This is a genomic window from Streptomyces sp. TAA486 (assembly GCF_000426165.1).
Genome location: NZ_AUEV01000017.1, coordinates 1 through 57,671 on the forward strand (window position 1 = coordinate 1; position 57,671 = coordinate 57,671).

At 69.3% G+C, this 57,671-nt stretch carries 42 protein-coding genes and 2 pseudogenes (1 of these 44 running past the window's edge); 13 read left to right on the plus strand and 31 right to left on the minus strand.

Going from position 1 to position 57,671, the window contains the following annotated elements; translation table 11 throughout:
- The 3 genes and pseudogenes from I004_RS35435 to I004_RS0122535 form a co-directional block, all read right to left on the minus strand.
- Positions 1 to 6,312: pseudogene (locus I004_RS35435) on the minus strand (hypothetical protein); the annotation flags it as partial.
- 14 nt (positions 6,313 to 6,326) lie between these two features.
- Positions 6,327 to 10,511: a type VII secretion protein EccCa gene (eccCa, locus tag I004_RS35440; protein ID WP_078511642.1), complete on the minus strand. Its 4,185-nt coding sequence runs from the start codon at positions 10,509 to 10,511 to the stop codon at positions 6,327 to 6,329.
- 57 nt (positions 10,512 to 10,568) lie between these two features.
- Positions 10,569 to 10,997, minus strand: coding sequence for a WXG100 family type VII secretion target (locus tag I004_RS0122535; RefSeq protein ID WP_158677072.1), 429 nt, complete (start codon positions 10,995 to 10,997; stop codon positions 10,569 to 10,571).
- Between the two features lie 269 nt (positions 10,998 to 11,266).
- Here I004_RS0122535 and I004_RS39585 point away from each other — a divergent pair, with 269 nt between their 5' ends.
- Positions 11,267 to 11,884: a hypothetical protein gene (locus I004_RS39585; RefSeq protein ID WP_028437371.1), complete on the plus strand. Its 618-nt coding sequence runs from the start codon at positions 11,267 to 11,269 to the stop codon at positions 11,882 to 11,884.
- 100 nt (positions 11,885 to 11,984) lie between these two features.
- Here I004_RS39585 and I004_RS0122545 read toward each other — a convergent pair whose 3' ends face one another.
- The 5 genes from I004_RS0122545 to I004_RS0122565 form a co-directional block, all read right to left on the minus strand.
- Positions 11,985 to 12,386 (minus strand): WXG100 family type VII secretion target, encoded by a 402-nt coding sequence (locus I004_RS0122545; RefSeq protein WP_028437372.1) that lies wholly within the window; start codon positions 12,384 to 12,386, stop codon positions 11,985 to 11,987.
- 157 nt (positions 12,387 to 12,543) lie between these two features.
- Positions 12,544 to 15,309, minus strand: coding sequence for a right-handed parallel beta-helix repeat-containing protein (locus I004_RS0122550; RefSeq protein ID WP_028437373.1), 2,766 nt, complete (start codon positions 15,307 to 15,309; stop codon positions 12,544 to 12,546).
- On the minus strand, positions 15,306 to 16,667 hold the full coding sequence (locus I004_RS0122555) for an EsaB/YukD family protein (protein WP_028437374.1): 1,362 nt from the start codon (positions 16,665 to 16,667) through the stop codon (positions 15,306 to 15,308). The genes I004_RS0122550 and I004_RS0122555 overlap by 4 nt, the downstream gene beginning before the upstream one ends.
- Before the next feature lie 48 nt (positions 16,668 to 16,715).
- The gene (locus I004_RS0122560; protein WP_028437375.1) at positions 16,716 to 17,033 is read right to left on the minus strand and encodes a WXG100 family type VII secretion target; all 318 of its coding nucleotides are present in this window, start codon (positions 17,031 to 17,033) and stop codon (positions 16,716 to 16,718) included.
- Between the two features lie 55 nt (positions 17,034 to 17,088).
- On the minus strand, positions 17,089 to 17,421 hold the full coding sequence (locus I004_RS0122565; RefSeq protein ID WP_486580176.1) for a WXG100 family type VII secretion target: 333 nt from the start codon (positions 17,419 to 17,421) through the stop codon (positions 17,089 to 17,091).
- A 718-nt stretch (positions 17,422 to 18,139) separates the two neighbouring features.
- On the opposite strand from I004_RS0122565, the gene I004_RS38375 reads away from it, so the two are divergent.
- On the plus strand, positions 18,140 to 18,925 hold the full coding sequence (locus I004_RS38375) for an ROK family protein (protein WP_078511646.1): 786 nt from the start codon (positions 18,140 to 18,142) through the stop codon (positions 18,923 to 18,925).
- A 116-nt stretch (positions 18,926 to 19,041) separates the two neighbouring features.
- Here I004_RS38375 and I004_RS0122575 read toward each other — a convergent pair whose 3' ends face one another.
- Positions 19,042 to 20,406, minus strand: a complete 1,365-nt coding sequence (locus tag I004_RS0122575; RefSeq protein ID WP_051345324.1) for a sulfatase family protein — start codon at positions 20,404 to 20,406, stop codon at positions 19,042 to 19,044.
- Between the two features lie 85 nt (positions 20,407 to 20,491).
- Positions 20,492 to 21,868: an MFS transporter gene (locus I004_RS35445; RefSeq protein ID WP_037977403.1), complete on the minus strand. Its 1,377-nt coding sequence runs from the start codon at positions 21,866 to 21,868 to the stop codon at positions 20,492 to 20,494.
- Positions 21,869 to 22,232: 364 nt separating this feature from the next.
- On the opposite strand from I004_RS35445, the gene I004_RS0122585 reads away from it, so the two are divergent.
- The 3 genes from I004_RS0122585 (at position 22,233) to I004_RS40450 (ending at position 25,153) form a co-directional block, all read left to right on the plus strand.
- Positions 22,233 to 23,489: an ROK family transcriptional regulator gene (locus tag I004_RS0122585; RefSeq protein ID WP_028437379.1), complete on the plus strand. Its 1,257-nt coding sequence runs from the start codon at positions 22,233 to 22,235 to the stop codon at positions 23,487 to 23,489.
- 253 nt (positions 23,490 to 23,742) lie between these two features.
- Positions 23,743 to 24,669: a formylglycine-generating enzyme family protein gene (locus tag I004_RS0122590; RefSeq protein ID WP_051345341.1), complete on the plus strand. Its 927-nt coding sequence runs from the start codon at positions 23,743 to 23,745 to the stop codon at positions 24,667 to 24,669.
- Between the two features lie 67 nt (positions 24,670 to 24,736).
- Complete coding sequence (locus tag I004_RS40450; protein ID WP_028437381.1) at positions 24,737 to 25,153, plus strand: hypothetical protein; 417 nt, start codon at positions 24,737 to 24,739, stop codon at positions 25,151 to 25,153.
- 1,091 nt (positions 25,154 to 26,244) lie between these two features.
- Here the strand turns inward: I004_RS40450 and I004_RS35450 are convergent.
- Positions 26,245 to 27,087, minus strand: a complete 843-nt coding sequence (locus I004_RS35450) for an MmyB family transcriptional regulator (RefSeq protein WP_051345325.1) — start codon at positions 27,085 to 27,087, stop codon at positions 26,245 to 26,247.
- A 930-nt stretch (positions 27,088 to 28,017) separates the two neighbouring features.
- Here I004_RS35450 and I004_RS39590 point away from each other — a divergent pair.
- Positions 28,018 to 28,938, plus strand: a complete 921-nt coding sequence (locus tag I004_RS39590; RefSeq protein WP_158677073.1) for an RICIN domain-containing protein — start codon at positions 28,018 to 28,020, stop codon at positions 28,936 to 28,938.
- Between the two features lie 793 nt (positions 28,939 to 29,731).
- On the opposite strand, the gene I004_RS39595 is transcribed toward I004_RS39590, so the two are convergent.
- The 4 genes and pseudogenes from I004_RS39595 to I004_RS0122635 form a co-directional block, all read right to left on the minus strand.
- Entirely contained in the window at positions 29,732 to 30,988 is a 1,257-nt protein-coding gene (locus I004_RS39595) for a DUF6924 domain-containing protein (RefSeq protein WP_051345326.1), read from the minus strand.
- 1,038 nt (positions 30,989 to 32,026) lie between these two features.
- Positions 32,027 to 32,284 (minus strand): annotated as a pseudogene (locus tag I004_RS0122625) (chlorophyllase); the annotation flags it as partial.
- Positions 32,285 to 32,289: 5 nt separating this feature from the next.
- Complete coding sequence (locus I004_RS0122630; RefSeq protein WP_028437384.1) at positions 32,290 to 33,639, minus strand: class I SAM-dependent RNA methyltransferase; 1,350 nt, start codon at positions 33,637 to 33,639, stop codon at positions 32,290 to 32,292.
- Between the two features lie 132 nt (positions 33,640 to 33,771).
- Positions 33,772 to 35,859: an APC family permease gene (locus tag I004_RS0122635; RefSeq protein WP_028437385.1), complete on the minus strand. Its 2,088-nt coding sequence runs from the start codon at positions 35,857 to 35,859 to the stop codon at positions 33,772 to 33,774.
- A 78-nt stretch (positions 35,860 to 35,937) separates the two neighbouring features.
- Here I004_RS0122635 and I004_RS0122640 point away from each other — a divergent pair, with 78 nt between their 5' ends.
- Entirely contained in the window at positions 35,938 to 36,606 is a 669-nt protein-coding gene (locus I004_RS0122640) for a potassium channel family protein (protein ID WP_028437386.1), read from the plus strand.
- A 34-nt stretch (positions 36,607 to 36,640) separates the two neighbouring features.
- The gene (locus tag I004_RS0122645) at positions 36,641 to 37,309 is read left to right on the plus strand and encodes a potassium channel family protein (protein WP_028437387.1); all 669 of its coding nucleotides are present in this window, start codon (positions 36,641 to 36,643) and stop codon (positions 37,307 to 37,309) included.
- A 62-nt stretch (positions 37,310 to 37,371) separates the two neighbouring features.
- Here the strand turns inward: I004_RS0122645 and I004_RS35460 are convergent, their stop codons facing one another.
- The 5 genes from I004_RS35460 to I004_RS0122670 all read right to left on the minus strand — a co-directional run bounded on the left by I004_RS35460 (position 37,372) and on the right by I004_RS0122670 (position 40,765).
- Complete coding sequence (locus tag I004_RS35460; protein WP_078511656.1) at positions 37,372 to 38,286, minus strand: DUF3159 domain-containing protein; 915 nt, start codon at positions 38,284 to 38,286, stop codon at positions 37,372 to 37,374.
- 3 nt (positions 38,287 to 38,289) lie between these two features.
- Entirely contained in the window at positions 38,290 to 38,700 is a 411-nt protein-coding gene (locus tag I004_RS0122655; protein ID WP_028437388.1) for an OB-fold nucleic acid binding domain-containing protein, read from the minus strand.
- A 205-nt stretch (positions 38,701 to 38,905) separates the two neighbouring features.
- Entirely contained in the window at positions 38,906 to 39,682 is a 777-nt protein-coding gene (locus I004_RS0122660; RefSeq protein WP_028437389.1) for a DUF3710 domain-containing protein, read from the minus strand.
- 1 nt (position 39,683) lies between these two features.
- Positions 39,684 to 40,205, minus strand: coding sequence for a dUTP diphosphatase (gene dut, locus I004_RS0122665; protein WP_028437390.1), 522 nt, complete (start codon positions 40,203 to 40,205; stop codon positions 39,684 to 39,686).
- Positions 40,202 to 40,765 carry a PaaI family thioesterase gene (locus tag I004_RS0122670; protein ID WP_028437391.1) on the minus strand — a complete coding sequence of 188 codons (564 nt, stop codon included), beginning with the start codon at positions 40,763 to 40,765 and terminating at the stop codon, positions 40,202 to 40,204. Before I004_RS0122670 ends, dut begins: the two co-directional genes overlap by 4 nt.
- Positions 40,766 to 40,926: 161 nt before the next feature.
- On the opposite strand from I004_RS0122670, the gene I004_RS0122675 reads away from it, so the two are divergent.
- The gene (locus I004_RS0122675; protein ID WP_028437392.1) at positions 40,927 to 41,406 is read left to right on the plus strand and encodes a DUF3093 domain-containing protein; all 480 of its coding nucleotides are present in this window, start codon (positions 40,927 to 40,929) and stop codon (positions 41,404 to 41,406) included.
- 82 nt (positions 41,407 to 41,488) lie between these two features.
- Here the strand turns inward: I004_RS0122675 and I004_RS35465 are convergent, their stop codons facing one another.
- The 4 genes from I004_RS35465 to I004_RS0122695 form a co-directional block, all read right to left on the minus strand.
- Positions 41,489 to 42,301, minus strand: coding sequence for a hypothetical protein (locus tag I004_RS35465; protein ID WP_051345327.1), 813 nt, complete (start codon positions 42,299 to 42,301; stop codon positions 41,489 to 41,491).
- A 19-nt stretch (positions 42,302 to 42,320) separates the two neighbouring features.
- Positions 42,321 to 42,620, minus strand: a complete 300-nt coding sequence (locus I004_RS0122685; protein WP_016470291.1) for a DUF4193 domain-containing protein — start codon at positions 42,618 to 42,620, stop codon at positions 42,321 to 42,323.
- 451 nt (positions 42,621 to 43,071) lie between these two features.
- Positions 43,072 to 44,352, minus strand: coding sequence for a sensor histidine kinase (locus I004_RS0122690; protein ID WP_028437393.1), 1,281 nt, complete (start codon positions 44,350 to 44,352; stop codon positions 43,072 to 43,074).
- Between the two features lie 5 nt (positions 44,353 to 44,357).
- Positions 44,358 to 45,011 carry a response regulator transcription factor gene (locus I004_RS0122695; protein WP_028437394.1) on the minus strand — a complete coding sequence of 218 codons (654 nt, stop codon included), beginning with the start codon at positions 45,009 to 45,011 and terminating at the stop codon, positions 44,358 to 44,360.
- 338 nt (positions 45,012 to 45,349) lie between these two features.
- On the opposite strand from I004_RS0122695, the gene I004_RS39905 reads away from it, so the two are divergent.
- Positions 45,350 to 45,523, plus strand: coding sequence for a hypothetical protein (locus I004_RS39905; RefSeq protein WP_165434865.1), 174 nt, complete (start codon positions 45,350 to 45,352; stop codon positions 45,521 to 45,523).
- Between the two features lie 132 nt (positions 45,524 to 45,655).
- On the opposite strand, the gene I004_RS0122705 is transcribed toward I004_RS39905, so the two are convergent.
- On the minus strand, positions 45,656 to 46,465 hold the full coding sequence (locus I004_RS0122705) for an inositol monophosphatase family protein (protein ID WP_028437395.1): 810 nt from the start codon (positions 46,463 to 46,465) through the stop codon (positions 45,656 to 45,658).
- 76 nt (positions 46,466 to 46,541) lie between these two features.
- A complete protein-coding gene (locus I004_RS0122710; protein ID WP_028437396.1) occupies positions 46,542 to 47,705 on the minus strand; it encodes a ferrochelatase in 1,164 nt (387 codons plus the stop codon).
- A gap of 179 nt (positions 47,706 to 47,884) precedes the next feature.
- Here I004_RS0122710 and I004_RS0122715 point away from each other — a divergent pair, with 179 nt between their 5' ends.
- Entirely contained in the window at positions 47,885 to 49,228 is a 1,344-nt protein-coding gene (locus I004_RS0122715) for a D-arabinono-1,4-lactone oxidase (RefSeq protein WP_028437397.1), read from the plus strand.
- Between the two features lie 672 nt (positions 49,229 to 49,900).
- Positions 49,901 to 50,965, plus strand: coding sequence for a septation protein SepH (gene sepH, locus I004_RS0122720; protein ID WP_028437398.1), 1,065 nt, complete (start codon positions 49,901 to 49,903; stop codon positions 50,963 to 50,965).
- 121 nt (positions 50,966 to 51,086) lie between these two features.
- Here the strand turns inward: sepH and I004_RS0122725 are convergent, their stop codons facing one another.
- Positions 51,087 to 51,929 (minus strand): sulfurtransferase, encoded by an 843-nt coding sequence (locus tag I004_RS0122725; RefSeq protein ID WP_028437399.1) that lies wholly within the window; start codon positions 51,927 to 51,929, stop codon positions 51,087 to 51,089.
- A gap of 194 nt (positions 51,930 to 52,123) precedes the next feature.
- Here I004_RS0122725 and I004_RS0122730 point away from each other — a divergent pair, with 194 nt between their 5' ends.
- Positions 52,124 to 52,969 (plus strand): VOC family protein, encoded by an 846-nt coding sequence (locus I004_RS0122730; RefSeq protein WP_028437400.1) that lies wholly within the window; start codon positions 52,124 to 52,126, stop codon positions 52,967 to 52,969.
- A gap of 25 nt (positions 52,970 to 52,994) precedes the next feature.
- Here the strand turns inward: I004_RS0122730 and I004_RS0122735 are convergent, their stop codons facing one another.
- The 4 genes from I004_RS0122735 to I004_RS0122750 all read right to left on the minus strand — a co-directional run.
- Complete coding sequence (locus I004_RS0122735) at positions 52,995 to 53,663, minus strand: thymidine kinase (protein WP_028437401.1); 669 nt, start codon at positions 53,661 to 53,663, stop codon at positions 52,995 to 52,997.
- Between the two features lie 83 nt (positions 53,664 to 53,746).
- A complete protein-coding gene (locus tag I004_RS0122740; RefSeq protein WP_028437402.1) occupies positions 53,747 to 54,940 on the minus strand; it encodes an alkaline phosphatase family protein in 1,194 nt (397 codons plus the stop codon).
- Complete coding sequence (locus I004_RS0122745) at positions 54,940 to 55,524, minus strand: DUF5998 family protein (protein ID WP_028437403.1); 585 nt, start codon at positions 55,522 to 55,524, stop codon at positions 54,940 to 54,942. The genes I004_RS0122740 and I004_RS0122745 overlap by 1 nt, the downstream gene beginning before the upstream one ends.
- Before the next feature lie 28 nt (positions 55,525 to 55,552).
- On the minus strand, positions 55,553 to 57,671 hold the 3' portion of the coding sequence (locus tag I004_RS0122750) for a GNAT family N-acetyltransferase (RefSeq protein WP_028437404.1). Its footprint extends 752 nt past the window's final position; 2,119 of the gene's 2,871 nt are visible here — the last part of the coding sequence; its start codon lies beyond the right edge, outside the window — the gene reads right to left on this strand; its stop codon occupies positions 55,553 to 55,555.

Consider the following 57,671-nt stretch of genomic DNA (forward strand, 5'->3'; position numbering starts at 1 on the left):
CTCCTGGGCACGCTCCTCGGCACGCCTGTCCAACCGCTCCTTCGTGCCAAAGGAATCCTTCAGCTCCCCCCCAAGACGCCGCTCAGACTCAGCCTTCCCCCCGACCTCAGCCCCCGCCTTGGCCTCGGCATCAGCCTTCGCCTTTGCCTCGCGGTGGGCGTCCAGCCGCTCCTTCGTCTGGTGGGGATCGTTCGGCCGTGCCCCAAGAGGCCGCTCGCCGTCCCCGAGGTCCGAGGGGTCGCTCCGGTCATCGGCATGCGACGTTCCGCGATCCGCGGTGTCGGACTCCGGCTTCGAGTCCGTCTCCGGGGTGGTGTGGACCGGCGCCTGCTCGGCCACTTCGCCGTGCGGTTCCGTCTTCTCGGCAACCTCGGCACCGACGGTCTCGGTGTCGGCGTGGGAGGTGGTGGCAGCGGGCTCGGGCTCGGGTTCCGGGCCGCGGCGAGGGAGGTCGAGCACGGGCGGAGCCTTGTGCTCGCCCTTTGCGCCCGGTCCGTGCGGGGTACCGGGTGCGTCGGCGCCACGGTCCAGCCTCTCGAGGTACCGGGCGAATTGCCCGTCGAGGGACTCGAGTTCACGCTCGTTACCCGCACGGAACGCGGCGTAGAACTTCGCCTGCCAGTCGGCCACCTCGGTGGGCGGGGCGTTCTTGGCCTTGGCCCGCCCGGCGAGTTTGGCGGCACGCTTGGCGGCGGCCTCCTCGTTGGACTTGGGATCCTTCGTCTTCGGGTCGTGATCGCCGCCGCCCGAGGTGGAGTGCTCCTCACCCTCAGGGGACTGAGACTCGTGGGTCTCATCGATGACGGACTTACCGGGCCCGTCGGACGCCCCGCCGCCACCGGTCTCGTCATCCCGGCCACCCGGCCGCGGGCCACCGGAGCGCGAGTTCATGCCACCCGGCTCAGAACCGTCCCTGCCGCCGGGCTCGCCCTGGCGGTTGAGGATGTCCTCCAGGGTGACCGGCTTCTCACCACCAGCCCCGCCGCCGGCGCCATCGCCGTGGCTGCTTCCGGTCAGGGAGTCGCCGTCACGGCTTCCGCCCCCGCCGAATGCGCCGTCGGCCCTACCGCTTCCGCCACCCGCAGCGGTGCCGCCACCGGAAACGTGCTCCTCCCGCGGCTCGGTGCCCAGCAGTGGAATGTCCTTGACCGGCACACCCTTACCGGACAGCTGGTGAAGGCGGGCCTCCCACTCCCTGTCGAACCTGGCACTGGCAAGGTCCTTGCCCTCACCAGGCCGGGGGGCGGAGACATACTTCGCCCGCCACCCCGCGGCTTCGGCCGGCGACATACCGCGTTCTATACCCGTCCGTTCGATTTCCTCCGGCGTCCGGCTCCCCGCACGACCACCCAACGCACCCCGGTGGCCACCGCCGGCGCCCGACTCACCCAGGCCGGACTCACCCCCGCCGGTGCCGTCCTTGCCGGTGCCGCCCTTGCCGCCCGAGGCGCCGCCGCCACCGGAGTTGATGCCGGCCTCGTGCTCGGAGCCCTGGCCACTCTTCGGCGCGGTGACGCTGTCGCCGTGCAGGTCGGAGGCGTCCTTGCGCTCCAACTGCAAGACCCGCGCGTCGAATTCGGTGTTCAGCGACGTGACGGAGTCCTTGTTGCCCGAACGCAGCGCGGAGACATACTTCGCCCGCCAACCCGCCGCCTCCGGCCGCGACATGCCGTGCTCCCGCCCGTACTGGGCGATCTCGGCACCGCGCTCCTCCGGCGACATCCGATCCAGACTCGAGAGCCGCTGCTCCCAGGTGTCGTGGAAGTCGGAGATCTCCTCCAGATCACCAGAGCGGTGCGCGCGGGCCGCCTCATCGCCGGCCTCCTGCGCCTGCCGGTCGGTCAGGCCGTGCTCCTGACCCTCACCCGTGGTCTTCTCAGCCCACCGCTCAGGCGACAGGTCCAGGTGCTGGCCGACCTCGTCGGGGCCGCTGGTGTGGATCTCGCCGATACGCTTATCCCAGGCCGACTCCACCTGCTCGATCCGCGTGGGGTCACCGGACTCGTGCGCCGACTTCAGGTTCTGCTTCCAGCCGACCGCTTCCTCCGGCGACATCCCGTGGCCCCGGGCGTGCTTGCCCCAGGCATCCGCCCATCGGTCCGCGCTGACGGGCAGGTCCTCGCCCTTGACCTCCGGCAGCTGCCCCATCCTCTTATCCCAGGCGTCCTCAAACGCCGACACCCTCTCGAGGTTGCCCGAGCTGTGAGCGTCGCGCCCAGCACCGCGCCACAAGGTGATCTCATCCGGCGCCATCCCACGACGAAACGCCTGAACAGCGTTTGTCTTGGTCCAGTGCTTGGCCCAGGAATCCGGAGGCAGCTCCACCTGGCGGCCACTGCGGATTTCGCCCAGCCGCTCACCCAGACTGGACTCGATGCTATGAATCAGGTCGGGATTGCCCGACTCATGCGCACCCTTGACAAGACCCGACCACCGGTCGGCCTCCTCATCCGACATCCCCTCACCCCGGGAATGCCCCCTCCAGGTGTCAGCCCACTCATCCGGCGAGACCTGACGGCTACTGCGGATACCACCCAACCGCTCACCCAGCCTGGACTCGACGCTATGAATCAAGTCGGGATTGCCCGACTCATGCGCACCCTTGACAAGACCCGACCACCGGTCGGCCTCCTCATCCGACATCCCCTGACCCCGGGAATGCTCCCTCCAGGTGTCAGCCCACTCTTCCGGCGAAAGCCGGGAGCCCTCCTTCTCGGCCGAGAGCGGGGAGCCCTCGTCCTTCGGCCGCGGCAGACCAGACTTGTACTCCTCCCAATCGCTCCGGAAATCACCGACGGCCTTCGCACCACCGGAATCGCCGGCATTGTCAGCCCCACGCCGCCACTCGGCGATCTCCTCCGGCGGCACACCCAGCCAGTGCGCCTCGTTGGCGACCTCATCGCCCCTACGTCCCCGACCGGAAAGCTCCACGTGCCGGTCGCCGCCGCGGATGTCGCCGATGCGCTTACCGAGGCTGGACTCCAGACTGTGCAGAGCGACGGGGTTGTCGGACTCGTGTGCGCTCTTGATCAGGCCCGACCACTGATCGGCCTCCTCCGGAGACATACCGTGCTCCTGGGCATGCCTGTTCCACGTCTCCCCCCACTGCTTCGACGTGAGCGCCGGGTCGCCGCCCTTGGCCGAGGGCAGCTCGTCCCCCTCCCCGTCCAAACGCCCGTGGACGTCCTGCACCCCGCGGATATCACCCGAGGAATGCGCATCAATGACCTGCTGCTTGATCTCATCGACCCGCCCCGGCGGCAACCCATCCTCACGGGCCTGGGCAGCCATCCTCTCGCCCCATACCTCCGGCGGGAGATCAAGAGCCGTCCCGGCATCAGACTTCGACCACTCACGCAACCGGTCCCACCCGTTGTGGAAGTCGCGCACCCTGCCGTTGTTACTCGAGGAGTGGGCGTCGAAGGCGTCCTTCCGCAACCGGGCAACATCCTCCGGCAGCAGACCCAGCCGGTGGGCCTCATTCGCGACCTCGTCAGCCACCTTCGACGGCGACCGGTCCATCGCCAGCGCATCGGCACGGGGATCGTGCGACGCATCGAAGTCGAAGGACTGATCACGCCCAGGCGAGGGCCGGGGCACCGATCGGCCCGACTCCCGGTGCGGCAACCCGCTCAAAGCACTCTCGAAGTCCTCGTGCGCGGCGCTGATCTGCCGTACGTCATGGGAGTCGTAGGCCTCTTCGAACCGCTGATGCCAGCCCACCTCGTCCCCCACCGGCATCTCGCGCTCGCGGACCTTCTCATGGATCCACCGGTCACGCTGTTCGCGACTGCCGAACGCCACCCGACTGCCCTCGTGCGCGCCGAGTTCGTGCTCCTTCGGCGGCTCGATGCGCCAGTGCGACGTGAGCTCTTCCTGCCAGCTCTTCTCCAGATCCACGATGCGGTCCTGGTCCCCGGACCGGTGGGCGGCATCCAACTGCTTCTGCCAGTCCGCCGCCTCCTCATGCGGCATGCCACGGTCCTTGGCGTGCCCCGCCATCTGCTCGAGACGCTCCGGCGAAGGCGCCCCGAACCCCTCACCCTCCGCGGAACCATGAGTGCCGGCTCCCGGCCCGGTGTCCTTCCGGCCCCCACGGGCCGAATTCCCCTTGGCCGAGGTCGAGAGCTTCGACTCCCCACCCACAGAAGACACGGACGTCGCATCCGTCGCAGAAGACGGCTCATGGGACAGCGAAGGCGCCCCCTCAGGCACCTCCGTCGCGGAGGAGTCGCCATCCGTACGCCCGTCCTCGTCAGAACGGGACGAGGCGGACTTCGCCGGACCGGACGAGGCGCTGCTCTCGGAGGCGACCGGAGCATCCTGCGACCTCGACGGCGCCTGCGGCTCCTCCTCGTCCGCCTTCTTGCCGCCGCGGGACGGACCGGCGGTCTCCTTGTCCTTGCCACCGCGGTGCGGCGTCTCCACCGGGGTTTTCGTCCCGGACGCGGACGGCTTACCGCCGCCCGACCTGGACTCGACACCCCCGGGCTTGGACTCGGGCTGCGGCGCCATCGCACCCTGCGACAGCTCGCTGCCCTCCTCCGGCCGCGGCTGACCACCGTCGTTCCCGGTCTGGCCTGAGTCAGTCTTCTCCCCCGAAGCCTTCTGAGTGGGCCGCCCACCGGACGGGGCACCCTCGTCAGTCTTTGTCCCGCTTCCGCCCCGGGAGCCGAGGACCGGCTCCGCGCCGCTGGGCCGCCCCGGGGCAGGTCCCGAACCACCCACCTCCGCCGAGGTGTTCTCGCCCTCGCCCTCCTCAGAACCGTGCTGCGCAGAACTCGACTTGTTGACCGGGCCACCAGGCTGGTTCCGCCCCGGAACGACCGGCGCGGGCTGCTCGGGCTGCTTCTCGGCGTTCCTGCCGCCCCCACCCCCAGCAGCGTTCTCGTGCTCCGCTGGAGGTTTCACAGGATTCGACTTGAGCGGGTGAGGATGAATCACGGAGGGACCGGACTCCGTCGCGTGGCCCCGTTCCTGACCCGTTGTGCGCGGTGCCGACTGTTTCGGGCTTTCCTTCGACGGCGGCACCAAGCGCGGACCGTCCTTGTCTCCGGACGGTGTCGCACGTGGCGAACCACTGCCCCTGTTGTTCCAGCCCGTCAGCTCCGGGTGAGCCTGCGTGGTCGACCCCTGCTGCCCCGCCTTTACCGGCGCAGGGTTCCCGCCCTTGGCGTTCGGCATCTGGCGCACACCCGCCGGCGAATGGGAAACACCGGCATTCTGCGGGTCCCCATGCCCGGCCTTGTTGGGCCCCATGCCGGGCGAGAACGGCGTCCTGGGCTCATGCGCGATTTCCGTCCGAGTGCCGCTGCTGTGCGAGGTCGGTGACTCGGGCCCCGGTGCGGCCCGCCCTTCGCCATGAGCCGCCTGCGTAGGCGACTTCTCCGGCCGGTTGGTGACAGAGAAGCCTTTCCACGAGTCTCCCCCCATGCCCAAACCGTTCTTGCCCACGTTGGGTATGGAGCCAGGGTCGAGGCCGAGCCCCTTGCCACCAGGCCCATTCGGCAAATGGGAAGGCCCGGCCCCTGTGCCGGCCGAGTTCTTCGGAGAGACATTCCCGGCCCCGCCGGCCGAGGGCACGTTTATGCCCTTGCCCGGGGAGCCTCCGGACTTGCCCCACAGGTTCTTGACGCCTCCAGATAGCTCCCAGACGCCCAAGGGTCCCAGGAACGCCCCCATCCCGGCACCCACACCGACGAACGCCCCCGTCATTTCCCAGTTGATCTCGTAACCGGTGCCGGTGATGGCACCGACCAACTCCCCGATGGCGATGTCCTCGGCGAGCGTCGTGGCACCGCCCAGAACTCCGCCGCCCGCGAAACCGATCGCGCCCATCCCGACACTGCCCACCCGCTGGGCGAAGCCGGAGACTGCCGTCCCTATCCTGGCGACCAAATTCGCCAGGCTTGCAACGACTTGAGCGATCCTTGAGATAAGAGCAGCCAGCATGAACGGCGGCACCAAGAGGACAACGCTGAAGACCAGCCCGAGAATGGATGCCAGACTCGCCGCATTCTCCTGCTCGGCCATCTCCTCGGCTGCTTTCTTGAGCTGATCGCCGTATATATTGATCGACTCACCGATCTTCCAGGCGACCTTGGCAGAGCGATAGATCTTTTCACCCAGCACGCTCCAGGCCCAATGAGCCTCCGTACCCGCCTCACCCGCCAGCCCGAGTGCATACACACTGTCCTGAGGCGACATGAAGGCACGCTCGTAGAGCGTGTCGCCGAGCTCGATCCACATATTGCCCAGCCGGTAGATGGCATCGAGGTCGATACCCTCGAGCTCGTCCTCCCAAGTCACCATGGGTCTTCGTCTCCTCAGAGGTATTGCTGCGCCGGCCGGGGCCGAACGGTGGTTATCCGGGGGCGGGCCGGCGCATCGGCCGACGTCGGCCTGCCCGGTGCCTCCGGCTGCGGCCCTTGCTCGCCGTGTTCCTCGTCCAGCGCGACCTGGACGAGAGTGGGCTCGAACTTCCTGCGCACCAGCACACCCCGCCCTGGGGGACGGTCATACGCCCGCTGGTTGGCGAACAGCACGCCCTCGCGGTGGTCTCCCGAGAGCACCAGACCGTCCATGCCGGTCTCCTTCAACTTGCTCAGCAACGGGTCCGACATCAACGCCCGTCCGGCCCCGCCGACGCGCCGCGCCAGGACCAGATGCAGCCCCAACTCAGCCGCCTGCGGGAGGAATTCAGCCAGGCCCGCCAGCGGCCCCGGCGCCATACCACTGCCCGCGGCCAGGTCGTAGTCATCGGCCACGACATACAACTCCGGCCCCTGCCACCAGTCCCGCTCACGCAGTTGGCGCGGCGTGACCCCGGCCGGGGGAAGACGCTCGCGCAGAACTTCGATCAGTGCCCCCGCCTGACCGGACACCAACTCCCGGTCACCGCCTTGGGAGCCGATGTACTCCGGCGGCACCACCTCCAGCAGGCTGCGCCGGAAGTCCACCACCATGAAACGCACCTCGTGCGCCGAATGACGGGCCGCCAGCCCCCGCATCCACATGCGCAAGAACGCGGTCTTGCCCGACCCCGAGTCGCCGAGGACGACGAAATGCGGACCGGCCCTTGCGAGATCCACGCCGACGGGGAGCAGATCGCTTTCGCGCAAGCCGATGGGCACCTCGCCCTCGGTCAGGGCCGGTTCGGTCTGCTCCCAGTGGCTGCCGGCCGGGAGTTCGGCCGGTGCCTGCAGTTCCCGCACGGTCAGCCGCTCCGGCAGCACCCGCAGCGCCGGCGGGGCGGGCTTGTGCCAGGCCGCGGCGAGGCGGCTGACCAAGGACCGCTCGGCGTTGGCGAGATCGTCCACACTGTCCTCGCCGTCGGCCCTGGGCAGGGCGATGTGGTGAAGCAGGCTCGGGGGGCACAGGCCCCTGCCGGGGATGGCCGCGCCCAGTTCGCGGGCGGCGGCGCGGTTGATCTCGGACTCCGTCGGGTCGTTGAGGTGGAGTTCGATGCGTCCTGGGATGTTGTCGCGCAGATTGGTGCGGATCTCGGCCCAACGGTTGGCACTCAGCCACAGGTGGACGCCGACGCCCAGGCCACGGGCGCCGATGTCCATCAGCGTCTCCAGCGCCGTCTCCTCCTCGGCGTTCAGTGCGCCCCAGTTGTCGATGACGAGGACAACGTCGGCGGCGCGGACGCCCTCGGGCAGTTCGCCGTTGTCGCGTTTGGTACGGAAGTCGGCCGCGGACTGCACGCGCAGTTCCTTGAACATCCGCTCCCGGATGCCGATCAGCCGCGAGACCTCGGCGAGTACGCGCCGGACACGGGCCTCGTCCCTGCGGCCCGCCACACCCACCACATGCGGGGCATCCTCCAGGCCGTGCAGGGCTCCCCCGCCCATGTCGATGCAGTAGTACTGCAGTTCGTCCGGTGCGTGGGTGAGCATGGAGCTGAGCATGGCCGTGCGCAGGAAGGTGCTCTTGCCGCTCTGAGGGGCACCGACCATCGCCAGGTGCCCCTGGCGTCCGGTCAGGTCCATGATGAGGGGAACCTGCTCTTGGCGCTCGGGCAGGTCGACCACGCCGGCCGGGAACTTCAGCTCGCCGTTCCAGGGCCAGTGCGTGCTGGACAGGCCGCGCTCGGCGTCCTCCTGCGGGTCGCCGAGGAGCGGAGTGAGCGTGAACGCCGGGGGCAGCGGCGGCAGCCACACCTGGTGCCCCGGCGCGTCCTCGTCGACCAGGCGGCCCACGATCGCCTGAAGCTCGGTGCCCGACACCTCACCCGTAACCTCCCAGGTGACGGTCTCGCTGCTCTCCGTCTCATCGACCGGCGGGAGATCGCCGCGTACGAGATAGGGCACCGGTGCCGGGGGCTCGCCCCGGCCGTCCTCGGGCTCCTCCGCTCGGTGGGGCGCGGAGACGTGGGCGACGCGGAAACGCTCGTAGACGGACTCGTCCACTTTCAAATAGGCCGAGCCCGGAATGGAGGGCAGCATGTAGGCGTCGGATGTGCCGATGACGGCGCGGCTCTCGCCTGCGCTGAAGGTCCGCAGGCAGATCCGGTACGACAGGTGGGACTCCAGTCCGCGCAGCCGCCCTTCCTCCAACCGCTGTGTGGCCAGCAGCAGATGGATGCCCAGCGAACGGCCCACGCGGCCGATCTGGACGAACAGGTCGATGAAGTCGGGGCGTTGGGAGAGGAGTTCACCGAACTCATCGACGATGACCAGGAGGTAGGGCAGCGGCTCCAGCGGCTTGCCGTGGATGTCGGTACCGCCGGCCGCCTGCCGCAACTGGTACTCGCGGACTGAGTCGACGTTGCCCGCCTCACGCAGCATGCGCTGCCTGCGCTGCTGCTCGCCCTGGAGGGCCTGCCGCATCCTGTCCACCAGGGCCAGATCATCGGCGAGGTTGGTGATCAGACCCGAGACATGCGGCAGCTCGGTGACCTCCGCGAAGGTGGCACCGCCCTTGAAGTCGACCAGGACGAACGCCAGATGATCGGGCGTGTGCGTCAGCGCCAGACCCGTCACCAGCGTTCGCAGCAACTCACTCTTGCCCGACCCGGTGGCCCCCACGATCAGACCGTGCGGACCGATACCGCCCTGCGCGGACTCCTTCAGGTCGAGCATCACCGCCTCGCCCGTACCCTCCACACCGATCGGGGTGCGCAGCAGCTCCTCGTCGTCGGGACCCTTACGGCTCGTAGCCGGGTCCAGGCCCGCGAGGTCCCGGAAGCCCAGCATCCCCGACAGCGACACGTCCTCGGAGAGCACCTGCTCCCGCTCGCCTGAGAGCCGCAGCGGGGTGAGGGCGCGGGCCGTGTCCTCCAGGATCTCCCGGCGGCACTCATCGACGGTGGCGTCCGCTATATCGCTGCACCGGCCTGCGGGACCCTCCAGGCTCAGCCCGCCCTGCGCGTCGACCCGCACGCGTACATCCACCCGTCCCGGTTCCTTGGCCTCCTCCTCCACCAGGCACACCAGATGCAGGCCGAGTTGGGGCCCCGCCTCGTTGAGCAGGTCGGCGACCAGTGGGGAGCGGGCCCACCACGCGGCAGGATCGAAGCCGTTGACGAAGACCACGAACTGCTGCCTGGGCTTGTCGTCACTGCGGATGGAGGTGAACTTCGAGGAACGCTCGCTGCGTTCCATGACGGCCTTGTCCAACGCCGCCTGAAGATGGTCCTGGAGACCGTGGAAGTCGGCGGCCAGAAGCGGCACAGCCTCCTGCTCACGGCGCTGCGGCTCAGTCCCCGGCTCCTCCGCATGAGGAAGCCACTTCGCCCAGTCCAGCCCCGTGGCATCTCCGGTGATGACGGCGACCCGTACATCGTCGGGCGCATGCAGCACGCCGAGCTGGGCGAGCATCGACTGGGCCAACTTCTCCGTCTTCTCACGGGGCCCGATGACGCTCACCACGCCGCAGCCGCCCAGATCCACCCAGGCCGGCTGGTTCGCGACGCTGCCCAGCGTCTCCACGACCTCCTCCGCCGCACGGCGGGACGGCGGGTCCAACTCGACCGTGGGGTCGGACTGCTGGGCCAGACTCAGCGGCGTGGCCAGGGGGGCCGTACCGGTCCCCACCCGCAGGTGCAGGAAGTCCTTGTCCTCGGGCCTGCGCTCCCACACCCGGCGCCGCCGGGTGGCAAGCACCCACAGCCGCTCAGGGTCCGGGTGCCGCCACATGCCGGCAATCCGCTGCGCGACAGCGACACGCGAGGCCTGCTTGCGCACGTCCGCCAGGTACTCCTCATACCGCTCGCGCTGGCGGCCCTCCTTCTTACGCCGACTGCTGCGCAGCTGCATACGCACCGCGATCGTGATACCGATCGACGTCACCACGAAGGCGATACCCAGCAAGATCATCCAGGCCCTGCCGTAGGAGACCATGTACGCGGCCATGCTCATACTGCTCAACAACGGCAGCAGCAGCATGACCCAACTCGCGGCGCCCTCCGGATCGGTGCGCTGGGGCGGTGAAGCGAGGGCCGTCTTCCCCTCGGGTACGGACGGGGCGGTCATCCGCGCGGGACGGTGGAATGGAACTCGGCTCATAGCTGCGCTTGCCTCGGCATCAATCAGAACAGTGGGCTAGGGCGCTCAGAAAGCGGACTAATCGGGATAGTCCGCGGTCACAGCGGTGTGCGTGGTCTTGTCCGTGTAAGTCGGATCGCCCTCCGACTCCAGGCCGTCGGCGAAGCGGCGGAAGACCTCGGTGACACCCAGATTGACCTTCGCGAAGTTCCCAGCCGCGTCAGCCACCCCTCCGACAAGGGCGTTCAGGACGCCCGCCTCCGGTTCGTGGCGCGGCCCGAACAGGCCGGTGATCACGTATTGCCAATCCGCCGTGATCTTCTCGCGTTCATTTGAAGCCTTGCCCGTCCACGACAGGCGCAGCGATTGCAGCCTGTCCTCGATGGCAGTGAGGGCCCCGGACACCTCCGCCCTCAGCGCGTCCAGCTCCTTTGCCGTCTGCTGCATGCTGCGGGGCGAAACATCGATGAGGGCGGAGTCGTAGTCCACGCGAGATGGGTCATTCACCGCTGCTCCTCCTTCTGGAAACTGCTCGAATAAATCCGGGGATTTCCGTGGGGTCGACACCTGGGCCGCGGGAACAGGAAAGGCCATTGCACCGGCAGCCCGAGTGAATGTCTGGCAGTTGCAGACCGGTATCAATATTCCACATGGGATACCCTGACACATTCCCTCTCGAACGATAGGCTTCAGGCAGTCCCAGTGAGACTGGGACTGCCTGGTGATCCGAATTGCGATACGGCGTCCGGGCACACCCTCCGAATCAAGGAGACACCATGACCGAACCAATAACGTCGAAATACAACCCGCACCCGATCAGGCTGGGAGGCGGGGACGGCGACGGAGACCACACGCCGGATCCGGACAGGGGCGAGGACTTCACAGACCGCATCCCCGAAGTGACGGTCGTCTGGTCCAAGCCGTGGTCCTTCAACCTCAAGCCCAAGGACTGGAACCAGTCCGGCAGTGACACGGACGCCAGCAACAAGGACGCCGGATACGTGGCCCACATGCGCGTTGATCTGACGGCCATGCGGGAAACCGAAGTGAGCCTGCTGTCGGACGCCAAGACCGCTGTGGCAAAGTACGAGGAGGTGCGTGAGCACACGCTCGCGGTCAAAGAGCACATCTTCGGCCAGCACGCGACGGTGTACAAGGAGCCGCGGTCGAACTACCTGGCCCCGTCCACCCCGGGTGAGAACATCTCCAGCCCCTTCGCCCACAGCGCCCAGAACTTCGCCTCCCACATCAACCCCGCCATGGAAAAGGGGCTGAGCCAGATCGGCGGCATCCTGGAGTCGATGGGTGAGTACATCGCCCTGATCAACCACTCGGGGCAGCTGTACGCCCAGGCCGACCGCAAGTCCAACTTCCCCGACCCGCCCAACGTGTGAGCCTCCGGGGCGCGCGGCCGCACACCGCCGGTTCGCCGGCCGTGTGCGGGGCGCGACTATGTCTGACGGCGCGCGGGGGAGACACCTCGGCATGCCGTTCTCACCTCGATCCCTTGTCGGAGGTTATGTTGGCGAGATTGGCCAGCTCACTGCTGTGGTAATTCCTGTAGGAGACATTCATCCGCTTGATGATTTCCTCCAGCAAGTGGTACAGACGGTGTTGAGTCCGATGGAACCAACTGCGCATGTCGTCGTAGCTCTGGTACGAGGGGCTGTTCCAGTACGCGTGCATCTGAGTCATCTTCGTATCGATGGCATGCATCGCCTCCTTGATCTGCTGCGCTGAGCGATGAACATCGCCGATCGCAACGTGAAGGTCCTCGAGATCAACCCGGAAATCGCTGAGTTTCTGCTGGCTTATCTCGTAGTGCTTACCGTTCTTGGTGAACTCGACGTCCTTGCCGTCTTTGTGAACATCTGTGATCTGCCCGCTGTCTGTCATCGGTGCGCCGCACCGCCTTTCCCGGAAGGGGCCTGGTGGGTTCCGGTCAGCCGGGCGTCCGCCCTGGCGTAACCCCGCACCGCTGATTCGGCTCGACGGCCGGGGAGTACAACGTCGACGTCGCTAGACGTGAGTTCGAGTACTTCGGGTGCCGGTGTCATCGCGCGTCCTCCACCGGCAGGTCTTCGGGCAGCAGCGTGCTGAGCACCTTGCCCTCGTCGGAGGCAAGGTCGAGCCCCGAGAGGTCCAGCTCGGAGGCGCGCTGCGCGTGTCGCTCGGTCATCATCTGGAAGACCTGACGTGCTGCGCGCCCATTGCCGAACTGCTCGCCGCGCTGCACGGTCTGGAAGTACTTCTGCATGGCGGAGAGGGTCTCGGGCGCCAGGGTGTATTCGTGTGTGTCCGCCTGGTGGCTGACGATGCTGACCAACTCGTCCGCGGTGTAGTCCTCGAAGCGCAGGGTGCGGGTGAAGCGGGAGGCCAGTCCGGCGTTGGAGTCGAGGAAGCGCCTCATGTCGGCGGGGTATCCCGCGACGATGACGACGACCTCGTCTCTGTGGTCCTCCATCAGCTTCACCAGCGTCGAGACGGCTTCGGAACCGAAGTCGGTCATCTGGCCCCGCGGGACCAGCGAGTACGCCTCGTCGATGAAGAGCACCCCGCCGAGCGCCCGGCGGAAGACCGCCGTGGTCTTGGGCGCCGTGTGGCCGACGTATTCCCCCACCAGGTCGGTGCGGTCCGCCTCCACGAGGTGCCCCTGGCTGAGCAGGCCCAGCGCGGCGAGGAAGGCGCCGTAGAGCCGGGCGACCGTCGTCTTGCCCGTGCCCGGGTTTCCCGCGAAGACCAGGTGACGGCTCAATGGCGGTGGTGCCAGGCCGGCGTCCTGGCGGGCCTTGACCATGTGCATGAGCCGGGTGAGGGCCAGCACGTCGCGCTTCACGCTGTCCAGGCCGACCAGGCGGTGGAGTTCGGCGTCGAGTTCGGCGAGTTTCGCGGCGGTCTCGTCCGCCTCGTCCTCCTCCGGCCGGCCCGCTTTCTTGCCCTTGCCGCCGGGTCCCTTGCCGGGCTTCGCGGTCGCAGCCGTCGCCAGAACGGCGGTCTTGGCGCCTGGTCCTCCCAGCGTCGGCAGCAGCGCCTCGCTTACCCCCTCGACCTGGCACTCCTCGGCCCGCAGGTCGGCCTCGTCGTCCAACAGCAGATCCTGTTCGGTGTCCGCCACGGTGCACCGGCGCAGTACGGGTGTGGATCTGGCGCCTGCGTAGACCGCGGGGAAGCGGGTGCCCGAGATCCGGCAGTCCTCGAAGGTCCCGGCGCCGCCTTCCTCGACATACAGCCCGTTCTTCTCGGCGGACTGGACGGCCGTGGAGCGCACGCGGGGCCTGGCCCCGCCGCGCAGCACGATGCCGGACCCGGCGGAGTCGCGGATCATCCCCTCCTCGACTGCGACCGAGCCGCCGCTCTCCACCAGCAGTCCAGTGGTACCGCTGCCGGTGATCTTCACCTTCTCCAACTGGCCGCCGGTATCCGGGCCGACCTCCACACCCGCCCCCCGGGTCGCGGAGATCTCACAGCCGGCGAGGAGCGGTCGGTGGGTGGTCTCAAGCCGGACGCCGGTACGGGCGTCACTGATCCGGCAGTCCCGCAGCACGGCGTCACCGCCGTCGACGTGCACGCCGGTCAGGGCGACGCCGTTGATCTCGCAGTCGGAGGCGAGCAGTTCGGCCCGCTGGGTGACCCGCAGCCCGTGTTCCGCACTGCCGGTGATCTTGCACCCGTCGGCCTTCAGATGCGCGCCCGCCCCGAGATGAATCGCGGAGAAGGCACTGTCGTCGACCGAGCATTCGCTCAGCTCCACCTTGGCGTTGCCCACGGCGAAGACGCCGTTGGCGGCCGTCTTGGAGAAGACGCTGCCGCGCGCGGTGACGGAGGCGTCGCCACTGGCCGCCAGAACGGTGTCCTCGACGTGGACGGCCTTGACGTCGCTCAGCGTCAACGACGCCTCGCCCTTGGCGAGTACGGCCGCGCTGCCTGTGTGGTGGATGTGGCAACGCTCCAGCGAGGCGGCACTGGTCCCGTCGGCGCACACGCCCGTCGCGCCGGTACGGAAAATCTCACAGCCCCGCAGCCGCACACCGTGCGACTCCCCCTCCCCGGCGGTGGCCGCGGACGAACTGCCTTCCTGCCCCTGCGGCTTCGGCTCCGCACCGCGGCGGCCCGCGGAGCCTTCGAGCCTCACGCCGTGCCCCTTCACGTCGTGGAGCCTGCACTCGCGCAGCACCGCCGTCGCCTCGCCGTCGGCGTGCACCGCCGAGCCGCCGCTGTGGCGGACCTCCGCCCTGGTCAGCGTCACATGGGCCGAGTCGGTCAGAAAAAGGCCGCGGCCCGCGCTGTCCTCCACCGCCGTGTCCGTGAGCTCCGCGCGCGCCTCGCAGTCGAGGACGATGCCGTCCGTCCCGCAGCCGCGTACCGAGACCGACTCCATGGCCGTCCGCGTGGTGCCGGTCAGCCAGACCCCCACCGTGCCCGTGCCGTGCACGGAGCACCCTGCGAAGGTCGACGCGGCCGTGCCCGACACCTCGACGGGCCCGCCGGTGATCTCGCAGTCCCGCAGCACCGGTTCACCGCCGCGCAGCACCACCGCGGCGTCCCGCCCGCCGGTCGTCTCGAAGACCAGCCCCCTGAACTCGGGGCTCCCACCGTGCACCGTAAGAGCCGGTCCGCGCGGGGCGACGATGCGTACGCTGCCGGCCTCCTTCTCGGCCACCAGCACGATGTCCTTGTCCACCGACACGCTCTCGGCGTACTTGCCCGGCTGCACGCTCACCACCGCCCCGGGTCCCGCGCCCCGCACCGCGGCGGCGATGGAGCGGTGCGCACCCCAACTCCCCGGCGCGACACGCTGCTTGGCGGCCTTGGGACTCACAGGCCACCTCCCAGGTTCGCCAGCGTCCCGAAGACACCGAAGACACCGACGGCCAGCGGCAGGCTCACCACTGCGAGGAACGCGGCCGTCGTCGTGGGCCACTGGGGCCGCTCGTCAACCGCACGCGAGGGACGTGTCACCGCACCGAACGCAAGCGACAGGCCGACACCGACGAGCACCAGACCAGCCAGGAAAGCGATCAGGCGCCCGGTGACGTGCGTGTGCAAGACCGCCTCGGGAAGCCGCACCACCAGCAGGAACAGACCGACGCCCCCGGCCGTCAACTGCGGGAAGACGGCACTCAGCAGCCGTAGCGAACCAGCCTGGAGCAACAACCCGGCGCTGAGGCACCCCAGCAGCGCCAGCGCGAAGCCGTCGGGGGAGAAGCTGAGGAAAACGAAGCAGCTCGCGAAGGCGGCGGCCGCCACGAAGCTGAGGAACGCCAGCAGCCGATTGCTGCGCCCGACCATCGCGGCGACCTCGCCACTGCCCGGGTTCCGCTCCGAGACATCGCGCGCCCCGGGTACGAGAACGGCGATCCTGCTGGGCAAAAGGGGCAGCGTCCCCAGAACCATGAAGAGGGCAGTGCTCACCACCGCGGCGGACTCCGTCGCGTTCGCACCGACGGCGACGAGCGGCACAACCAGCGCGCCGGAGCAGCCCGTGAGGATCGTGAGCATCACGGTGGGCACGCATGACTGAGCCACAATCCCGCCCGCGGCGCCGACGAGCGCCGTCACACAGACCAGTACGGGCGTGGCCACCGGACCGCGCAGCGGCGCGCCGAGTCCGGCGCAGGCCATGAGCGGGCACGCGGCCAGAGCCAGCGCCTGCCGAACGCGGACCCCCACCGGCCACGCCTTGTAAGAGGCGTACCAGGAGACCAGCACCGCCGTCAGCGCCACGGCAGGGAAGACCACGAGCGCCATGATCATGGTGAAGACGCTGCGCTGCACCACCAGTTGCCAGGCACTCAGAACGCAGACGAGGAGACCGATGCAGACCACGGCTTGCGCCCTGGTCCTCGGCGACCAGACCGAGTTGTCGTCCTGCGCCTCCGCGATCTGCTCGCCGAGGTCGGTGACGACCAGGTCGAAGCCGTCGTCCGCGTGGGTGTCGTACAGATACAGGGTCGCGCCGTCCGCGATCCCCGCCCCCGCCAGCGAGTCCCCCGGAGAGAGCGGGGCCGCTCCGGGCTCGCCCAGCGACCACACCGGCGGGATGGCATCGGAACCGTTAGCCCCGCACAGGTCCGTGAGCCTCGGCATGTACTTGGATATCGGCGCATGCGCGGGAAGTGCGAGGTCCACGCTCTTGCGTTCCCCGACTACGGTGATCCGGCAGCGGTCATCGGGCACGGACGGTTCCTTCGAAGGTGGGCGGCGGACTGCGGGCAGATGCAGGCGTCAGTTGTTCCAGGTGGCGATGTTCGACCACTCGCATTCGGAGTAGTTGCCGATGTTGACGTTCATGGCGTCGGCGATGCGCCCGAGCACACCGTTCTCCTGGTCGAACAGGCCGTAAGCGGCCATGTCCCACCCGTTCTGCATGTCTTGGTAGTAGGTGGCCGCCTGGCTCTGCTTCCAGGAATCCGCCAGCGGCGCCAGCCGGTTTTTGAGTTGTTGCAACTCCTGGATAAGTTCGTCCGCCATGCTCTTGAGCTGAATACCTGCGCCGCCGAGACCTTCGCTGACGTAGATTTGCGCTCCATCGATACCGGGCATCGATGCCTCCTCTCAGGTTTCCCTTACCAGTTCGTTCCTTACAGGGGACGTTCCATCAGCGGAAGTTTGTTCCGGTGCTCGGCATCGGCAGGCCGTCGCCGAGGGCGGTAAGGTTGTTGATGTTCTGCTGCTCGGATTCCACGTAGTTGATGTAGGTGCCCTGCAGTCCCTTGGCAATGCCGTCCAGGGAACGGTTGAGCATTTGCGAAAGCTGCTGGTATTCCTGCATCAAGACCTGGAACTGCTGCTGGGCGATACCGTGCCAGACCGACTCCAGACCGACGCAGAAGCTCCTCAGATTCTGGAGCTTCTGCTCGATGTTTGCGGCCGTGGCCGTGGCATTGGCCGCGGCGCTGTGCAGTTCTCCTGGTGTTACGTTGTACGTCACACCACCGACAGTTGTCGAAGGCTGAGAAGCCATAGTGAAATCCTCCAGGTGTGGTCCCTTGCTAAAGGTGCACGAGTGAGCGTGGTACGCGCAAGCAATCACACCCGGATAAAGACTGGGTTCGTTGGATTAATTCGGTGCATGGTATTGCGATCATGCACAAGCAAAGCTCCGTCACCCGCGAGCTCGGCCGGGGCACTGATGCCGTGACAGATGCGCGAGGTGCAGGTCAGGCCTGGTCAGCCATCTCCGGCGCCCCGGAAGGAGACAACGGCCGCGAGACTTCGGTATGCAATTTCCCGGTCCCATGGGAAAAAACCTTCACCCCGTCGTGACGACGACGAGGGACGATCATCACCTCACGGATTTCGCCGTTCTCAGCCGGGTCAACCCATGTTCTGCGCTTCGCGCTGTTCCCACATGACGCCCCCCAGGAGCCGGATGCCGAAGACCAGCGAAACCAGTCTGATCACGAACGTGCAAAGTCCTGCGAGCGCCTCTATGCCCCCAATGGCCATAACCCCGTAAGGCGCCCAATCGTGCGCCGGAATAATCCGCGTGGACTCCGGGTCGGCCTGGAGGTAGGAAACCACGACGCTGGTGCCGAACGGAACGGCAATTCCGACGAGGCCGTCAGCGTCAAGAGCCCACCAGCGGCCTTCGCACGGCGCCCTGCACGAGGTGCGTGAACAGCTGTGGAAGATCGAACTGCAGGGTCATGCCGCAGCGAGCGTGGGTTTTCGGTGCCCGTGCGGATGAGAATGTCGATCGCGCCGCCGGCGGAGAGGCCCTTGATCCGTCGGATCTCGTGGCGGCGGCGAAGGCTGACGGCCGCAGGGCGCGAACCGTTCTCGCGGAGGCGGCAGCTGAAGCGGGCAGAGTACTGGCCGCGCTGTCCAACACCGTCGCACCGAGCCTGATCGTGGTCGGTGGCGAGCTCGCGGAGGCAGGCCCGTACGTGATGGAGCCGATCGAGCGGGAGCTCGAGACCCACGTCGTACGGAGCATCAGGACCCGGATGACTCTCCGCCCGGCAACTCTCGGCACGGCGGTAGCCGCCCTGGGCGCCGTGGCGCTGGTTCTCCGTCCCGGAGGTGCTGGCGTCCGCCTGCCGAGCAGCCTTCGACGGCCAAAGGCAGTCGAGCCGTCAACGGGCCACCCCGCACTGGGCGGCCTCGCCCGATCCGGCCCCGAGGGCACCCGGCCCGACGTGAGGGTGGGCCGGTCGGTGCAACCGGCTTACCCCCGGCACTCAAACGATCGGCTTGACGAGCATCGAACGCGTTCGTCCATCCCCGGGCCGCCGCGAAGGATTCGGCGGTTTCCGGGTCCTCGGCCGCAGTGCCACCCAGTGGTGACCCGATGTGGTAGTCATGACTGTTTCGCGGCAGGTCTCGAGGAGGCTCAGATCGGGATGTATGAGCTTCTCGTCGATCGAGTCGGACGACCCGACGCCCATCTCTTCCCAGTGCGCGACGAACTCGCGCCTAGCGGTTGTTGGTGAACAAGTTCTCGACCCGCGCCTCGGGCTCGACGACCCATCGCACACCATGTTGGAGTGGCGGCGAGGGCTCGCGCAGTCGGCCCTGCGGAACGAGCGCAGCATTCGTTCAGGAGTGCTCAGTTCCCGAAATCCCGTTGCCTCAGGGCGATATGGGGCCGGGGTTCGCCGCTTTCCACGATGCGCTGCAGCAGCAGTTCCCTGAGCTGAGCCAGGATCAGGTCGTGGCCGGGGTCGTCCACCAGGTTGATGAGCTCGTCGGGATCGGAGTCCAGGTCGTACAGGCAGGCGTCCTGGTAGTGAGTGGCGTGCATGTCGTTCCAGGCGTCCGCGTCGGGTGCGGTCGCCGCGTACTTCCAGCGCTGGGTGCGCAGTGCCCTGGCGACCTCGGACTCGCTGACCTGGATGAGCACCTCCCTTGGCCAGTCAGTGACCTTGCCCTGCAGCAGCGGCAGCAGCGAGCGCCCCTGCATCTCCGGCGGTACGGGGACACCCGCTGCTTCCAGCAGTGTGGGCGGCAGGTCCACGTGACTGACGAGTTCCGGCAACCGCACACCTCCGCGCAGTCCCGGACCGCGGATGACCGTGGGCACGCGTATGGAGGCGTCGTGCACGCTGCGTTTGTACTCGTCGTTGCGGGTCTTGAAGTGGCAGCCGTGGTCGGAGGTGAACAGGACGATGGTGTCGTCCAGTTCACCGCGCCGCTCCAGTGCCGCGGTGATGCGCCCGAGCACTTCGTCCACCCGGCGCACCATCCCGTAGTAGCCGGGCAGGTGCTGCTCCCAGTTCCCGCCCCCGAGCGCCGCCAGGTCGGAGGGCACCCACGGATCTCCGTATCTGTCGCTGTACCCCACGGGGGCGGGATAGTCGTCGCGGGAGTTCTGGTGGTGCGGTTCCAGGAAGGAGAGGAAGAGGAAGAAGGGCTGGTCGCGGTCACGGTCGCGGCCGATGAAGTCGAGCGCGGCCGAGCCGAGCGCGTCGGCGCGGTAGCCCTCGAAGCGGTGAGGTGCACCGTCGCCGTCGTACAGCGTGGTCTCGTACGCGTCGGAGGTGAACTCCAGGAGGTTGGAGGCGAGCCAGTGCTCGTATCCGGCGCGGTTCTCCGCCGGCACAGGGCCCGACGTCTCGTCCCCGGCCAGGTGCCACTTGCCGATATAGCCGGTGTCGTAGCCGGCCTCCCGGAACGAGCTCGCCACGGAGGGGGTGTCGCGGGGCAGGGAGAGGCCGTTGCGGAAGACGCCGGTGGTCGTGGGGTACTGCCCGGTCTGGAGGCTGGCTCGGGACGGTGCGCACACCGGCTGGCAGGTGAAGGAGCGGTCGGCGCTCACTCCGTCCGCGGCCAGCCCGTCGAGGGTGGGGGTGAGGCCCATCGGATTGCCGTGCAGGCCCGTGGTGTCCCAGCGCTGCTGGTCGGTGAAGAAGACCAGGACGTTGGGACGCCGCTCGTCGACGGGCGAAGGGGACGTGGTGGAGCCGCGTGTCATGAGGCGTGATCCCGTGTCGTGGTAGAGGTGGCTGGTGCAGGGGGAGGTCCGGTGGGGAGGGGCGCACTTGGGGCCCGGGTACGTCTCATGTACGGGCCCGCGTCGCGGGGTCCGCGTCGCAGTCGGCCGCGGCGGAGACGTCCCGTCGTACGGGGGCGCTCTCATCACGCCCGCGGGTCTCGGCCAGCAGCCAGGCGGAGAGGAAGGACATCCCGCCGACGACGGCCAGCAACACGCCCACGGGCCAGCTCGACCCTGCGGCGCCCACCAGGGCGGCGGCGGTGGCCGGAACGAAACCGGCCACCATCGCCGAGGCCTGGGTCGCGATCCCGAGGGCCGAGTAGCGCACCCTGGCGCCGAACAGCTCTGTGAAATAAGCGCCTTGGACGCTGGACATGCAGGCCGCCCCGCCGAGGGCGGCCAGCGTCATCGCGGTCCAGGCCGCAGCGGTCGACCCCGTGTCCACCAAGGCGAAGTAGGGGAAGCCGGACAGGGCGACGAAGGCGGATCCTGCCAGGTACAGCGGCCTGCGGCCGACGCGGTCCGAGAGCGCGCCGGCGACGGGCATCAGCAGCAGCGCGAGCACGTTGTAGAAGACCACGCCGATGAGCGCGACGTACTGGGGAGCGCCGAGTGTGGTGGTCGCGTAGGCGATCACGAACGGCTGGTAGACCTGCGAGCTGCACGCCTCCCCCAGCCTCGCGCCGAACGCAAGCCCTGTCGTGCGGGGGTATTGCCGCAGCGTCGCAATGAAGGGGGCCTTCTCCCATGCCGCGGCCCGCTCGACCCTTTGGAAGTCCGGAGTCTCGCTGATGTGCCGGCGCACCAGCAGGCCCGCGGCGGTCAGCACCACGCTCAGCAGGAACGGTACGCGCCAGCCCCAGCTGAGGAGCGCGTCCTGGGGCAGCAGCGTGAACAAACCCGTAAGACCGACGGCGAGCAGGTATCCAAGCGGGGCGCCCGCCTGCGGAATGCTGCCCCACAGCCCGCGCCTCTCGCGCGGCGCGTGCTCGACGGCGAGGAGTGACGCGCCGGCCCATTCACCGCCGAGGCCGAGCCCTTGGACCATGCGCAAGACGACCAGGAGCACGGGCGCCCAGAGACCGGCGGCGCGGTAGTCGGGCAGCAGGCCGATGAGGAAGGTGCCGGAGCCGATGAGGAGCATGGTGGCCACCAGCGACTTCTTACGCCCGAACCGGTCGCCGAGATGCCCGAAGAGCACGGCGCCGACGGGGCGCAGAACGAACCCCACGCCGAAGGTGGCCAGCGATGCCAGGGTGCCGATCACAGGGCTGACGTCGGGGAAGAAGAGCTTGTTGAAGATCAGGGCGGCGTAAAGCCCGTAGAGGTTGAAGTCGTACCACTCCAGCGCGGCGCCGGAAAGGCTGGCGGCGATGACCTGACGCATGGATTGGCGGGGAGGCGCGCCGTCCGCGGACGCGGGTGCGTCGTCGGAAGCCATGGTTGTGCGCTCCGATCGTCGTGGATGCGGGCTTCGGTTTCGGTGCGGGTCGGGGTCCGGTCGGGCGGTGCCCTTGGAGTGCGGCTCCTCGGCCGGGTCAAGATGGGTTGCGGGGATGGCCACCCGGGTCGGCGCCATGCCCGCAGCCGCGCCCAACTCGACAGCAAACGGCCGGAGTTCGACCCGCCCGGCACCCGGAGCCAGAAGGCGGCTCTGCACGGCCTCGGGCGGGCAGACGTCGACAGTATTAAATTAGCGTGATTTATTAAAAGCTCGCGTTAGGCTTCCAGGGCTCCGCGCGGAGGTCAAGGGCGCGGACGCACACAAGCCGTCCCGACACAGTACGAGGGGAGCGCCGCAGCAGATGGCGGGCGACATCGCTACATCCGCCTGGGCCCGTGAGGTCAACGCCGCGCGCATCCTGACGGAACTGCGCCGACGCCCCCCGGATCGGGGGGAGATGTCCTCCGGCGACCTGATGGACGCCACCGGAATGTCACGGCCTACCGTGCACGCCGCCGCACAGCGCCTCGTAGAACTCGGTTGGGTCCGTGAGACCAGCGACCGCGCCGGCGGACGTACGCAGGGGCGCGGACGCCCCTCGCGGGTCTTCTCCTTCACGCCGACCGCCGGTTACGTCCTGGGCATCGACATCGGCGCGCACAGCGTCCGCATCGCCCTGGCCGACCTGCACGGCGAAACCACGGCCGAGTCGCAAACCGAGTTCGACGACCCCTCCATCAGCCCGCGGCGACGCATCGCGCGAGTGCGTGAACTCGCCGTCGACGTCGTGCGTCAGGCGGGCCTCCGCAACGAGCAGGTCCTCGCGGTCTGCGTCGGCACCAGCGGCACCGTCGACGCCGAAGGCGTCGTGCGGCTGCGCACCGGCATCCCCGGCTTCCTCGGGGTAGATCTGCACGCCGCTCTGGCCCAGGACTTCGGCGAGCATGTGCGCGTGGAGAACGACTGCAACCTCGCCCTCATCGGCGAGCGTTGGCGAGGCAACGCGGGCGCGTTCGACGACGTCGTCTGCCTGCTGGCCGGCGAGCGTCTCGGGGTGGGCATGTGCACCGGCGGAACTCTCGTGCGCGGTCACGTCAACAGCGCACGCGACCTCGACTTCCTCTCGCTGATGGGCCGTCACTCCTCCGAAGACGGCATCGCCTCCACGGTCCGGCACGGCGGAGCATCGATGCTCGCGAAGATGTCCGCCCGGGCTGAGCCGCCCGGCCCTGGCACACCGGGCGCCGGGCTCTACGCCCTGGTGGCTGGGGACCCCGAGCGAGTGAGCGCTCGCGACGTCTTCGAGGCGGCCCGTCAAGGCGACACGGGCGCCGCGGCTATCGTCGAAGAGGGCCTCGAGGCAGCCGCGTACGCCCTCGGTACGCTCACCATGCTCCTGGCCCCCGAACTTGTGGTGATCACGGGCGCCGTCGCAGCGGTCGGAGACGTACTCATCCCGCCGTTGCGTCGCCGGCTGGCCGAGCTCGTCCCGCGTGTTCCCCGTGTAGAGGCATCGCCCCTGCGCGACCAGGCCGTCGTCACGGGTGCGGTACGACTGGCCCTCGACACCGCGGAGCATCAGTACCTTGACACCCTTGCCCCGCCCCCCGCCCCGTGAGCTCCGGCTTGCCGACCGGTCGGATCCGGCACATCGGGCCCCGGCAAGTACGCTCGGCCTGAGGAAGGGCGCCCCCCACACCGGCTGGGATGACGGACAAGCCGTCTCGCGAGCAGGGCCCGCGTTGCCAACTCCCTCACCACCGATGGCGCATCGCTCGGCCTGCCGCACCCTGCACATCGCACGGCGACATGCCTAGCGGAAAGGAAGCAGCACCCACGTGTCCCCGCACTGTTGTCCGCCCGACCGGTCCGTGAACCGCGCCTCCACCTCCACCTCCGAAGCCGTCTCCGTGCCGGCGCCCCGGGAAGAGGGCTGCGGCAAGCGCCCCGACGCCGTACGGCTGCCCGGCGGGACGTTCCTCATGGGCAGCGAGGACGGCGACGCCAACCCCGGGGACGGGGAGAGCCCGGTACGCGAGGTGACCGTGGCTGCGTTCGCCATCGATGCGTACTGCGTGACCAACGAGCGGTTCGCGGCCTTCGCCGAGGCGACTGGCTACCGCACCGAGGCTGAACAGTTCGGCTGGTCGTACGTCTTCGCCAAGTTCCTGCCGGGCGCACTGCGCCGGATCTCGCCGCGCCCCGCGAGCACCCCCTGGTGGTGCGGGGTCGAGGGAGCGTACTGGGCGGCGCCTGAGGGTCCCGGCAGCGATGTGTCCGACCGCGCCGACCATCCCGTCACGCACGTCTCCTGGACCGACGCGGTCGCCTTCTCCCGGTGGGAGGGGGCACGGCTGCCGACCGAGGCCGAGTGGGAGTACGCCGCCCGCGGGGGGCTTCAGGGCAAGCGCTTCGCCTGGGGCGACGAGCTGACACCCGGCGGCGAGCACCGATGCAACATCTGGCAGGGCCGCTTCCCCACCCGCAACACCGCAGAAGACGGCTATCTCGGCACCGCGCCCGTCACCGCCTTCGAGCCCAACGGCTACGGCCTCCACAACGTCGCCGGCAACGTATGGGAATGGTGCGCGGACTGGTGGACGGCGACTCATCCCCGGACGGCTGGCCCCCGCGTCGATCCCACAGGACCGCGCGACGGCACTACACGGGTCATGCGCGGCGGCTCGTACCTGTGCCACAACTCCTACTGCAACCGCTACAGGGTCGCCGCCCGCTCCAGCAACAGCCCCGACAGCTCCGCGGGGAACACCGGCTTCCGCATCGTCAGGGACGGATAGGGCCGAGACGATCGCCGCCCGGATTGGCGACTGCACCAGGCGAGCGGCCAACTTCGTCGCCACGCTGGTGTTCCCACCGCTGATCGCCGCAGTCGGCGGGGCAACGTTCCTGATCTTCGCCGCGCTCATCATCGCCACGTTCCAGGCCCGGGCCTTCCTCGACCAGGCCGCGGGTGTCCCGGATCCGCTGCCCGCGTGCACCACGTCCGCCGGCGCACTGAGGACCATGAAGATCATCCAGGCGGTCGTCGAGTCCTCGCGCGACGTCGGCGCGGCCGTGACGGGCCCGCCCGCCGGAACTGACCTCCGTCGAGGTCAACACCGGCGGCTTCATCCCGGCACCGCACTGTCGGTCGACCTGCTGCTGTCCTCGGCCACCGCGGGCAAGAGGTACCTGGCGGTCTTCGCCGACCGCGGGATGGAGCTGACCGGGCTCAACCGCAACGACAAATCAATGGGGCACGAGGTTTTCGAACTGACGTGAAGAAGTCATCCCGTGAACGGATGAGTACGCGCAACGGGAAGGCATGGACCGCGGGTACACCCGCTACCTTCGCGTCGACGACAAGTACGGCCCCGGCATGCTGTTCGGCGTCGACCCCACGGCGTCCGCGCAGTCGGCCGGTGACTGTTCTCTTCCACGGCGCTCCTTCCCAGCGGCGGCGCGCGGGCCGCATCCATGCAAGGCGTTCTCCCGATACCCGGTTCGTCAGGGCGACGCTGAGAACGCAATCCCCTCTCGTTACGGCAGTAGGGTCCTGAGCAACCACAGGGCTCCGGCTCACGGTTGCGCAAGTGAGCCGCCCGCACGCCACGGGGAACGGAAAGGCAACACGCCTTACTCCCTGCGTCGAGTAATCCGCAGTCCGCACATAACCGCGTAGAGCGAGCACCGTCGGAGACCCTCCGTGAACGAACAGACCCTCGACGAACACCCTCAATCCGACTCACGGGCCCCGCAAGACCAGGAAAGTTGGCTGCGGCAAGCTCAAAAGAAGAACGAGGAACTGGTGTTGCGGCTGCTGCACCAGCACGGTGCACTGACGCGATCGTGGTCGGCGGCGAACTCGCCGAGGTGGGTCAGGCCGTGATGGAACCCATTGAGCGGGAGCTGGACGCCCACGCCATCCCTGGCACACGCCCCCGCATAGGGCTCCGTTCGGCGAGGCTCGGTGAAGCGGTCGCCGCCATGGGGGCCGTCGCGCTGGTTGTGCGGCCCGACAGCGTCCACGTGCGGCGGGCCGGACGTACAAAACGCCAGGATGCGCCCAGGTACGTGAAGGGGAAACGGGGATCGGTCTCCCTCCGAGTGCCGGGCTCCGCGGTTCCCGCGGGGACGGCAGGCTCGTTGTCGCTGCTCAGCCGACCGGCGTCGTGAGGCTGCTCAGCCGCGCTGTCCGCCCGTGTACGGTCGGAGATACCAGGCCCGGGAAGTCCCGGTCAGGTGGCCGATCACCGGCCTGGGGCGAGTGGCAGGTACGCCGGGCGCCTGCCACGGCCAGAAGACGGCGCGCCCCCGGGACCCGATTCGCCGTCTCACGCGAGGCGTTGAGCACCCGTCACACGGTCATAAACTCACGTGCTCACGGGCTCCAAGATTCCTCTCCTGTCCGTGATCGACCCGAAGCGTTCAGCCGTCTCATCGGTCCCCGGCCTGAACAGAGCCAGAAAATGCCCGGCCGTGGTGATCGCCACAGTTTCGCGGCAGATGTCGAGCCGCCCCAGGTCAGGATGGGCGAGTGTCTTGCTCGTCGAGCCGAACCGCCCGACGCACATCTCCTCCCAGAGCTGCGTGAATTCGCTGCTGGCGGCCTTGAGGTCCGCGATGAGCTCGGTCGACGTAGAGTCACGACCGCGAGCCGCCCAGGTGGCACGGATGCTGGCGACGAATTCACGCCCTGCCTCCTCTTCATCGTTGAAGAAGATTTCGCTCCGCGACTCCGGCTCCGTGAACCACCGCCAGGCCAAGTTGGCCTGACGCCCCCGCCTCTCAGCCCACGCCCCCGTGACCGCGACGGAGAGCGCGTTCTGCGCGAGCACGTAGGTCAGGCCGTCGGCCACAGTCGCGGGGATTGCGGTGATCGATTCGAGCAGGAAGAGCGTGCCCGAATCGACGCGGCGGTTGACTCCGGACTCGTCCGCCGGCGGGTAGCCGGCCAGATTGAAGAGATACGCCCTTTCATCGCTGGTGAGCATCAAGGCGCGGGCCAAGTTGGCCAGGAGCGTCTGCGAGGGGCAGCCGGAGCGCCCCTGTTCCAGACGCTCGTAGTAGTCGACCGACAGGTTTGCCAGCAAAGCGACTTCGGCTCGGCGGAGCCCCGGGGTCCTGCGGCGGCCACCCGGTGGGAGTCCGGCGTCGATCGGCCTCAACGCCTCCCTGCGTACCCGCAGGAAGTGTCCCAGCTCGTCGAAATCCACCTCGTGATCCTCGATTCATGGTCGAGACGCAGTCGTGCACAGCGTGTCCCGTCGGGGACGAACAGCCAGACAGATGGCGCGCCAGGCGCGGGGGTGCCCCGGTCGACGGAACAGGTGCCCATTCGCATACGCAGGGCGCGATGTGAGGCGCACGGGTGCGTCGTCGGGGTCCGGACATGCTCCCGGCACGGCGTCCGTGCCGGTCAGGTTGGTGTGCTCCTTCTGCACACCAACCTCTGACGCCCTGTCTCTCTTTTAATTAAAGAGTCTTCGAAAGCTCTGCGTCAGACTTGCAATCAGGCACGGACCTGTCAAGGTGGACCCCGGCGCAGTGGCAGTCATGTGACATTGAGCGCCCGGCGAAGCAGCAGGAGTTGGCCATCGGTCCGCGTACGCGATCGGCACGCCCACCAGGTTGCTCGACCCCGAACTCGTGGTGTTCTCAGGGCCATCGCGGCGGTGGGAGACGTACTCGTCCCGGCGCTGCGGCAACGGCTGGCCGGGGACTCACCCCGCGGGTTCCCCGCCTCCGGGCCCTGCCTGTTCCCGACCAAGAGGTGATCACAGGAGCCGTGCGACTGGCCCTCGGCACCGCGGAGGCCGGCCATGTCAACGCCCTGCCCCCCTGCTCCCGGCCCTGTGAGCCCGGGATGCCTAACTAACCTCCTGGAATGGTCCCGCCGGCAATGACGAAGCTCCGGCCTTGGCGAATTGGGTGCGTTGCAGATTGGTTTTTCCGGGAACCGCCGTGACATTCCGGATTTAAATGTTCGTTCAGCGGACCCTCTCCCGCACAAAGGTCCTGCTCTGGTTTACTTCCGTGAGGAGTTTGTGCTCGGGGGCGAGGCGGCAGACGGCGCTGTCCGCGGGCCGACCGAAGGCGTTCGACTCGAAGTCGAATGCGAAAGGGACGCACGAGAGGATGCAGCGTTGAGTGACTCGCAACAGGAGAACGTGAAACGGCGCTTCCGAGCCCGAATTGTCGACGCCTTGACCACGACATCACGTCAACCCGGTGAGCAATCCCGTACAGCAGTCAAGATCGCAGGCGCGATAGCCGTCCTCGCTCTGGTCGCGGGAGGCGCACTGGGATTGGGCGCGTGGCGGAGTTACCACGACAGTGGCCACTCCAAGAACGTCGCAGATTCTTCGAAGAAGCCCTCGCGTTCACCATCGGCGAGCCGCAGTGGGTCATCCTCGACGTCCGGAGGCGACGACAAGTCGCACTCCACGGGCGGCCAAGACGACTCACCTTCGTCCGAGGACGGAGGGCGAGGAGGGAAGAAGGCAGGCGGGACGGCGGCCAAGGGGTCGGTCACGTCGCTGCTGCCGGACCCGTCGAAGAGCGGCCAGCCCAAGAAGGCCTCTCCGAAGTCCGCCAAAGCCGCACACCAGGACCTCTCCCATATTCTGATGCAGAATGCGGCCACCAGGAGGTGCGCCGCCCCTCTCCATAATAAATACAAGACGATCAACGCGGTCGAGCAGTTCTCATGCCACAAGTCCGGCGACTCGTATCAGTTGTGGAACATGAGCGTGGTCAAGACCCGCGGGGGGCACGACCTCATCACCATTCGCAATGCCCATTCCGGAGCATGCTTGGATCTGCCCGGAAAGAAGTCGGTATCCAGCAAAGCCGTAGTGCAGCAAGGTTACTGTGGCGGCCCAGGTAACCAGCTGTGGTGGATTGACCCGACGAAGGACGGAAAGCAGCTCATCCGCAACTATGCGAGCCATTCGGCCTGCCTCCAGATAGGCAAGGTGAAAACACCAGACAAAGTGGGACTGCCGCTCCACGTCGGGAGCTGCGCCGTCGGGCAGAATAACCGCTGGCTGTTCGCCCAGGGATAGCATTCCCGGCGGCCGAGGTCGTCGCGACGCTGATCGACGTCGGCACGACGCGCACCACGCCGCTCTCTGCCCTCGGCGTCTTCGTACGTCGTGCAGAACCCGGTCGCTGGAGCCCGGGGTGGCGCGCCGCGGGCAGCGGGGGGCCGTTCGGAACGGGGGAAAAATCGCGGCCTTACCGCGCCCGTCATACATCCATCCGACGCGATTCCCGAGGTTGTGTATTTGTACGAGACCGGGCTCGCACGCTGTGACATCTGTTCATGGTGCCGGGGCTCTGACGGGGCCTAGCTTCTAGTCACGCGCCGTTCCCGCGCCGGGTGGCCCCGGCGCTCCCCGGCCAGCCGTACGGGCCGTATGAGCTGCGCACGCCGTACGAGCGGCACGGGCGGACGTGCCCAGGGGGCGCCGGCATCCGAGCGGGTGGCCGCACATGTACCCGTGTCAACCCGCCCATCGTGCCGACCGATTCGGGTGCGTACATATCCAGAGCCGCTCCCCTTCCAGCCGGTGGTGGCGCGGCCGTGCCGGGCCACCACGCACTGCGACTCGTCCTGAACCCGCATGAGGAAGGGCCATGAGCACCTCACGCTCCGGCAGCGTCTCGCACCGCGAGCCGCGCGCCCCCGAGCCCGCCTCTCGGCGCCCGACCCAGCACCCCACCCGTTCCAACCGCGCTGCCACCGCGGCACATTGCTGATCCCGTGCAGCGGCTGCCGCGACTTCCGTCGCGTTGAGCGCACCGGCCGACGGTCCTCGGCGACCGGCGTCGCCAGAAGCGTCCTGCCCGTCACAATCACAATCGCATGATGTGGTCCGGAGAAATCAGCGCATCATATGCGAATTCCCAGAAGTCCATGTGCCCGATGGCCAGGTTCACGTGCACCCGATTAACCGTCGGCGGCAGCAGCCGGAACTCGCGATCCAATTCCTGGTCCTCCTCTTCGCACAGATCCTGCCTCCTGGTCGAGACCGCGAGCAGGGCGTGCTCCCCCTTCATCGTGGCGGCGTCGGCCATGAACACGACTTCGAGCCCCGGGTCGCCGGCGATGGTCGACAGCACCACCTCATCCGGGCGCGCCTCGGCGAATGCCCGGTCATCGACCACGTGGGTGCGCACTTCCCTCTCCTCGTCGGGCTGATGGAGCAGTTCGACGACCGCCCGCCACTCTTCGTCGTCCGAGAAGTCCGTGCGCACGACGAGGGCCTCGCCCTCGAAATAGCGATCCGTGCGGTCGATGACGGGGCGCGTCCTGACCGGCTCCGGGGGGAGGCGCACGCCGTGCCACGCCCACACGGCAAATCCGTCTGGATAGGCGAGGGCGGGGCCGGTCTCGCAGTGGAGCCGGGCCTGCCCGTCGCGGTGCAGCAGCGTGGGGCGCTCGGTGAGGATGACAGCGTTCTCGAAGGGCCACCACCGCCCAGCCGACCGCGCGACCCGCATGATGCCGGCGAGCCGGCCAGCTTCCGCGACGGAGCAGTGCGAACGGAAGTAGTCGTAGCCCGCAAGCCATTCGGCGTCGTGCTGGCCGACGACGGAAACGGGGAATCCGGGCCCGAGATGGTCCCCGATCTGAGCCCGTACCTGATCCCCCACCAGATGCCAGATCTCACACGCGGAGAGCCGGTCCTGGACCTGAGCCCGGACTTCGTCCTCGACCTGGGTCCTGACCCGGTCCAGGACCTGGCCCAGGATCTCTGTCCATAGCCGGTCGTGTACCTGAGCCCCGGCCTGCTCCCTGAGGTCGGCCCCGGTCCCGCCGGGAATTTGGGCCCGTACCTGATCCTCGACCTGGGCCCACGTCCGGCCTGGGACGCGAGGATGAGGCTTCTCACCCGACAGAATCCAGGCCCCCACGGCTCCGGCCAGGGGCGAGTCGAGCCAGACGAATGTCGCCGGAGGCTCCAGGCCCGCCGCACGGTAGGCATCGGCGACACCTGCCTCGGCCTCGGCACGGTCGGCTGGGCCGGTCGCGAGGCCGTGGGCGCGCCACTCCTCCCCGACCGACTCCAGGGCGTGTAGTTGGACTTCGGCAAGCTCGCGAATCTTCACAGCGGTCGTCCTTGTGTTCCGGATGGTTGGGCATTAGGTCAGGGTCTGCGGTCCGCTCCCCGCCTCCCGACGGGGAGCAGCTCAGGTCTCGCTGAGTCGGAGACCGCCCCAGAAACCACCGAAGCGCCCTTCCGGGGGGAAAAGGGCGCCGGCGGAGCAACGACGGACCCCTGCGGGGGTATCCGGATCCGCATCGCTACTTCTGGATCGGCCAGGGGCCTCACAATTCGACGGGTCTCTGCGGAAATTCCTATGATGGCCTTCCCACTCTCCCTCCCCACAGCAGGCGCGGCCACCCGGCGAATAATTCCATCGGATCGTCCGCAATGCGCTACCGGATCGCGGGCCGCATAAAGCCTTGCACGCCTCCCGCCAGCGAACTCAGCCGAGTCGGGCAGCCGCTCCGCGATCCCGTCCAGGGCAGTCCAGGACGGAACCAAGGATTCACAAATTCAATTCAACCCGCAAGCGCCCTGTGAGGGATTAATATGGAGGGGCCCCGGAAAAAACGCGGGCCTCAACGGCCGAATCTCCGTTCCTGACAACTCAGGAGAGTTCACAGCCACGATCATCCCCGTAAAGGGCTGCGGCCAACTCAAGCGTCACGTGCTGGCTGCTTTCCTGAACCAGCGGCACACGAAGAGATTCCTGAAGAACATCGAGACGGACGCATCCAACGGGGCGCGTCCTCGTCCACTTCAGATGAAGCAGGGCAAGTTGGCGACGGTCCATCGGTTCGGGTTCCGCGTCTCCGGCTCGTCGAGCGTGATCATCAGGTCGGCGACCTGAACCAGATCGCGGTGTGACATGCCAGCAGTATGGCTCGCGGATCGATTGCAAGTCGATATCAGCTTCCTAACGGACGCGTACCAGGCCGGAGTGAAACTCCGAAGGTGTCCCTTCTCCGCGACCGACGGACCGGTTCGCTGAGGTGCCGGCCGGGGCCGTCCTTGGGCGTACGGGTGGCGCTACGCGGCGATCACACGCCGCCCAGGTGGAACGCGGACCGGCCGATGGAGAACGAGTTCCCGGGCCGACCTACTTGGACTTGATTCGTCCGACCGGGGCGGGGTCGGTCGTAAGCGCCTCGCGCGCGGCCTGCCAGGCGTTGTCGCCGGGGTGGAGCTGGGTGCGAAGGTAAGCCGCGGCGAGCCGCGCGAGGGCGGCGACTCGCTCGGGGTTCTCGTCCGTGGTCTCGGCAGCGTCGTATCCGGATACCCCGCCGAGTCCGTGCTCCGCGTCGAACAGCGTGAGCAAGGTCTTCGGGCCGGGGGCGAGGGTGTAGGGGTCCGCGTGGCAGTTCAGGAAGCCTTCGCGGCCGGCTCCAGGATCGCCACGCATTCCAGGTGGTGCGTCATCGGGAAGAGGTCGAAGGCGCGCAGGAAGCGCGGCACGTAGCCGGCTTCCTTGAAGTAGCCCAAGTCCCTTGCCAGCGCCGCCGGATCGCACGCCACGTAGCCGATGCGGCGTGGCCCGAGGCCGGCGATGTGGCGCACGGTCTGCTTGCCCGCGCCCGCGCGCGGCGGGTCCAGCACGACCAGGTCTGCCTCCGTGATCCCTGTGCGGGGCAGCACGGACTCGACCTTGCCCTGCTCGATCCGGACCCGGGGGAAGTCCGCCAGGTTGTGCCGGGCGTCCTCCACCGCGCGCTTGGACGACTCGATGCCGAGGACGGCGCCGCTCTCGCCGATGCGGTCCGCCAGTGCGCCCGCGAAGAGCCCGACACCGCAGTACAGGTCGATGGCCATCTCCCCCTTGCGCGGGGTGAGTCCGCGCATCAGCGCGTCCACCAGCAGCTCCGGCGCCTGCGGGTGCACCTGCCAGAAGCCGCCCGCGCCGATGCGCCACGTGCGGTGGTCGGCGCGCTCCCGTACGAAGTCGCGGCCGTGGACACGGTGCAGGTTGCCCTTGTCGCTGCCGCGCTCCCCCACCCTCAACACCGAGACGGGCCGGTCCAGTTCGACGATGGGAAGGCGTCCGCCCGGCTTCGGTGTGAGCACCACCTGCCGGTCCTGCGAACCGGTGGCGGCGGTCGCCTCGATGCCCGCGATCTGCGGCCACTCGCGTCCCTCGACGCCCAGCTCCTCGATGGCCGGAGAGGCGATCAGACAGTGGTCGACGGGCTCGACCTCGTGGGAGCGGTGCCGGCGCAGCCCGACGTGTCCCTCGTCGTCGACCGCGAACTGCACACGCGTCCGCCACCCCGGCACCTCGCCGGCGGGCACCTTGTCCCCGGGTGCCGGTTCGACGGTGCCGTTCCAGGAGACGTCGTCCGGGGTCAACTGGGCGAGACGCCACAGCTGTTCGGTCAGCACCTCACCCTTCAGGCGCCGCTGCGCGCCCGGCTTCACGTGCTGCCAGTCGCAGCCGCCGCACCGCCCCGGCCCGGAGAAGGGGCAGGGAGCGGGGATGCGGTCCTTCGCGGCCTCCAGCACCTGTACGGCGTCCGCGCGCAGGAAACGCGAGTCCTCCCGCCCCTCGGTGACGCGTGCGACGACGCGCTCTCCGGGGAGCGTGTGCCTCACGAACAGCACCCGCCCCGCCTCCGTACGGGCCACGCAGTGCCCGCCGTGTGCGACGGGGCCGATCTCGACCTCGTACTCCTCCCCGACGAGCGTGGGGGCGGGAGCGTCTGCGGGGGCATCGGGCATGGCGGGTGAACTCCAGAGGTACGGAATCGCGGCTGCGGGCCACGGATCGTGTGCGGTCGGGCAGCCCGCGCGGAGCCGCTCGACGGCGGTGCGAGCGCCGGCACGGAACCGGTCCGGGGCCGACCGTGCAGTCTACTTCCCGTTCCCGCCCGGCTTCTCGCCGCTCGCGTTCCCGCCGTTCTTGTTCCGGCCCGCGCGCCCCGCTCCCGGTCGCGCCGCCGGTCCCCGCCGCACCGCGCCCGGCGCGCTCCACTCCGCGCGCTTCCTGAGGCGCTTGCGCGCCAGTTCGGAGGACTCCAGCTGCCAGGGCACCGAGGTCACCATGACGCCGGGCGTGTAGAGCAGCCGGCCCTTCAGGCGCAACGCGCTCTGGTTGTGGAGGAGTTGCTCGTACCAGCGGCCGACGACGTACTCCGGGATGTAGACGCTGACGAGGTCCCGGGGATTCTCCTTGCGCAGCCGCTTGACGTAGTCGATGACGGGCCGCGTGATCTCGCGGTAGGGCGAGTCGAGGATCTTCAGCGGTACGTCGATCCCGGTCTCCTCCCACTCCCTGCGCAGCTGTGCCGTCTCCTGCGCGTCCACGCTGATGGTGAGGGCCTCGAGCGAGTCCGAGCGCATCAGCTTCGCGTACGCGAGCGCGCGTAGCGTCGGCTTGTGGGTCTTGGAGACGAGCACGATGGAGTGCACGCGGGAAGGGCGTACGCGCTTCTCGTCCGGGTCGTCGGCGACGAGTTCCTCGGCGACGAGGTCGTAGTGGCGGCGGATCGCCGTCATGACGCCGTAGAAGAGCAGCATGCCCAGCAGCGAGACCCAGGCGCCGTGCGAGAACTTCGTCACCAGCACCACGACGAGGACGAGCCCGGTGAAGAAGGCCCCGAACGCGTTGATGGTGCGGGAGCGGTGCATGCGCCGGCGCGCGGCCTGGTCGTACTCCTGGGAGAGCAGCCGGTTCCAGTGCCGGACCATGCCCGTCTGGCTGAGCGTGAAGGAGACGAAGACGCCGACGATGTAGAGCTGGATGAGGCGGGTCGAGTCGGCGTCGTAGATCACGACGAGTATGGCTGCGGCGCCCGCCAGCAGCACGATGCCGTTGGAGAAGGCGAGGCGGTCGCCGCGGGTGTGCAACTGCCGTGGCAGATAACGGTCCTGGGCGAGGATCGAACCGAGCAGCGGAAAGCCGTTGTACGCAGTGTTGGCGGCCAGGAAGAGTACGAGGGCCGTCGCGGCGGCGAGGAAGACGAACGGCAGGGTGCCGCTTCCGAAGACCGCGGCCGCCACCTGTGAGATGACCGGGTTCTGGGCGTAACCGGAGCCCGCCGGCTGGCCGTTGATGAGCAGGTCCGTGGCCGGGTTCTCCGCCATCTTCACGTCGGTGGCCAGCGCCAGGACGATGATGCCGCAGAACATCACGGCCGCGATGAGCCCCATCATCGCGAGGGTGTTGGCCGCGTTGCGGGACTTGGGCTTGCGGAAGGCCGGTACGCCGTTGCTGATGGCCTCGACTCCTGTGAGGGCCGCACAACCGGAGGAGAAGGCACGCAGGAGCAGGAAGGCGAGGGCGAACCCCGCGAGCCCGCCGGTGTGTTCGGTCCTGATCTCGAAGTCGGCGGTGGGTGCGCGCATCTCCTCACCCAGCACGGCCCCGCGTATGACGCCCCAGCCGATCATCACGAAGACGCCCGCCACGAAACAGTAGGTGGGGATGGCGAAGAGCTTGCCCGACTCCCGTACGCCGCGCAGGTTCATCAGGGTCAGCAGCACGATGGTGATGACGGCGACGAGGGTCTTGTTCTCGATGATGAACGGCACCGCCGAGCCGAGGTTCTCCACGCCGGAGGAGATCGACACGGCGACGGTCAGCACGTAGTCGACGAGCAGGGCGCTGGCGACGGTCAGGCCGGCCCGGCGGCCCAGGTTCGTGGTGGCGACCTCGTAGTCGCCGCCTCCGGAGGGGTACGCGCGGACGTTCTGCCGGTACGAGGCGACGACCGTGAACAGCAGCACCACCACGGCCAGGGCGATCCACGGGCTGAAGTGGTACGCGGAGATCCCGGCGATGGACAGGACGAGGAGAACCTCACCCGGTGCATAGGCCACCGACGAGAGTGGGTCGGAGGCGAAGACGGGCAGCGCGATCCGCTTCGGCAGCAGTGTTTCCGCGAGCCGGTCGCTGCGAAGCGCACGCCCGAGCAGAAGTCGCTTCGGTAGATGGGTCATCCTGGGCACGGGGAGGATCGTATGCGGTCAGCCGTGCGATCCTGAGACGGCCCGCTGTATGTGACGAGAGGGACGGGCGTGCATGTTGTGATCATGGGCTGCGGCCGGGTTGGCGCTGAGCTCGCGCAGGCGTTGGAGCAGCAGGGCCACACCGTCGCGGTCGTGGACCAGGACCCGACGGCTTTCCGCCGCCTGGGCTCGGGCTTCGGCGGACGCAGGGTCTCCGGCGTCGGCTTCGACCAGGACACCCTGCGCGAGGCCGGCATTGAGGAGGCGGGGGCGTTCGCCGCGGTCAGCAGCGGTGACAACTCGAACATCATCGCGGCAAGGGTCGCACGGGAGATGTTCGGCATCGAGCATGTGGCAGCACGCATCTACGACCCGAAGCGGGCCGAGGTCTACCAGCGGCTCGGCATCCCCACGGTGGCCACGGTGCGCTGGACGGCTGACCAGATGCTGCGCCGGCTGCTGCCCTCCGGGGCGGAGCCCCTCTGGCGGGACCCCAGCGGGGGTGTGCAGCTCGCAGAGGTGCACACGTCCTCGAACTGGGTGGGCCACCGGGTCAGCCGACTCCAGGAGGAGGCAGGAGTCCGGGTCGCCTTCCTCACCAGAGTGGGCGAGGCGATGCTGCCGACCTCGGAGACGGTTCTGCAGGAGGGCGATCTGGTGCATGTGATGATGCGCTGCGATCAGATCGACGAGGTGGAGGCCGTGTTCACGACAGGCCCCGAGGAGGGCCGCTCGTGACCGGCGTACGCACAGCGAACAGGGGACTCGGCCGATGAGGGTGGCTATTGCGGGCGCCGGTGCAGTGGGCCGCTCGATCGCGGGCGAGCTGCTGGAGAACGGGCACGAGGTGCTGCTCATCGACAAGGCGCCGACAGCGATCTCGGTGGAGCGCGTGCCGCAGGCCGAGTGGCTGCTGGCCGACGCCTGCGAGATCACCTCGCTCGACGAGGCCGCGCTGGAACGCTGCAACGTGGTGATCGCGGCCACGGGCGACGACAAGGTCAACCTGGTGGTCTCTCTGCTCGCCAAGACGGAGTACGGCGTTCCGAGGGTCGTCTCACGCGTCAACAACCCGAAGAACGAATGGCTGTTCAACGAGTCGTGGGGCGTCGACGTCGCCGTCTCGACGCCGCGGCTGATGTCGGCCCTCGTCGAGGAAGCCGTCAGCGTCGGTGATCTGGTGCGGCTGCTGCGCTTCTCGCAGGGCGACGCGAACCTGGTCGAGCTGACCCTGCCGCCCGAGGCCGCACTGGCCGGGACGCGGGTGGGCGACGTGACATGGCCCGAGGACACGGCTCTGGTCACCATCATCCGCGGCAACCGGGTGCTGGTGCCGGACAACGATGACGCGCTGGAGGTGGGCGACGAGCTGCTGTTCGTGGCCGCCCCGGCGCGTGAGGAGCAGCTGGAGGACCTGCTGTCGGTGCGCGGCGGCGGTTAGGCCCCGTCCGAGAACAGTTCAGGGGCCTGGTCGCCGCACACCGGACGCGCCGCGAGCGCCCGTCAGCGGCGGTGCCGTCCGCTGTGACCGGGCGCCTGGCCGCCCGTACCCGGGTCGTCGCGAAGCCGTTCCGAGTCGGCGAGCAGAGCGCGTGAGGCCTCGTCGGCGAACTCCCCGCCCATGGCGTCGAGCGTCCTGCGCTGGGCCTGCTCCTGCTTCTCCCGCTCCTCGCGCTCCTGTTCGGCCTTCTCCTCCGCCTCCATCTCCGCGATGACGTTGATGGGGGCGGGCGCCTTGGCGAGGAAGATCCACGTCAGATAGACGGCCAGAAGGAATGGCGGGATCTTCAGCGCCACCGTCACCCAGCCGAACCTCGTGGTGTCGCCCCACAGGTACAGCGGGAAGAGGACGGCGCACTTGCCGAGCAGGATGAGGCCCCACGCGTAACTGGCCTTCGTGTACGCCTTCTTGCGGCCCGGGTTCCTCTTCCGCCAGGAGAGGTTCTCCTTGAAGACCGGCCCCAGCACCAGACCCAGCAGGGGCACGCCGGCGGCCGCGGTGATGAGGTACGCGAGCGCCAGTCCGAGCGTGTAGAACATGCCCGGCAGATAGAAGTCCTTGGCGTTGCCGGTCATCATCGCGAAGAGCACGCCGATGGCGACGCCGAAGACTCCGCTGAAGGCGTGCTTGACGGTGTCACGGCGGATCAGCCGTGTCACGCCGAGGACGGCCGAGATCGCGAGGGCGGTCAGCGCCGCGAAGTGGATGTCCTTGTTGATCGTGTAGATCGTGATGAAGACCAGGCCGGGAAGGGTCGTCTCCACCAGCCCGCGGACTCCGCCGAAGGCTTCGAAGAGCGCGGCTTCCGTGACGGCGCGCGAGGCAACCGCCTCTCCGTCGGCCCCGGTTCCGGATTCCGGGCCTGTACCGGTCCGTGCTCCGGCTCCGTCAGCGGTCGGCTTGTCGAGGGGGGTCACCCACTACTCCTGTCCGAGGGGTCGCAACTCGTACTTGGGGTTGAACATCACCGGTCGGCCGTGGTTCATCGAGATCCGCCCCCATGCGATGAGACCGCGGCCGGGTTCGATGCCCGCGATGGCACGGCGGCCCAGCCAGACCACGTCGAGAGCGGCGGACCCGTCGAACAGCTCCGCCTCCAGCGTCGGCACCCCCGCCCGGGGGCGCAGGGTGACGGTGCGCAGCGTACCTGTCACCCGCACGATCTGACGGTCACCGCAGGCAGCGATGCGGGTGCAACCGGTGCTGTCGGCCTCCTGCTGGAGCTCCTGCGAGTGCAGTTCCTCCTCCGACGAGGACAACCGCTCCAGGAAGCGCTTGAACCGCCCGCCTCCGCCCCGCTCTGCCTTGTCTGCTCGGGTGGCGCCACTCATGGTGCCAGCGTACCGGTGAGACGCCCCTGTGACGGCGGCCGATGTGCCTAAGGGACAAGGGCGCACGGGCCAGGCGGCAGGCGGCAGGCGGCAGGCGGATCACTGCAGCAGCGCCGGGCGGACCGCCCCGCATGCGACGAGCCGCCGACGGCCCGCTCCGGGCGGGCACACGCGGCGGCTCGTCGTACGTCTGCGGATCTCCGGGTCAGCGCACCTCGGTGATCTCGGGGCCGCGCTGCAGCTTGTCGAGGCCGCCCGCGAAACGCGAGCCTTCTTCGACGGTCTCCTGCTGGACACCGTCCGGCACCATCTGGGCGTCCTCCGGCAGCTTGAGGACGATCGGGTCGCGGGGCGCCATCGGGGACTCGCCGCGCACGATCACCGTGTCCTGGAAGACCTGCTCCAGCAGCCCGCCCATCTGCGGCTGCACCGCGCCCTGACCGGAGATCACGCCGCGCAGGAACCAGCGCGGGCCGTCGACGCCGACGAAGCGCACGACCTGCACCCCGTTCGTACCGTCGGGGAGCTGCACCGGGACCTGGGCGCGCAGTTCCCAGCCCAGCGGGCCCTCGACCTCGTCGATCACACCGCCCTGCTTGGTGATGCCGGTCGCGATCTCCTCGCGTACCTCTTCCCACAGGCCCTCGCGCTTGGGCGCGGCGAAGGCCTGCAACTGGAGGGCGCTGTCCTGGACGACGAGCGTGGCCGCGACGATCGACTCGCCGGCGACCTCGACACGCAGTTCCATGCCCTCCACGCCCGGCACGTACATACCGCCGAGGTTGACCCGGCCGTTGCCGGGGTCGGTGACCTCGGTCACGTCCCAGGGACCGTCGGGACGCGGCGCCGGCGGAAGCTTCACACGCGTCGCGTCCGCGTCGACGGAGCGGGAATCATCCGGAGCGGCGTCCTGCTCGTGCGAGCCGAAGTCGTCCGAGGTGCCCTCAGGCTCTTCGCTCTTCTTGCGACGACGTCCGAACACGTCACTGTCCTCTCAGGTCGGAATGCCGGTCGGCCCCGACCGGAACGTAGTCATTCTGATGTGCGGCGGCCTGGCTGTGACCGCCTGTGGAGCCGAATCCCCCCGCGGCCCGCGCCGAGCCCGGCAACTCCGCCACCTCGTGGAAACGCACTTGCTCCACTTGCTGGACGACGAGTTGGGCAATGCGGTCGAGACGCTCGAACCGCACGGTCTCGCGCGGATCAAGATTGGCCACGATCACCTTGATCTCTCCACGGTACCCGGCGTCGACCGTTCCGGGTGCATTGACCAAGGAGATCCCGCAGCGAGCTGCGAGCCCTGAGCGCGGGTGCACGAACGCCGCGTAGCCCTCCGGCAGAGCGATGGAGATCCCCGTGGGCAGCACGGCGCGCTCGCCGGGCGCCAGCTCCGCCGCTTCGGTGGTCACCAGGTCGCAGCCCGCGTCGCCGGGGTGGGCGTAGGCGGGCACGGGGACGCCTGGATCCAGGCGCTGCAACATGACATCGACGGGCTGACGGCTCACGGGTTCACCTCGAATGCCCGGGCCCGCCGGACCTGGTCGGGGTCGGCCATGGCGGCCTTGATCTCCTCGTCGCGCCCGTGGTCGGTGAAGTGCTCCACCTGCACCTTGATGAAGAGGGCCTCGGCGCGCACTGCGACGGGCCCGTCGGGGCCGCCGATCCGGCCCGTCGCCCTCGTGAAGACCTTCCGGCCCTGAACCGCGGACGCGGTCGCGCTCAGATGAAGCACGGTGTCGACCGGGACCGGGCGGACGAAGTCCGTCTCCAGGCGCCCCGTCACCATGATCGTGTGCATGAGCCAGCAGAGAGAGCCCATCGTCTCGTCGAGGGCCGTGGACAGCACGCCTCCGTGCGCGAGGCCGGGAGCGCCCTGGTGCACGGGCCGCACCCTGAACTCGGCGGTGACGTCGACGCCTTCGCCCGCCCTGATCTCCAGGTGAAGGCCGTGCGCCTGGTCGGCGCCGCAGCCGAAACACTGCCCGTAGTGGGAGCCGAGGAGCTCCCCGGGCGTCGGTGCGTCGGGGTGTCGTTCCGCTGCGCCGGCGTCGGGCGGCGGCGTCAGCGATGTCTTCGGCGGATGGTGCCTGCCCGAGGTCTCGGGCGTGTTCCGCGGTCGGGCTGTACTCACGTGTGCAGACCTTACCGCCGAGTTGCCTCCAGGTGACGACGAAGGGACGCGGATCCCCGGTCCTGCGCCCGGCCCGCGCGTGACAGGCTGGGCGCATGGTTGCTCAGGAACGGCCTTACGACGAACGCCTCACGGCTCCCCGCTCCTGGTGGCTCATCGCTGCTCTGGTGGGCGTCGGGGGCGCGCTGACGATGCTTCCCCTGGGCGTTCTGCCGATGCTCGGCGGGCTGGCCGTGGCGGGCGTCCTCGCGGCGGTGGCGGTCAGTTCGTACGGCTCCGCGCGCATCCGTGTCGTCGCGGATTCGCTGGTGGCGGGCGACGCACGCGTACCGCTGTCGGCGCTGGGAACCGCACATGTGCTGGACGAGGAGGAAGCCTTCGCCTGGCGCACGCACAAGTCGGATCCGCGCGCACACATGTTGCTGCGCAGCTACATCAGGACCGCGGTGCGTGTGGAGGTGACGGACCCGGCCGATCCGACGCCGTACATCTATCTCTCGACGCGTACGCCGCGGAGGCTGGCCGACGCGCTCGCGGCGGCCCCCGCCGGCCCGCGGCAGACCGCAGCTGAGTGAGGATGCCGGGCGGGGCTGCGGCCGGCCGCAACAGCGGTGCGATGTGCGGTGTGTGAGGACGTCGGCTGCCGCGAGGAGAGGCTCAGCGTGAGGAAGGCGGCAGTGCGGCCCTGCCCGCCGGTCCGAGGCCGTCGTGGCCGTCGTCGTCGCCGGGCGGCAGCGCCTCCCAGCCGTTCACGGCGGCACGCAGGTCGTCGCGGATCTTTCCGGCGATCTTCTTCGTGTCCCGGCTGTTCATCACGGCGCCCACGGCCGCGCCGACCATGAAGGGCGTCAGGTTCGGCAGGTTGCGGACGGTGCGCTTGAGCAGCTGCTGCCTCAGCTCACGCTTCATCTGGCCGCCGAGGGCGGCGTTGAGCGTGGTGGGCCTGGTGACGTCGATGCCGCGCTCGGACGTCCACGCTCCGAGGTAGGCGGCCGCCCGCTGCTTCACGTTGCCGGGCGGACGGTGTCCGTAGACCTCGTGCAGCTCGGCGATGAGCTTCAGCTCGACGGAGGCGACTCCGACGATCTCGGCCGCCAGCTCGGCGGGCATCGCCGGCGGAACCGGCAGCATGGCTGCGGCGCCGACTCCGGCGCCGACGGTCGCCGAACCGCGTACGGCTCCGGCGACCAGCTTGTCCGCGATCTCCTCCGGCCCCAGGCCGGGGAACTGCTTTCGCAGAGTCTCCAGATCGCGCACCGGGATACGGGGCGCGACGTCGATCACACGGTCGGCGACGAGCCCCAGGAAGGCCCGCACCTTGCCGCGCTGGTCCGCGTCACCTCCCGTGTCGCCGCCCCCCTTGCGCGGCCACGGGAGACGGGACCGCTGACGGGACTTCGCGGGGACGGGCACGAGCGAGGTTCGCTGGTCAGGCGCTCCTCGCTCGTCGTCACGCGTTTCGTCCGCCACTACGGCAGCCCCGCTCCACTCAGGCCGCGCAGTCGCGGCAGATCGGCTGGCCGTTCTTCTCGGCGGCCAGCTGCGACCGGTGGTGGACGAGGAAGCAGCTCATGCACGTGAACTCGTCGGCCTGCCGTGGCAGGACCCGTACGGACAGCTCCTCGTTGGAGAGGTCCGCGCCGGGCAGCTCCAGGCCCTCGGCCTGCTCGAACTCGTCCACGTCCACGTTGGACGCCGACTTGTCGTTACGCCGGGCCTTCAGCTCTTCGATGCTGTCTTCGTTGACATCGTCATCGGTCTTGCGTGGAGTGTCGTAATCCGTAGCCACTTCGCTCTCCCCCTCTGGGTTTCATGGTGTCTCAGCGCACGTAACGCGTGAGAGGCCGGAGTTGTGCCCGACCTGAGGCGGAGATTTTGCCTCACATCAAGGTCTGTTACTCAATCGACACCCAACCGCGCCCCTGAAGAGGTGATCGCGTCAGTTGCCGAGGAGGACCTTAAACGGTCCCCTGCTCGCGCTGCGCGCACGCACCCCGGGTACTGCCCACGATTCCCACCTGCGGAAACCTGGATTTTCCGGTAATTCTTCCCTTACGAGGTCACCCAGGGTGGGGACCAGGAGAATCGCGTGTGTGATCGATCACAGATACGACCGGTGCGCGTCGCGGGACAAGATTCCGCATATAGCGAACCTCCGGGGTTACCCTCCCGGGCTCCGCCCCGGTCTCCATAAGGCCGGAAGGCTGCCCGTCCGGCAGGAGTACCCCTCGGCCGGCGTCTCAGACAGGGAGTACGACGCGCAGCGCAAGGCCGCCCTCCTCCCGCCGCTCCGCCGTCACCGTGCCGCCGTGCGCCCGCGCGACGGACCGCACGATCGACAGGCCGAGGCCCACGCCCTTGTCGCTGCCCGTACGGTCGCTCCGCAGGCGCCGGAAGGGCTCGAAGAGGTTGTCGACCTCGTAGGCCGGGACGGCGGGGCCCGTGTTCTCCACGAGCAGCATCCCGTGGCCGGGCAGGGCCTCGGTGGCGACGGAGACCCAGCCGCCCTCCTGCTGGTTGTAGCGCACCGCGTTCTGGACGAGGTTCAGGGCGACGCGTTCGAGGAGTACGCCGTTCCCCTGTACGTACACGGGGTGCCTCACCCCTCTCACCTCCACGCCCTTGCTCTCCGCCTCGGCGCGCACCTGCTCGACGGCGCGGGCGGCGACCTCGGAGAGATCGACGGGCTTGCGGTCGACGATCTCGTTCTCGCTGCGCGCCAGCAGCAACAGGCCCTCCACCAGCTGTTCGCTGCGCTCGTTGGTGGCCAGCAGGGTCTTGCCGAGCTGCTGGAGCTCCGGCGAGGCCTCGGGGTCGGACAGCTGGACCTCCAGCAGCGTGCGGTTGATCGCGAGCGGGGTGCGCAGCTCGTGGGAGGCGTTCGCGACGAAGCGCTGCTGCGCGGTGAAGGCGCGGTCGAGCCTGTCCAGCATGTCGTCGAAGGTGTCCGAGAGCTCCTTCAACTCGTCGTCGGGGCCCTCCAGCTCGATCCGCTTGTGCAGGTCGGAGCTGGCGACCTGGCGGGCGGTGCGGGTGATGCGGCCCAGCGGTGAGAGGACCCGCCCCGCCATCACGTACCCGAAGGCGAAGGCGGCCACCGCGAGGCCGAGCAGAGCCATCAGGGAACGCTGAAGCAGCTCGTCCAGGGCGACGGCACGCTGCGCGTCCGTGCACGCGCCGAGCCGCTCCATGAACTGCTCGCTGGGCAGCGTGCCCGTCAGGCCGGGGCAGCTGTCGGAGGTGAGCTGCGCATTGGCGTTGAGGATGCGGAAGGGGAGCTTGCTGCCCTCGTGCAGAGCCTCGGCAGCGAGCAGGTAGATCAGCGTGAGCAGCACCATTCCCGCGATGAGGAACATGCCTCCGTACAGCAGCGTCAGCCGTATCCGGATCGTCGGACGCAGCCACGGGTACGGGCGCGAGGGCTCACCCGGGTCCCAGGTGGGCTTGGGCGGCGCGGAGGCAGGGCCCGGGGTCTGCTGCCGGGGCTCGGCCGGATCCGAGGGGGTCGTCGAGGCGGCCATCGCGATCAGATCCTGTATCCGGCGCCGGGGACGGTGAGGATCACCGGAGGCTCACCGAGCTTCCGGCGCAGCGTCATCACGGTGACCCGTACGACATTGGTGAAGGGATCGGTGTTCTCGTCCCACGCCTTCTCCAGCAGCTGCTCCGCGGAGACAACGGTGCCCTCGCCGCGCATCAGCACCTCCAGGACGGCGAACTCCTTCGGGGCGAGCTGGATCTCCGCGCCGTTGCGGAAGACCTCCCGGCGGTTCGGATCGAGTCTGATGCCGGCGCGCTCCAGCACGGGCGGCAGCGGGGAGGTGGCGCGGCGGCCCAGGGCCCGTACGCGCGCGACGAGTTCGGTGAAGGCGAACGGCTTGGGCAGATAGTCGTCCGCGCCGATCTCCAGGCCCTCGACGCGGTCGCTGACGTCGCCGGAGGCTGTGAGCATCAACACCCTCGTGGGCAGGCCGAGATCGACGATGTTGCGGCAGACGTCGTCGCCGTGGACGAGGGGCAGGTCGCGGTCGAGGACGACGACGTCATAGTCGTTGACGTCGATGCGCTCCTGGGCCGCCGCTCCGTCGTAGACCACGTCGACGGCCATGGCTTCCCGGCGCAGCCCGGTCGCGACCGCATCGGCGAGCAGCTGCTCGTCCTCGACGACGAGTACCCGCACGGCACCTTCCTTCCTGGTACTGAGCCTGCCCGCACGTGTGCCGTGGGCAGGCTGGCGTGATGCTGCAATCCTGCCCCGTACCTCGGTAAATCGGCGGTAAGAGCCGCTTCGCGGACGGCCCGCGAGATTTTTCCGGGCTTGAGGTTTCTCTGAGGTTGCAAGCGGGGAGGACGAGGGGCACACCCCGCGATCACGCCCTGTAGGCGGCTAGCCACCACGACCGGAGATCCGGACGCTCCGGCTGCCGACCGTCCAGCCAGGGAGCACGTCGTGATCATGATCGACAGAACCCTCGGCACACATCCCCGTGCCACTGACCCATGACGAGGGGGCGCACCATGGACGCGTTCACTGCCGGACTCCTGCAGCGCATACAGAACACCGAGACCGACCTCAGCCGCGCTCGTGAGTCGGGCGACGACTTCCTCGTGGACGTCGAGCAGTCGGAACTGGAAGACCTGCATCGCATCGCCGCCGAGCACGGTGTGCAGATCGGCGCCAGCACGGTCTGAGCGCCCCGGGTCGCGCGGAGAGCCGCCGGCCGAATCCGAAACGCCTGTGAACTGGAATGAGCCCCGGGAGCCCCCGCCCCGGGGCTCATTCATGTGCCCGCCCCGCCCGCGCCCTGCTGCAAGGCAGGGCGTTCAGTCGTGCCAGGCGCCGAGGCGGTCGAGCAGCGGCTGGAGGATCTCGAAGACGCCGGGGGAAGCCGCGACGGCCAGTTCGCCGTCCGGTGGCAGACCCGGACGCCCTCCCGTGCGCGCTCCGGCCTCCCGCGCGATGAGGTCGCCGGCGGCCAGGTCCCAGGCGTGCAGGCCGCGCTCGTAGAAGGCGTCGAGCCGCCCGGCCGCGACGTCGCACAGGTCCACCGCGGCGGAACCGGAGCGGCGGATGTCGCGTACGCGCGGGATCAGCTGCCGCACCAGATCGGCCTGTGCCGCGCGCCGTTCGGCGATGTAGTTGAAGCCGGTGGCGACGAGCGCCTGGTCGAGCGGGGGCGCGGGACGGCAGCGGATGGGCTGGGCGTTGCGGAACGCGCCGTGGCCGAGCGCCCCACGGAAGGTCTCGCGGCGCGGCGGCGATTCGACGACGCCGATGACGGTCTCCCCCTCGAACTCCGCGGCGATGGAGACGGCCCACCCGGGCAGCCCGTACAGATAGTTCACGGTGCCGTCGAGGGGGTCGACGATCCAGCGGACACCGCTCGTGCCCTGCGAGGACGCGCCCTCCTCGCCGAGGAACCCGTCGTCGGGGCGGCGTTCGGAGAGAAACCCGGTGATCAGCTTCTCGGAGGCCAGGTCCATCTCCGTGACGACGTCGACGGAGCTGGACTTGGTCGCCGCGACCTCGAGGTCGGCGGGGCGTCCGTCGTGGAGGAGAGCACCCGCGCGGTGTGCGGCCTCCAGGGCGAGTTCGAGGAGTTCGGCCTTGAGCTGGTCGACCTGGGCGCTCACGTTTCTCCTTGCCTCGGGCTCTCGTCTGCTTCGTCGCGTGTTCCCCACCAGTGCTTCTGCTCGCGACGCGCGGCCCCTACGCGTAAGGACTGTCCGCGCCCGCCGCGGCGGGCTTCGCCGTCCTGCCCGGGCAGCAGCCCACAGGGCACACGTCGTGACCGGGTCCCAGACTGCCGACGGCGCACCGTTCGGGCCGCGCGCCACGCTCGGTGGCTGCTCGCTCCAGGACCAGTTCCCTCACAGCCGCCGTGAAACGGGGATCCGCCCCGACGGTCGCGGAACGGGCCACGGGCAGCCCGAGCGAGTCGGCCTTGGCGGTCGCCTCGGTGTCGAGGTCGTAGAGGACCTCCATGTGGTCGGAGACGAAGCCGATCGGCACCATCACGGCCGCCGGCGCCCCCTCCGCGTGCAGGGTCTCCAGGTGGTCGCAGATGTCCGGCTCCAGCCACGGCACCTGGGGCGGGCCGCTGCGCGACTGGTACACCAGCTGCCACGGCCGCTCGGTGCCGCTCCGCTCCGCGACGGCCTCGGCGACGAGCCGGGCGACCTCCAGGTGCTGCGCGACGTACGCACCTCCCGGGCCGTGGTCCGCGGGCGGTCCGGAGGTGTCGGCGGAGGAGGTCGGAATGGAGTGGGTCGTGAAGGCGAGATGCGCGCCCTCGCGCACATGGGCGGGAAGCGTGTCCAGCGCGGCGAGGACTCCCTCAGCCATGGGCACGACGAATCCCGGGTGGTTGAAGAAGTGCCGCAGCTTGTCGACGCGCGGCGGCTCGAAGCCCTCCCCTTCGAGGGTGGCCAGCGCTTCGGCGAGGTTCTCCCGGTACTGGCGGCAGCCCGAGTACGAGGCGTAGGCGCTGGTGGCGAACGTGAGCACACGGCGCCGGCCGTCGCGCGTCATCTCGCGCAGGGTGTCGGTCAGATACGGCGCCCAGTTGCGATTGCCCCAGTAGACGGGAACGTCCACCCCGTGTTCGGCGAAGTCCTTGCGGAGGGCGTCCAGCAGCACACGGCACTGTGCGTTGATGGGGCTCACACCGCCGAAGAGGAAGTAGTGCTCACCCACCTCGGCGAGGCGTTCGCGCGGGATGCCGCGTCCCCTCGTGACGTTCTCCAGGAACGGAACGACGTCGTCGGGCCCTTCGGGACCTCCGAACGACAGCAGCAGCAGAGCGTCGTAGGGGCGGGCGTCGGCGGGGGCGGCAGAACCGGCGGGGTCACCGGCATCGAGCGCATCGGACATATCCAGATCCTGCCATCCGCGGAGTGCGCGTGGTCGGCCCGGCTCCCTCACCTGGGTCACGGTGGTGCGCGGCGGCCCGCGGGCACGGGCGGCGTGGACCCCGAGGGAGCGGGCGACGAGCCGTGAGTATGATCCGATGTCACTGCGAGAGGGGGCACGGCTTGATGAGCGCGCAGCCGATGAGCAGCGGCCGGGGCGGCCGGCAGGCACGCAAGGACCGGGGTACTCGCACGACGTGGCGCAACTGGGCGGGAAACGTCGCCATGGCTCCCGCCCGCACTGTCTCCCCCTCGACAACCGACGCACTGTCGGAGGCCGTGCGCCGCGCCGCCGAGGACGGCCTGCGGGTCAAGGCCGTCGGTACGGGGCACTCCTTCACCGCCGCGGCCGTCACCGACGGGATGCTGATCCGGCCGGAACACCTCGTCGGCATCCGCGGGTTGGACCGTGACGCCGGCACCGTGACGGTGGCCGCCGGGACCAGCATCAAGCACCTCAACGAGACGCTGGCCGCCGCCGGACTGTCGCTGACGAACATGGGCGACATCATGGAGCAGACGGTCTCCGGCGCCGTCAGCACCGGGACCCACGGCACCGGCCGTGCCTCGGCCTCGCTGGCGGCGCAGGTCACCGGGCTGGAGCTGGTGTGCGCCGACGGCTCCGTGCTGCGGTGTTCGGAGCAGGAGAACGCGGAGGTCTTCGCCGCGGCCCGGCTCGGGCTCGGTGCGCTCGGAGTGATCAGCGAACTGACCTTCTCCGTCGAACCGGAGTTCCTGCTCACCGCGCGCGAGGAGCCGATGGCCTTCGAGGCGGTGACGCGGGACTTCGATCAACTCGTCGCCGAGAACGAGCACTTCGAGTTCTACTGGTTCCCGCACACCGACAGCTGCAACACCAAGCGCAACAACCGCAGCGAGGGTCCGGCGCGGCCGCTGCCGCGCGTGCGCGGATGGATAGACGACGAGTTGCTCTCCAACGGCGTCTTCCAGGGCGTCTGTTCGCTGGGAGCCGCCGCCCCGGCCGTCGTTCCTCCCATCGCGCGCATCTCCAGCAGGGCACTCTCGGCGCGTACGTACACGGACATCCCGTACCGGGTCTTCACCAGCCCGCGGCGTGTGCGCTTCATCGAGATGGAGTACGCCCTGCCGCGCGAGGCTCTTGTGCCGGCCCTGTGGGAGCTGAAGCAGCTCGTCGAGCGTTCGCGCCTCCAGATCAGCTTCCCCGTCGAGGTACGCACGGCACCGGCGGACGGAATCCCGCTCTCGACGGCGCAGGGACGTGAGACGGGGTACATCGCCGTACACATGTACCGCGGTTCACCTCACGAGGCGTATTTCACGGAGGCCGAGCGGATCATGACGGCCCATGGCGGGCGTCCGCACTGGGGCAAGCTGCACTCGCGCGACGCCGCGTATCTCGCGTCGTCATATCCGCGCTTCGAGGAATTCACCCGGGTCCGCGACAGACTCGACCCCGATCGCGTCTTCGGCAACGACTATCTGCGGCGCGTACTCGGCGAGTGACGCGACCCGGCACGTGGGAAATCGGCCGGAGAACCGCGGGGGGCCGGCATCTGACCAGCGACGACTGAACTCAACCACGGCCGGGCAAGGGCAACATGGCGTGCCCCGCGCAGCGGGGGGAGCACGCCCCGGCCCCGTTCGCCGGTGCTCTGCCTCCGTCCGCCCCCGGCGCGCCCCCGTTCACAGGAAGGCTCGCCGATGCGTCCGAAGTCGTCGCCGGTCCGGGGGACTTGCTGTTCTGACCTGTCAATATGCGGCGCTTAGCGATTCGTTCATAACGTGCGCCTAAGTGGGCAATATCCGAAGTGAATGACTCCGTTCCGGGCGGTTCTGTGACCCTTGCCACCTGCGGAGGCCCTTTCTAGGCTTGTCCTGACCATCAAATCCCCTTCCCCGCGAGCAATTTGAACGGCGCGCCGGTCCACCCCCGTGGCCCTAATGGAGTAGTGTGACGAGCCCTGGCCTCGGCTCAGACCCGGCTCAGGCAGCACAGGTGACGAGGACGGTCACTATGCGTTGCGAAGTGATAACCGTGCCGCAGGCGGCTCCGGGAAGGTCCCGGTCGCCGGACAGGTCGGCAAGGTTGTGGCAGGCCGCACACGGGCAGGCCACACTCGTCCAGCGGGAGCAGCGACGCACGTGATGTCGGCAGGCACCACCCGGGAGGTTCACATGCCCGAACTGCGTGTCGTGGCCGTCAGCAACGACGGCACACGTCTGGTGCTCAAAGCTGCCGACAGCACGGAATACACCCTTCCGATTGACGAGCGGCTGCGGGCCGCCGTACGCAACGACCGCGCACGCCTCGGCCAGATCGAGATCGAGGTCGAGAGCCACCTGCGCCCCCGTGACATCCAGGCGCGTATACGGGCCGGTGCCTCCGCTGAGGAGGTCGCACAGCTCGCGGGGATCCCCGTCGACCGCGTACGCCGCTTCGAGGGCCCCGTGCTCGCGGAGCGTGCGTTCATGGCGGAGCGCGCACGCAAGACGCCGGTGCGCCGCCCCGGGGAGAACGCCGGTCCTCAGCTCGGTGAGGCCGTTGCCGAGCGGCTGCTGCTGCGCGGCGCCGACAAGGACGCGGTGCACTGGGATTCCTGGAGACGGGACGACGGCACCTGGGAAGTGCTGCTCGCCTACCGGGTCGCCGGCCAGGCTCACTCCGCGACGTGGACGTACGACCCGCCGCGTCGGCTGGTACAGGCCGTCGACGACGAGGCTCGCTCGCTCATCGGCGAGACCGACGACACGCCGGAGCCCAGCACTCCCTTCGTGCCGCGGATCGCGAGGCTCCCCAGGGAGCGGAGCGACAAGAGCGACCGCGCGGACCTGGATCCCACCGCGTTCTCCGGCGACGGAGGCGCGGACGGCGAACCGGACTCTCTGACAAGCCTGTTGGAGGCCGTGCCCAACTTCCGCGGCGACCTCGTCGTGCCGGAGCAGCAGAACGCGCCCGCGTCCGCCACTCACGCCTCGTCCACCTCGGAGACGGAGAACTCCTCCGACGACGACCGGGAGACCGAGGAAGAGGAGGAGCCGGTCGAGCCTCCGGCCACGGCCGCGGGTGCCGGTTCGGCGTACGCGGACGTGCTGATGCCCCGTTCGGTCAGCGCTCACCGCGACCGGCTGAAGGGGAACACCGACCGACAGGCCGAGGCGGACGGTGTGCGTCCCGGTCGCCGTGCCGCGGTGCCCAGTTGGGACGAGATCGTCTTCGGCACACGCCGCAAGAAGGACTGAACGCGCACGCCCTACCGGAGCGCCCGGTGATCAACGGCCGCACAATGCGGCTACCGGGTGCTCCGGTTGGTGTGCGGTGCCTTCCGTTCAGCGATCTGTCACGCGCGAACTCGCCCGCGCCTCAGCCCGATTCGGGGCCCGTGGCGACCGGCCGGGCCGTGTCCCCGGACCACTCGCTCCAGGACCCGGGGTACAGGGCCGCGTCGATTCCCGCCTCGGCCAGCGCGAGGATCTCGTGCGCGGCCGAGACTCCCGAACCGCAGTAGACGCCGACCTCGGTCCCCTCGCTGACGCCCAACTCGCGGAAGCGGGCCCGTAGTTCGCGAGGGTCGCGCAGCAGCGGCGCTTCCTTCTCCCCGGCATCCGTCACGTTCTCCGACGTCGGGGCGGACACGGCACCCGGGATGTGCCCGCCGACCCGGTCGATCGGCTCCACCTCGCCCCGGTACCGCTCGGCCGCCCGGGCGTCCAGGAGCACACCGCGCCGCGCCAGTGCCGCCGCACCCTCGGCGTCCAGCACGGGCAGCGCTCCCGGGCGTGGCGTGAAGTCGCCCGGCTCCGGCTTCACTTCGCCGGTCTCGAGAGGCCCGTCCCACGCGGCGAGGCCGCCGTCCAGCACGCGGACGTTCCCGTGGCCGGCCCAGCGCAGCAGCCACCACGCCCGGGCCGCGGCCCAGCCCGTACCTCCGTCGTAGACGACGACGGGACGCGAGCCGGAGACTCCCGCCCGCCGCATGGCCGCCCCGAAGACCTCCGGGTCCGGCAGTGGGTGGCGGCCGGAACCGCCCGGCGGCGCTGCCAGTTCGGAGTCCAGGTCGACGTAGACGGCTCCGGGCAGGTGGCCGGCCTCGTGGTCCGGCCTGCCGTTCGGTCCGCCGAGCTGCCAGCGCACGTCGAGGAGCACGGGGGGCTCGTCGCGGGAGAGTTCGTCCGCGAGAGCTGATACGGAAGTGATGGCTGTCATTCCGCCATTTTCACTCACGTGTGCGGAACGGACCGATGCGAAAGGGGAATTACCGGTGGTGTCGGTGACTATGGCGCCACAGGTGGTGCGACCATCGGTAAGCGGCACGGAAGGGTACGGAATCCGAAGCGGTCACATCGCAGCCAACACACGACGGGACCACATCGACGATGGTCACGAGGGAGACAACACGTATGACGGAGTCGATCACTCGGCACACACAGCCGGGACAGATGCCCGGCACACCCTGCTGGGCGAGCCTGCTGGTGCAGGAGCTGGCCACGAGCCAGGAGTTCTACCACCAGCTGTTCGGATGGGAGTTCTACTCGGGGCCCCGCCAACCGGGGCCCTACGTACGGGCGTTGGCGGACGGGCACGAAGTGGCGGGCCTGGGGGAGATCGTCCCCGGCCGGCGTCTGAACGTCGCCTGGCTGCCGTACATGGCGAGCGACGACGCGGACGCGACCGCCGGCCTGATCCGCGAACGGGGAGGGACCGTCGCCGTCGGGCCGCTGGACGCGGACAACGCGGGCCGCATGGCGATCGCGGCCGACACCGCGGGTGCGGGCTTCGGCGTGTGGCAGCCCGCGCCGCAGCCGGACAGCCTCACCCCGGCCACGGCCGAGGTGCCCGGGGCGCCGGTCTGGTACGAGCTGATCACCCGTGAGTCCTCGGCGGCCGGCAGCTTCTATCCCGCGGTCTTCGGCTACGAGCCCACCGCCGACGGGGCCGGGAACGCCGACGGCGCCGGGAACGGCAACGGCGGCGACTCGAACGGCGGGAACGGCCGGGACTATGTGACGCTCCATGTGAACGGCGAGCCCGTGGCGGGCATCCACGGCGTCGGGCAGGCTCTCCCCCGCGACCGCGGACCGTACTGGAAGACCTACTTCGCCGTCGCCGACGCGGACGCCACCATGCGGCGCGTCGCCGAACTGGGCGGATCCGTCGTGCACTTGCCGACCGACACCCCGCACGGCCGGGTCGCCACGGCCGCCGACCCGGAGGGCGCGCAGTTCAGCGTGATCGCGCACCTCTGACGGCCGGGAGCGGTGAGCGGGGGTGCTAGGTGACGTGCGGCGTGGCGGGGGCGTCGATGGGCAGCACGTCCGGGGAGAGCGCCCCCGCCCGCGCCGTCGCGGACGTCAGCCGGCGTCGGTGGTGACGGCGGCAGAGCACCTCGTAGCCGACTTCGCCGGTGGGCTCGCCCACGTCGCCGACGACGACCTGTGCGCCCTCGACGACCATCTTCCCGCCGACCGTACGGGCGTTGTGCGTGGCCCGGGCACCGCACCAGCACAGCGCCTCGACCTGAAGCACCTCGATGCGGTCGGCCAGTTCCATCAGCCGCTGCGAGCCGGGGAAGAGCCTCGTGCGGAAGTCGGTTGCGATGCCGAAGGCGAAGACATCCATGCCCAAGTCGTCGACGATGCGGGCCAGTTGATCGATCTGCTCAGCGGTGAGGAACTGCGCCTCGTCCACGATGACGTAGTCGGTGCGGCCCCCGGCGGTCAGGTGCTTCACCAGGTGCACGTGGAAGTCGAAGCCGTCCCTCGCCTCCACGGCATCGGTAACGAGCCCGAGCCGGGACGAGAGACGCCCCTCCCCCGCACGGTCGTTGCGGGTGAAGATCATGCCCTGAAGGCCACGGGTGGAACGGTTGTGCTCGATCTGGAGAGCCAGTGTCGACTTGCCGCAGTCCATGGTCCCGGAGAAGAACACCAGCTCTGGCATGGAGACGTCGGCCTTTCTGCGCTCGCGGGCAGGTCGGTGTGTGCTCGTACGGGCCCGCGGGGCCGGCGTACGGGCTGCTTGGGCTACGTACGGACTTCGAGGAGCGGGACGAGCTGTTCGGCGGAGGTGGCGGAACCGTGCATCCCGATGAGCGCGGACTCCTTGGGCTCGCGCTCCGTCGCCACGACGGCTGAGTCGCCGCTCATCGCCGCCACGACGTCGCCGATGCGGGCGTGCACCCGGGCGTCGATCCGTGGCCCGAACCACCCCAGTTCCACGGCCTCTTCGCGGGTGGCGACCCACGCGTGGCCCGCGAGTACCTCACGCCAGACCGACGCCACGTCGCGCGCGGCACCGGGCACGACGTAGAGGTGACGCATCCTGCCCTCGCCGCCGAGCTCGGCGATGCCGGCTCTCAGTTCCCAGTCCTCGTCGACGTCGAATCTGGACTGCGGGGTGAGGGGGACGTCGACCATGCCGTGGTCGGCGGTGATGTACAACGCGGAACGGGGCGGCAGTTGCTCGGCGAGCCGCTGGGCGAGCCGGTCCACGTACATCAGCTGTCCGCGCCAGGCGTCGGAGTCGATGCCGTACCGGTGGCCGTGGCCGTCGAGTTCGGCGTAGTAGGTGTAGACGAGCGTGCGGTCCGAGGCGGCGAGCCGCTCGGCCGCCTGGTCCATGCGGTCCTCGGCGCTGAGGACCCCGAAGAACGTTCCGCCCGACAGCGCGACGCGCGTGAGCGGCGTCTGCTCGAAGTGCGGCGCGGAGACCTGGCTCGCGGTGATTCCGCCGGCGTCGGCGAGCTGGAAGACCGTGGGGTAGGGCTGCCACACGTGCGGATCCGTCCAGGGCTGCCAGCGCAGCTGGTTCATCAGCCGGCCGGTGTCCGGATCGAGAGCGGTGTATCCGGGCAGGCCGTGCACGCCGGGGGGCAGGCCGGTGCCGACGGAGGCCAGCGACGTGGCGGTCGTGGAGGGGAACCCGGCGGTCAGTGCCGATCCGGTGCCGCCGAGTGAGGTGTGCAGCAGGGAGGTGAGGAACGGCGCCTCTTCGGGATGCGCGCGCAGCACGTCCCAGCCGAGCCCGTCGACGAGGAACACGCAGGCACGGTCGGCCGATTCGAGCCGAAGCCCGGTCGTCAGCCCCTCCAGGCCCTGTGCCGTGACGATGGCGGGCAGCAGGTCGGACAGCGACGCCAGGCCGTAGCGCGGCACGGGCGCGGTGCGCGGATCGAGCGGCAGCGGTTCCTGCGGGTTCTCGGTGGCGGCCTGTGCCATCAGGAAGGTGTCACCGTCGCCTCTGAGAGCGCCTGTGCGAAGGCGAGGGTCTGTCGCACGGTGTCGGGCCCGTCGGCCGCCTCACTGACACGGAGCGAGAGGTCGTCGGCGGTGGAGGAGCCCGTATAGCCGTGATCCGCCTCGCAGTTGGGGTCTCCGCAGGTGGCGGGCTCCATGTCCAGCCGGGAGACGGCACCCCAGCCGATGGTCAGCACGACCTCGCGTGGCAGCGTCCCGGGCGTGTAGGACTCGGGGTCGGCGACGACGCGGGAGAGCACGACCGACGAGATGCGCTGGATCTTCACGGACTCCGTGGAGGTCGTGGCGTACGGCGAAGAGGAGGTGCCGTCGGCGGGCTGCTCGTCGGTGTGACTGACGAGGAAGCGCGTACCGGTGAGGACGAGGACCGTGACATGGCGGCGCACCTCGTTGGAGTCGAACGTCGTCTCCTGGTGCACGAGGTAGGAGGTGACGGGCTCGCCGCCCACCGCCGCCTCGACGGCCTCGGCCACAAGGGTCGGGTAGTAGCCGCTGCGCTCGATCGCCTCACGCAGCCCCTGGGTCGTCGTACCGGTCTTCGCCATGCGAGCCATCCTACGGGCCGGGGGACTCTCAGTAAGCGGGCAGGCTGCGGCGGCCCAGGTCGGTCCGCGGCGACGGCTCGGCGATCCGCACGGTCGCGCCGAGCACCGTGTGTCCCCGGGACCCCACGACCACGGGCTCCAGGTCCACGGCGACGATCTCGGGGTGGTCGTGCAGCAGACGCGACACCCGCTGCAGCAGCTCCTCAAGGGAAGCCACGTCCACGGGCTGCGCACCACGCCATCCGAAGAGGATCGGGGCGCTGCGGATGGCCCGCACCAGCTCGGCGGCGTCCTTGTCGGTGACGGGGACGAGGCGGTGCGCCACGTCTTCCAGCAGTTCGGACGGGGTGCCCGCGAGGCCGAAGGAGAGCACCACCCCGATGGACGGGTCGAGGGCCGCCCGGATGACGGTGTCGACGCCGCGTGGCGCCATGGTCTGCACTACCGGACGCAGCCCGGCCGCGTCGCCGAAGGTGTCCGTGAGCTCGTCGTGTGCGCGGCGCAGTTCGCTCTCCGAGGAAATGTCGAGGCGTACGCCGCCGAGGTCGGCGCGGTGGCGCAGGTGCGGGGCCGTGGTCTTGAGGGCGACGGGGTAGCCGATGCGTTCCGCCGCGGCCGCGGCCTGGTCAGGACCGGGCGCCGGGATCGTGGGCTCGACGACGATGCCGTAGCAGGCGAGCAGTGCGGCCGTGTCCTCGGCGCCGAGGGTGAGGCCGTGGCTCCTGCCGACTGCGGTCGCCGGGACGGTGGCGGCGCCCGTGGTGTCGGAGGCGCTGCAGGAGGCGGCCTCCGAAGTTCCCTCGGCGCCGGTCTCTGGAGCTCCGGACCCCTCCGCCTGAGCGGTGGACACGTCCGCGGTCCCCTGGGGCCCGTCGGTCCCGACCCCGACCCCAACCCCGGCCTCTGCCGCGTCCGCCGCCGCACGGGCGAGCAGTTCCGAGGCCGCGGTCTCGCCGGCCTCGAACTCCGGTACGCGTCCCGGGTTTTCCGCCTCGCGGCGCCAGCGCGAGTAGCGGGACGCCTCCGAGAGGGCGCGCACGGCTCGCTCGGGCGCGGGGTAGGAGGGGATGCCGCGCTCTGCGAGGGCGGAGTCGAGTCCCTCGATGGCCAGATGCACGACGGTGACGGGCTTGTCGGCTCCGTCCGAGGCCTCGCGCAGCGCGTCCGCCAGCTCCGCCGTCGGGGTGTCGCCGACCCATGGGATGACGGTGACGACGACCGCGTCCGTCTCCGGATCTTCCAGAGCGTCGCGCACGGCCTGCCGGTATTCGTCAGGCGTCGCGGACGTACCGAGGTCGCGGACGGGCTGCGGCCGCAGCTCACCGGCGAGCGCCGCGTCGTACGAGAGCAGACCGAGCGACTCGGCGTTGCCGAGGATCGCGGTGCGGGGCCCGGACGGAAGCGGCTGCGACACGAGCAGGGCGCCCGCGTCGAGCAGTTCGGTGACGGTGTCGACCATGACGACACCGGCCTGCCTGAGCAGCGTGGTGACGGTGGCGACCGGCGTGCTGGAGACCGGAGCAGCGTGCCCCGGCGGCGGTGCGCCGCCGCTGTGCCTCGCGCCCTTGACCACGACGACCGGCTTGCGTGCGGCGATGCGCCTGGCGAGCCGGGTGAATTTCCGCGGATTGCCGATCGATTCGAGGTAGAGCAGCGTGACGTCGGTGTCGGGATCGTCGTCCCAGTGCTGGAGGACGTCGTTGCCTGAGACGTCCGCCCGGTTTCCCGCGGAGACGAAGCTGGACAGCCCGATGCCGCGCTGATGGAGCCCGGCAAGCAGGGCGATGCCGATGGCGCCGGACTGCGTGAACAGGCCGACCCTGCCGCGGGCGGGCATCTCCGGCGAGAGCGTCGCGTTGAGACGCACGTCCGGGTCGGTGTTCATCAGCCCGAAGGCGTTCGGTCCGATGACGCGTGTGCCGTACGAGCGTGCCAGACGGACGAGTTCGCGCTGCTCGTCACGGGTGAAGTCCGCGGTGAGCACGACGAGTCCCTGCACACCCGCCTCGCCGCACTCCCGCGCGAGTGCCTGCACCTGGCTCGCGGGAACGGCCACGACTGCCAGGTCGAGGTGCTCGGGGACATCCTTGACTGAACGGTGCGCGGGAACGCCGCCGAGTTCGGTCCCTCCCTCGGGAAGCTCATGG

Excerpts from the sequence above, each read along its gene's own strand:
- I004_RS0122710 (WP_028437396.1), bottom strand. The coding sequence starts at position 47,705 with ATGTCCGATGCGCTCGATGCCGGTGACCCCGCCGGTTCTGCCGCCCCC.
- eccCa (WP_078511642.1), bottom strand. The coding sequence starts at position 10,511 with ATGAGCCGAGTTCCATTCCACCGTCCCGCGCGGATGACCGCCCCGTCC.
- I004_RS0122545 (WP_028437372.1), bottom strand. The coding sequence starts at position 12,386 with ATGACAGACAGCGGGCAGATCACAGATGTTCACAAAGACGGCAAGGAC.
- I004_RS0122585 (WP_028437379.1), top strand. The coding sequence starts at position 22,233 with ATGGCGGGCGACATCGCTACATCCGCCTGGGCCCGTGAGGTCAACGCC.
- I004_RS0122635 (WP_028437385.1), bottom strand. The coding sequence starts at position 35,859 with ATGACCCATCTACCGAAGCGACTTCTGCTCGGGCGTGCGCTTCGCAGC.
- I004_RS0122630 (WP_028437384.1), bottom strand. The coding sequence starts at position 33,639 with ATGCCCGATGCCCCCGCAGACGCTCCCGCCCCCACGCTCGTCGGGGAG.
- I004_RS0122645 (WP_028437387.1), top strand. The coding sequence starts at position 36,641 with ATGAGGGTGGCTATTGCGGGCGCCGGTGCAGTGGGCCGCTCGATCGCG.
- I004_RS0122725 (WP_028437399.1), bottom strand. The coding sequence starts at position 51,929 with ATGACAGCCATCACTTCCGTATCAGCTCTCGCGGACGAACTCTCCCGC.
- I004_RS0122560 (WP_028437375.1), bottom strand. The coding sequence starts at position 17,033 with ATGCCCGGTATCGATGGAGCGCAAATCTACGTCAGCGAAGGTCTCGGC.
- I004_RS0122730 (WP_028437400.1), top strand. The coding sequence starts at position 52,124 with ATGACGGAGTCGATCACTCGGCACACACAGCCGGGACAGATGCCCGGC.
- I004_RS0122735 (WP_028437401.1), bottom strand. The coding sequence starts at position 53,663 with ATGCCAGAGCTGGTGTTCTTCTCCGGGACCATGGACTGCGGCAAGTCG.
- I004_RS0122655 (WP_028437388.1), bottom strand. The coding sequence starts at position 38,700 with ATGAGTGGCGCCACCCGAGCAGACAAGGCAGAGCGGGGCGGAGGCGGG.
- I004_RS0122745 (WP_028437403.1), bottom strand. The coding sequence starts at position 55,524 with ATGGCGAAGACCGGTACGACGACCCAGGGGCTGCGTGAGGCGATCGAG.
- I004_RS0122740 (WP_028437402.1), bottom strand. The coding sequence starts at position 54,940 with ATGGCACAGGCCGCCACCGAGAACCCGCAGGAACCGCTGCCGCTCGAT.
- I004_RS0122690 (WP_028437393.1), bottom strand. The coding sequence starts at position 44,352 with ATGGCCGCCTCGACGACCCCCTCGGATCCGGCCGAGCCCCGGCAGCAG.
- I004_RS39585 (WP_028437371.1), top strand. The coding sequence starts at position 11,267 with ATGACCGAACCAATAACGTCGAAATACAACCCGCACCCGATCAGGCTG.
- I004_RS35445 (WP_037977403.1), bottom strand. The coding sequence starts at position 21,868 with ATGGCTTCCGACGACGCACCCGCGTCCGCGGACGGCGCGCCTCCCCGC.
- I004_RS0122715 (WP_028437397.1), top strand. The coding sequence starts at position 47,885 with ATGAGCAGCGGCCGGGGCGGCCGGCAGGCACGCAAGGACCGGGGTACT.
- I004_RS38375 (WP_078511646.1), top strand. The coding sequence starts at position 18,140 with ATGCCGCAGCGAGCGTGGGTTTTCGGTGCCCGTGCGGATGAGAATGTC.
- I004_RS39905 (WP_165434865.1), top strand. The coding sequence starts at position 45,350 with ATGGACGCGTTCACTGCCGGACTCCTGCAGCGCATACAGAACACCGAG.
- I004_RS0122575 (WP_051345324.1), bottom strand. The coding sequence starts at position 20,406 with ATGACACGCGGCTCCACCACGTCCCCTTCGCCCGTCGACGAGCGGCGT.
- sepH (WP_028437398.1), top strand. The coding sequence starts at position 49,901 with ATGCCCGAACTGCGTGTCGTGGCCGTCAGCAACGACGGCACACGTCTG.
- I004_RS0122675 (WP_028437392.1), top strand. The coding sequence starts at position 40,927 with ATGGTTGCTCAGGAACGGCCTTACGACGAACGCCTCACGGCTCCCCGC.